The sequence below is a fragment of the Antarctobacter jejuensis genome (genome assembly GCF_052266595.1).
In the GTDB taxonomy this organism is placed as follows: domain Bacteria; phylum Pseudomonadota; class Alphaproteobacteria; order Rhodobacterales; family Rhodobacteraceae; genus Antarctobacter; species Antarctobacter jejuensis.
On the sequence record NZ_JBQQXJ010000018.1, the window covers coordinates 55,555 to 106,778 of the forward strand.

The following is a 51,224-nucleotide window of genomic DNA, read 5'->3' on the forward strand; positions in this document are numbered from 1 at the left end:
CCTTTCAGCGGCAGATGCAGCAAAGCACCGGCCAGGCAAAAGCTCATCGGACCGAAAAGGAAGGGGAGCGGCAGGCCGAGCGCCCAGAACACCGCCGTTCCGAGAGCGGCAAGGGCAAAGGTCAGGGCGCGGTGGGCCAACGGCGACAGAGTGTCGAGTCGATTGCGCATGACGGCGTCCTTCCCTTGATTGACGGAAATTGCATACGCCTGTATGCAATAGAATACAAGACGCCGGAGGAAGAACATGCAAGGCGATGACGACGGCCAGACACAGCAGGGAAACTCAGCCTATCGCCGCCTGCTGGACGAAATCCGCGAAGGCGGCCTGCTGCCCGGTGACCGCTTGCGCGAGACGGAATTGGCCGACCGCCTTGGCGTCTCCCGCACCCCGGTGCGCGAGGCCATTCGGCAGCTCGAGGCGGATGGTCTTGTCGCCCATGTGCCGCGCATCGGCGCCTCTGTCCGGCAGCTGGATTATTCCGAGGTCATGGAGCTATACGAGATGCGCGCGGTGCTTGAAGGCACCGCCGCCCGGCTGGCGACGCGGGCGGCATCGGATGTGGAATTGCAGGAAATGGCAGTGCTGAACGATCAGATCGCGCAGGCAGCAACCGGGGCAGAGGCGGCGCGCCTGAACCGCATCTTTCATGCCACGCTTCTGGATGCAGCCAAGAACCGCTTTCTCAGCCGATCCATGCAGTCGTTGCAGAAGTCCCTTTTGATCGTCGGCCCTTCTCAGCTGTTGAACACTGTTCGGGCAGAGGATGCGATCGCCGAACATGCGCGCATCATGGCAGCGCTGACAGCCCGCGATGGCGAAACCGCCGAGATCCAGATGCGCCGCCATATCGAGGCCGCCCAGCGCGCGCGCATCCGAACGCTGCGCGAAAGGGACCGCGCCATCGAGACCGATTGACCTGACGTCTACAGCGCCGCCACCGCCTGCGCGGCCTTGGCCACCGCGGCGCGGGTCTGCTGCAGATCGGCGTCTGTCAGGGCCAGCGATGGGTACAGCTTGCCCGCGGATTTGAAGATGCCTTCTGCCCGCAGAACCGAATTCCACGTCTCGGACGCCTTCGGCTGACGGTGACGCGCGTTGCGGTAATCCGTGACATTGTGGTCGGTAAAGTAGATGTCAAACAGGGTCGGGTCGCCGCAGATGCGATGGGCCACGCCCACCTCCGTCAGGGCCGCGCCCTGCACGTCCATCAATTCCTGCCCCAGCGCACGCAACCGGTCATACTGTCCGGGACGGCGCAGCACCTCCATTGTTTTCAACCCGGCGGCAGAGGCCACGGGATTGCCCGACAGCGTGCCCAACTGCATCAGCCACTTTTCGGCCCCCACCGCGCCCTTGTCGAAATGCGCCATGATCTCGACCGAGGCCCCAAGCGCGGCAAGGGGAAAGCCGCCTCCGATGATCTTGCCCAGAGTGCAGATATCGGGCGTGACACCATAGCGTTCCTGCGCGCCACCGTAGGCGAGGCGGAAACCGGTGACGATCTCGTCAAAGATCAACAGGACCCCGTGTTTGGTACAGAAGTCGCGCAAGCCTTGCAGGAAACCCGGTTGTGCCGGAATGATCCGTTGCAAAGGCTCCACGATGATGGCGGCAACATCGGTGTGTTCATCCAGCAGGGAAGCGACCGCCTCCAGATCGTTGAACGGCGCGATCAACATCTCATCGGCAACACCCTGCGGAATGCCCGCGCTGTCCGGCACGGGCGTCGGGAAATTGACCTCGCGCGCGGGGGCAAGGCTCATCTGTGCCTCCGCGCTCATGCCGTGATAGCCGCCCTCGAACTTCAACAGCTTGGTCTTGCCGGTATAGGCCCGCGCCAGCCGGATCGCGTACATATCCGCCTCACCGCCAGAGGTGACGAAACGCACCTGTTCACAGCAGGGCACCGCGTCCACGATGGCCTCGGCGAGTTCGATGCCCCGCGCGTTGTTGGCGAAAAACGTCATGCCCAAAGGCAGTTGTTCCAGCACCGCCTCCATGACCTCCGGGTGGCCGTGGCCCAGTAGCATCGGGCCAGAGCCGATCAGGTAGTCGATGTATTCACGGCCGTCCTCATCCCAGACATGGCTGCCCTCGCCCCGGGCGATCACGATGCCCGCGTCGAAATTGCCGAAGCCGGCGGCGGGCAGGACGGCACGGGCGCGGTCGATCCATTCGGCTTGGGTATGGGTGCGGTGCATGGGGTTACTCCAGTATCAAATCGGGCGGGCCGAGCAGATCGCGGTCCGGTTCAATCCCCAGACCGGGGCCCTCGGGCGGGGCGATGCGTCCCGCGCGGCGCGAGGGCGCATCGGGGGCAATGCGCGGGCTGACATAGCCGGACAGGTCGCAGACGTTCAGGACCCGCGCCGGATCGGTGGACGCCGCCAGATGCAGCGCGGCCGCCGTGGCGATATCGCTACCCCAGGTATCCTCGATACACATCTTGGCCCCCAGGTGCAGGCACAGGTCGCGCGCGCGGCGCAGGGCCGACAGACCGCCGAGCTTCGACAGTTTCAGCGCGACGGCATCCATGATCCCAAAGTCATGCGCCCGCAGCAGGGTGGCCGTATCATGCGCCAGTTCGTCCAGCTTCATTGGCAAGCCGGTTGCGGCACGGACCCGTGCGCAATCCTCCAGCGTGGCGCAGGGCTGTTCCAGCATCACGTCCAGATGTGCCGCCCCACGCCCGACCCGCGTGGCCTCCAGCGAGGTCGCGCCACAGTTCCAGTCCCCGTAAACCAGCGGACCGGGGCCAACCGCTTCGCGCACCTTGGCCAAGCGTTCCACGTCCGTCTGCCAATCGCCAGAGGCGCCCAGCTTGGCCTGAAACTGTGTCATTCCCTGCGCCTGCGCCTCTCGCGCGATGCGCGCCATCTCATCCGGGTCGATGCAGGTTATGGAGTGATACAGAGGCAGATCCGCCTGCCGCTGCCCGCCCAGCAAGGCGTACAAAGGCAGGCTCGCCGCCTTGCCGGTGATGTCCCAAAACGCGATGTCCAGAGCTGATTTGGCGTAGCGATGATCCGGCAGCCATACCTCGGCCTTTGCCATCAGCGCCTCTGCCCCCAACGGGTCCGCCCCGATCAGAACCGGCACAAGTTCCTGCAAGGCCGGGCCAACGCCCCGAGCATAGGCGGGCAGGTAATGCGGAATCGGGCAGACCTCTCCCCAGCCGGTGATCCCGGCATCCGTCTCGACCGCTATGACGACGGTTTCCACCGTGTCGCAGGTCTTGCCCGCGGCCATGTAATAGGTTGCGTGGCTGGTCAGCGGGACATGCCACAGGGAAAGGCGCGTGATCTTCATGCGTAGACCGCCACCGGATCGCCCAGTGCATCCTCATCGGGATGCACGCCCAGTCCCGGCCCCTCTGGCAGATGCAGGTGGCCGTCGATGTTGCGGGGGCCACGGCCCCCGGCAATCTCGCAAGTGATCATGTCCTGGCAGGCCCAGACCGCGCGGCAATTCGCGTCCGGCACGGTTGCCGCAAGGTGCAACGCCTCTGTATCGGCCAACACGCTGCCGCCGGTCGCCATCACGAAGATGTCGATGCCATGGGCCAAGGCGATGTCGCGCATCCGCGCGGCCTTGGTCAGGCCGCCAACGCGGTTCAACTTGATCCCGAAGACCTCGGCCAACCCGTCGCGCGCGATGCGGGCGGCGTCCTGCAAGGTGACAAGGCTTTCGTCCACCGACACCGGGGCGGCGTGCTTGCCACAGATCGCGGCAATGTCGTCCAACGTTTCGCAGGGTTGTTCGAAGGTCACGCAGAGCGCCTCGGTCTCGCGCATGACCTGCAGTGCCTGTGCACGCGTCCAGCCCCGGTTGACGTCGTAAAGGATGATCTCATTCGGGGCGCGGTGCGCCTCGACGTCCCGGATGCGGGCAATGTCCCGGTCCACGTCCCCGCCGATCTTGACCGAGTGCGTAATGTAGCCGCGGGCGCGGTAGCGGTCCATGACCTCGCGGGTTTCCTCGACGGTCTTGGCCCCGACCGACGACGCAATGGGGCGCGGCGTGCGGCTGCCACCGCCCATCAGGTCGGCAATGGGCAGGCCCGCTGCCTGCCCCGCAATGTCCCAACAGGCCATGTCGATCGGGGATTTCGCATATAGATGCCCCGGCAGGGACAGGTCCATCGCCCGTTCCACCTCCAGCACCTTGCGCGGATCAAGGCCAAGGATGAAAGGCGCCATGGTCTGGATCCCCGCGCGGATGCCGAGCCCATGTGCGGGCACATAGGTGTGCCCCCATGGCGTACCCTCGCCCCAGCCGGTGATCCCGGCATCGGTTTCGATCTTCACCAGCGTGGCGTCCAGAACCTCGAACTTCAGCCGCCCGGCGGACAGCCAGTATGGATGCTCCAGAGGCAAATCGACGTGAAAGACGCTGATGCGTGTGATCTTCATATTCCACTCCGGTGATAGGTCAGCGCCTGCGCGAAACAGCGGCGCAGATCGTCGACTGGCAAGGGCCGGCCCAAGGGCAACAGGATCGCGCGATTGCCATCATAGGTGAGGCCCGGCACGGCATCGCGCCATGTCTCGACAAGGCTGGTCTGGCAATGGACCAACACCTGCAGATGCTCCGGGACTTTTGCCACCCAGTGCAGGCGGATCGGGGTGCCAGTGCGCGCGGCCTCAGGCGTCAATGACGGCTGCCCCCATTTCAGGGAGACGGAAAGCGGGTCAACCTGCTGTGCGGCGGCCTCGGCGTGAATGAGCTCAAACAGAGCCTCCGCTTGGCCACGCGCGGCCTCTGGCCACTGGGCCAGTACAGCGGCAACCTCGGGTCCTGTTACATCACTCGCTGCCATCACGTCGCCCCGAACACCGCCACGGGATCCCCGAGGCTGTCAAAGTCTGGGCTCACGCCCAGTCCCGGCCCATCGCTGGCGTACAGTTTGCCGTCGCGGGCCACCGGCCCGCCGATGCCGGTCGACCGTGTGTTGTAGTTCATCAGGTCGGTGGTGTTTTGCAGGTACTCCCTTGGTGTCGAGGCCGCGAAATGCGCGACGGCGGCACTGGCGATCTCGCCGCCCCACGAATCCTCGCTGACCACAGGCATGCTGTTATCCACAAGGTAGTCGCGCACCCGCCGCGCCTTTGTCAGCCCGCCGAGGTTGGAGATTTTCAGGCAACAGATTTCCGCGCCGCGATCCGCGACGATGCGTTGTGCCATCGCAATGCCGGTCACGCATTCATCCAGCTTCATTGGTTGTTCGGCTACCCGGCGCACCTGTTGGCATTCCTCATAGGTACGGCAAGGCTGCTCAAGAATGTAATCAAGGTCACGCGTCGCCCGCGCCACCCGGATCGCATTGTCCGCGCGCCAGCCCTGATTGGCGTCGGCCATGGCCTTTTCCCCCGGCTGCAACAAGGTCACGCCCGCGTGGATGCGGTCGATATCCGTGGCCCAGTCGCCTCCTACTTTGATCTGGAACTGGCGATAGCCCGCGTCGCGATAGCGCTGCATCTCTGCCAGCGTCTCATCCGTCGCCTTCTGCGGCGCGACCCGGTACATCGGTGCACCGTCAGTCAGCTTGCCCCCCATCAGCATCCAGACCGGCTGACCACAGGCCTGCCCGAGGATGTCCCAGCAGGCTGCATCAAACGGTGCCTTGGCATAGCCGTGGCCCTGCACGGCATGATCCATGATCTGTTCGATCCGGCCAACCTGACGCGGGTCCTCGCCCAGAAGGCGCCGCGCGACCAGCCGCGCCAAGGCAGGCACGCCTTCGGAATGGGCGACCATGTAGTTCTCTCCGCAGGGCGTGAACTCGCCGCAGCCGGACAGTCCGGCATCCGTATCGATCACCACGACGCTGGCCCGCGCAACGGTGATCGCATTGCCCGCGCCCCAGCCATATGACCCGCCCACATAGGGCAGATCCGTCTGATAGATGAGGATGCGGGTGATCTTCACAGCAGTTCGACCTCGACAAAGGTCATCAATTCTGTGCCCGCATTGATGACGTTATGAGAGACGGCCTTAGCGCGGGCGTAGGCCTCTCCCGGCTGCACCGTGACAGTGCGACTGTCGCCGCCGGGCTCTTCCAGCAGCATGTGGCAGGCTGTAATCGCAGTGATCACGTAGTCATGCCCATGCACGTGCCAGCCGGTCTCTGCCCCCGGTGAAAAGTCGAAGCGGGTCACACGGGTGCGGTCCGTCTCGACCAGCACGGTGGCAAGAGCTTGCGGGCGGGTCACGACGCAACCACGATGTTTCCGGTGTGTGTCTTGGCAATGAAGGCGGCCTGCGCCTCGCGCAGCTCCTCCAGCGGATAAGTGGCAGCCAGCGCGGGCTTGATCTCTCCGGCCTCGATGTAGCGCACGAGGTTTGGCATGACCTCGGGATCGATCACTGTCGACCCGGTGAAGGTGAGATCGCGCAGGTAGAAGGTCCGCAAATCGAAATCGACCATCGGCCCGGCAATGGCTCCCGAACAGGTGTAGCGACCGCCGCGCTCAAGCGCGTCAATCAGTTGCGCCCAGAATGGTCCCCCGACCACGTCCGCGACGACGGTAATCTTTTCGTCGCCCAGCGCCCTGCGCAGATTTTCCGGGGCGCGCGGCAGGATACGGTCGGGGCCAAGCTTGGCCACATCTGCGTGCTTTGCCTCTGACGCCATGGCGATGACCCGCGCGCCGCGCCGCTTGGCCAGTTGCACCAGTGCACCACCGACCCCGCCCGAGGCGCCGGGCACCAGAACGGTATCGGCATCGGTCACTTTGGCGCGAGTCAGCATGCCCTCTGCCGTCGAGTAGGAGCAGGAGAAAGTCGCCAGTTCCGCATCCGAAAGCGTAGAATCCACGGCAAGCGCATTCCGTGCGGGCATGGTGGTGTATTCGGCAAAACCGCCATCGCGTTCCGACCCGAAATAGCCTGTCTTGCTCTTGTCCAGCGGATCTTCGGGATCGCGCAGCCAGCAATCGACGATGATCCTTTCGCCGATACGTGCCGCATCCACGCCTTCGCCGACGGCGACGATCTCTCCGCAGACATCGGCCCCCTGGATACGCGGAAAACTGATCGGTGCGCCACCCCATGTGGCGTCCTGCTCGCCCACCTCCTGATAGGCGCCACCGGTCGTGGCCTCGCTCACGGTCTTGGAGTACCAGCCCGTACGCGTGTTCACGTCAGTGTTGTTCAACCCGCAAGCGCCGACGCGGACCAGAACCTCTCCTGCGGCGGGGTCGGGGCGTGGCCAATGCGGTTGCAGGACAATCTGGTCCAATTCGCCGTGGCCCATGGTGACCATGGCGCGCATCGTGTCGGGAAGGGTCATCAAACGTCTCCTGTCATTCGAGTTGCGGCCAACCTAGTCCGTCAGAACCGGGGTCGCATCCGTGCGGGGCAAGCGGTTTTGCGGATCATAGGCGGGTTCGCCCAAAACGCGGGCATCGCGGGGTGCGCCGTGGATGACAATCTGCAAATCCGTCCCCGGCTTCGCGGCCTGCGGTTTGACATAGGCAAAGGCGAGTATCTTGCCGACCGTATGGCCGTAGGCGACGGAGGCGGTAGACCCGACGACCTGCCCATCCAGCAGGACAGCCTCTCCGCCGTGGCCATCGACCTCACCATCCGGTTCGATTTCGAGGTATGCGCAGACCCAGGGCAGGTCCGCGTTCAGGGTCAGATCCCGGCCGAGGTACGCCTTGTCCGTGCGGGCAAAGCGCAGCACATCCGCCTCTGCCAGTGTCACCTCGTTGGTCAGCTCTCCTGCCCCCTTGAAGCCCTTTTCCATCCTCATGACGTTCATGGCAAAGCTGCCGTAATCGGCGATCCCATGCGCCTCACCAGCGGCCCAGAGCGCGCCATAGACACCCTTGACCGCAGCGAACGGCATGTGCAGTTCCCATCCCAGTTCCCCGGCATAGGACATGCGGAAGGCCCAGACATCATGCCCTGCAACGTCGATTTGCTGCGCCGACAGCCATCGGAACGCGGCATTGTCCAGACGGGCATCGGTCACAGCGCCCAGCACATCACGGGCGCGCGGGCCATTCAGCGACAGCGCGCCCCACGATTCGGACAAGGCGGTAACGGTCACATCCGCATCGCCGCTATGCGTATCGAGGTGATCCAGCAGGCGCTGTTCAAAGAAGGCCGCGCACACAAGGTAGAACCGATCCTCCGCCATCCGCACAATCGTGGTTTCCAGCTCGATCCGGCCACGGCGGTTCAGCATGTGGGTCAGCGTGATGCTGCCCACCTTCTGCGGCATCCTGTTGGCGGTCAGCCGGTCCAGCAGGGCATAGGCATCCGACCCCTCGACCAGCACCTTGGTGAAGGCCGTGACATCCATGATGCCGACACGCTCGCGCACCGCGCGGACCTCTTGCCCAACCATGTCGTGCACTTCGTTGCGACGGAAGGAGTAGTGATCCTGCTGCGAGACACCATCCCTGGCAAACCAGCGCGGGCGTTCGAAGCCGTAGACTTCCTCATGCACCGCTCCCTTTGACTTCAAGGTTTCATACAGCGGCGAGGGTTTGATTGGCCGCCCGGCAAGGCGGTTGAAATGCGGGAACGGGATTTCGTGGCGCAGGCAATAATCCTCCTTCGCCTTGGTGACCTGCCATTTCTTGGTGGCGTAGTCGCCGAAACGGCGCGGGTCGTAGTCGCGCATGGAGATATCCGCCGCGCCATGGACCATCCAGCGGGCCAGTTCGCGCGTCAGGCCGGGACCCCAGCCGATACCGATCTGCGTGCCGCAACAGCACCAGTAGTTGCGAACACCCGGCGCCGGACCGATCAGCGGGTTGCCGTCCGGCGGGTGACTGATCGCGCCGTGCACCTCGCGCTGGATGCCTAGGTCGGCAAAGATCGGCATGCGGTTCAGGCTTTCCTCCAGCCAAGGCATCACGCGGTCATAATCGGCATCGAACAGCTCGTTCTCTGCCTCCCACGGACAGTGATCCTCCCAGACGGTGTTCGGGTTTTCCTTTTCGTAGATGCCGATCAGGCCGCGCTTCTGCTCCATCCGGATATAGCCGGAGACCTTGCGGTCATCGCGGATCACCGGCAACTCCCTGTCCAGCGCCTGAAACTCCGGCACCGGCTCGGTCACGAAGTAATGGTGCGTCATGGAGGTCATTGGCAGTTGCAGCCCCGACCATTCGCCCATCTGGCGAGCATAGGTGCCGCCCGCGTTGACCACATGCTCGCAGCGGATGGTGCCTTGTTCGGTCTCGACCACCCACTCGCCATTGTCGGCCTGCGTGATGTTGGTGGCGCGGCAGCGGCGCATGATTCGCACGCCCTTTGACCGCGCGCCCGCCGCCAATGCCATCGTGACGTTGGTTGGGTCCACATGGCCATCATCCGGCGTGTGCAGCGCACCCAATACGCCGTCGAGATTGTAGAACGGGTGCAGTTCAGCGACTCGCTCCGGCCCGACCAATTCGATGTTGAAGCCCAACGATCGACCCACGGACAGCGTATGCCGCAACCAATCCATCTCATCCGCCGTATAGGCCAGCCGGAAAGATCCGCAGCCGTGCCAAGTCACCGCCTGCCCGGTCTCGCGCTCCAACCCGCCGGAATAGAGGCCGATGTTGTAATCCACGCATTTGCCCAGGCCGAAAGACGAGGTCGAATGCGTGATCTGCCCCGCCGCGTGCCAGGTGCTTCCAGAGGTCAGCTCGGCCTTTTCCAGAAGGACCACCTCCGGCCCCCAGCCTTCGTGCGCCAGATGATAGGCGAGGCCCACCCCCATCACGCCGCCGCCGACGATCACCACACGCGCCGTTTCCGGCAGGGTCTTTCCGGTCATAATGCCTCCGTCACTTTGAGGGGGTCGAAAAGCCATCCCGACAAGGCGGGAAATTGCTCGACAGGCTAAGAGGACATGTGTACCACTGTCAATCATGAATGGCACAAATGTATCATCCAACATCCTCGACCGCCTGCGCGACGAATGGGAAGCGCTGACACCAGAGGCGCAGAAGGCCGCACGCTACGTGCTGGAAAACCCGCAGGACGTGGGGGTTTCGACCGTGCGGGAAATCGCCGAGGCGGCGAAGGTCAAACCCAACACCATTGTCCGCATGGCCCGGCAGGTAGGTTTTGAGGGGTACGAGGATTTCCGCGCGCCCTTCCGCGAGGCGATCCGCCAAGGCACCGCCACCTTCCCCGACCGGGCGCGCTGGCTGCAGGACATCCGCAAATCCGGCGACCTTGGCGGCCTTTATGCCGACATGGCAGAGGCCGCCATCCGCAACCTTGAGGAAACCTTTGCCGGAATCGACGCCGAGGATCTCAAGGCCGCGGCCGAGGCGATCTGGACCAGCCGGCAAGTCTATACGCTGGGTGTCGGCGTCAACAACGCCAACGCCCGCAACTTCACCTACCTCGCCTCGACAGGAATGTCCCAATTCCACGCCATTCCACGGCCCGGATCCACCGCCATCGACGATCTGGCATGGGCCAACGAACAGGACGTGCTGATCGCCATGACCTGCCGCCCCTACCGAACAGAGGTGATCAAGGCGCTGGACATTGCCCGCGAACAGGGGCTGACCATCATCGGCCTGTCCGACAGCCCCGCCAGCCCCGTCATCCGGGCGGCTAATTTCGGGTTCGTCGTCTCCGCCGACACGCCTCAGTTTTTCCCGTCTTCCGTATCGACCATTGCCTTGCTGGAAACGCTTCTCAGCTTTGTCATTGCCGTGGCCTCGGACGAGATCGTCGAGCGGGTCGAGAAATTCCACGAACGCCGCCATCAGCTTGGCATCTATATGGAGGAACCGGAATGAACCTTCACGTCGAGCCGGTCCGCTCTCTTGCGGCCCGGTATTACACCGATCCCGCCGTATTCGAGGTCGAAAAGGCCGGGTTGCTGGCGCAGACATGGCAATTTGCCGGTCACGCCAGCCAATTGGAAAACCCCGGCGACTATTTCGCCTTTGAGATGGCGGGCGAAAGCCTGTTCTGCATCAAGGGACGGGATGCCGTCATCCGCACCTTCTACAACGTCTGCCAGCACCGGGCACACCAGCTTGTCAGCGGTGAGGGCAGCACGCGCGTCGTCGTCTGCCCCTACCACGCATGGACCTACGAACTGACCGGGGGATTGCGCGCCGCGCCCAATGCCAAATCGGTCGCCGGTTTCGACAAGTCGAAGATCTGCCTGACCGAGGTGCGAACCGAAGTTTTCCTCGGCTTCATCTTCGTCAACCTCGACCCCATGGCCAAGCCGATGGACGACTGGTTTCCGAGTGTGCGCACGGAACTGGAGGCTTTCGTGCCGCAATGGGCCGATCTCAGGCCGTTGGAATGGATCGAGATACCGGAAAACTGCAACTGGAAGGTCTCGGTCGAGAACTACTCCGAATGCTACCACTGCTCATTGAACCATCCGACCTTTTCGACCGGGGTCATCAAACCCGAAACCTATGACATCCAGCCACAAGGGTTTTGCCTGCGCCACACGACCGATTGCAACAGCCTCGACCAGATGACCTATGACATCGACAGCGGTTTTCCGAACAACGACAAGTATTCGTCGTGGTTTCTCTGGCCGATGTTCTCGTTTCAGGTCTACCCGGGCAACCTGCTGAACACCTATCACTGGCGCGCCGTTGATGCCGATCACGTGGTGGTCTGGCGGGGCTGGTATTCGGTCGGTGGATATGACGACGAAACCGTGCGCCGCATGGCGCAGCAGGATCGCGCGACGACCGTGGAAGAGGACATTCACCTTGTGGAGTCTGTGCAGCGCGGCTTGAAATCGCGAGGCTACGTGCCCGGCCCGCTGGTGGTTGACCCCGGCTGTGGGGTGAATTCCGAACATTCCATCCTGCACCTGCAACGCTGGATGCGGGAGGCTGTGGATGGATGAAATCACCGGCCGCTGCCTGTGCGGGAACATTCACTACAGGACGGAAACCGCGCCAGCCTGGACCGCGCTCTGTCATTGCGAAAGCTGCCGCCGGGCCTGTTCGGCACCGGTGGTGGCTTGGATGGGGTTTGCAGTGGGTGATGTTCAGTGGACCGGCGACCGAAAGTTCTACAAATCGTCGGACATCGCCACGCGCGGCTTCTGCCCCGATTGCGGCACCCAAATGAGTTTCGAAAGCACGCGCTGGCCGGGTGAGATCCACCTCTACGGCGCGTCTCGCGACGACCCAGACGCCTATGTGCCCGAGCTGCATTGCCACTATGCGGAACGGCTGCCGTGGCTGCACAATTCGGACGCTCTGCCGAAGTTTCCTGCCAGTGCGAATGACGGGGAACCGGAAGCATGATGCCATCGGAATGGCGGCCGGAACACAAGCTGTTCCCCCATCAGGTAGGCTTTACCTGCCCCCCTTTTGACTATGACGCCGCACCGTCAGACTTTCTGCGCATGTCCCCGGACAGCGTCGGCGTTCACGGATGGATGCTGCATGTGCCGGATTACGTACACGGGCTGGATCAACGGAAACAGAACTTCGGCATGATGGAGGATTTCTGTCACGTCATGTCACGCAATGGCGCGGATGTTGCCGCGCAGGTCGGGTCGAATTGGGTCCATGCGAGCGGGTTGGGCGTGGAGGGGATCCGCTCTCATTGCGCACGGCTGTCGGATACCTACGGGCTGCACTTTCACATGGCGGGTTACGCCATGGTCGAGGCCTTGCGGGAGATGAATGTGGAAAAGGTGGCGCTGAACGCCGCTTATCACTGGCCGGAGTGGTGGCAGGGGACTGTCGGCTTCCTGCGCGAGGCCGGGTTCGACGTGATCTGGGCCGGGAACTTTCACGATCAGGGTTGGTTTGACAGCCAGGACGCGGTGAACAACTGCCGCTGGGTGTTCGACGGCGATCTGGCGGTGAAAAGCTTTGACTACGTCGCGGGCCGCGCTCCGCAGGCCGATGCCATCCTGATCAATGGCATGTGCAATTTCCGCACCGGCACGAATGGCCAACCGCAGCGCCCGGTGCATCTGACCCGCATGCTCGAAGAGCGGCTGGGCAAGCCGGTGATTGGCCACGACACGGCCCTGTACTGGCGCATTTTCAAATCATTGGGCCTTGCCCCGACCACCCCGCAGGGCCGCCTTTTGGAGAGCCTTCATGCATAAGATCATTGCGCTTTGGGCCGTGCCCCGCTCTACCTCCACCGCGTTTGAATGGATGATGCGCCAACGCGGCGACCTTGATTGCCTGCATGAACCCTATGGAGAGGCGTGGTATCAGGGCGAAGATCCGTTCTGGCCCCGGTACTGCGAAGGGGACAAGACGACGCCGGGTCTGACACTGGATAGTGTCTGGTCGGACATTCAGGCACGGGCAGAGAAAGGCCCGGTCTTTCTCAAGGATTTCCCGCATTACATCAATCACGTGTGGACGCCGTCCTTTCTAAGCCATTTCACCCACGCCTTCCTGATCCGCGACCCGGCCAAGACGATCACGTCGATCCACAACAAGTGGCCCGACTATGATGAGACCGAACTGGGCTTTCCCGAACAGCGTGCGCTGTTTGACCTGCTCACCGCCCTGAACGGTACGCCGCCCCCGGTGATCGACAGCGACGATCTGCTGGCCGACCCACATGCGATGGTCGAGAAGTTCTGTGAGGCGGTCGGCATTCCCTTTCTGGAACAGGCGCTGACCTGGGCACCGGGCGGAGATCCGTCGGCGCATAGCTGGTGGGATGGCGGATCGTTTCATCACAATCTTGCGCAATCCACCGGGCTGACGCCGCAGCCGCGCCGCTATGTCGATATTGCCGAGGCACCGCCACGCGTAAGACAGTCCCACAAACGGATGAAACCGCATTACGATCACCTCTATCGCCACCGCCTTACGATCTGAAAGGAACCCCATGTCCAGCTTTGACGAAGACCTGTTTCTCAAGGGACTTGAGCAGCGCAAGGCCACGCTCGGTGCGGAGTACGTGGAAAAGAACCTCGCCGCGGCCGACGATTTTACGCGCCCCTTTCAGGAGGCCATGACAGCGTGGTGCTGGGGGTTCGGCTGGGGCGATGACGTGATCGACGCCAAGACCCGCAGCATGATGAACCTGTCCATGATCGGCGCCTTGGGCAAGATGCACGAATGGGAAATCCATTGCCGGGGTGCGCTGAACAATGGCGTCACCAAGGAGGAAATCCGCGCGATCATCCACGTCGTCGGCATCTATTGCGGCGTACCGCAGGCGCTGGAATGCTTTCGCGTGGCGCGCAAGGTGCTGGAGGAACGCGGCCAGCTGTAGCCGCCCTTCGATCCGGTCTGTGAAAGCCTCAGTCCCCCTGATCCCCGATGAATCCGCCGGACTGACGGTGCCAGAGCGTGGCGTAAAGGTTGCCCGCCGCCAGCAGGTCGGTATGGGTGCCGCTTTCTACGATGCGTCCGTTGTCCAGCACCACGATGCGATCCATCTCTGCGATGGTCGACAGGCGGTGTGCGATGGCGATCACAGTTTTGTCCCGCATGATACGCCTGAGGGCGGTCTGGATCTCGGATTCGACCTCGCTGTCAAGCGCGCTGGTCGCCTCGTCGAGGATCAGGATCGGCGCGTCTTTCAGGAACACCCGGGCAAGGGCAATCCGTTGGCGCTGTCCGCCAGACAGTTTCACCCCGCGTTCGCCCACATGGGCGTCGTAGCCGGTGCGGCCCTGACTGTCGCGCAGATCGCAGATGAATTCATGGGCCCGGGCCTCGCGTGCGGCGGCCTCGATCTGCGATTGCGTCACGCCTGCCTGACCGATGGTGAGGTTGTCGCGTACCGACCGGTTCAACAGTGCGGCCTGCTGGCTGACCATGCCGATGGCACGACGCAGGCTTTCGGGATCGACGCCGCTGATATCCTGACCGTCGATCCGGATCCGCCCGCCTTCGGGATCGTAGAACCGCAGGATCAGGTTGACCAAGGTCGATTTCCCGGCCCCTGATGGGCCGACAAGGCCGACCTTTTCGCCCGGCGCAATCTGTAGATCGACCCCCATCAGGCCGCCCCTGCCCTTACCATAGTGGTGGCGCGCGCCTTCAATCGTGATCCCACCTGCTGTCACCTTCAGCGCAGGCGCGTTTCCGTCATGCGGAATGACCAGCGGCTGGGCAATGGTATGCAGCGCCTCCCGGATCGAGCCGACCTGTTCGAAAATCCTCCAGACCGCCTCCAGCATCCATTCCGCCATCGTGGTGATGCGCAGGGACAAGGCGACGGCGGCGCTGACAAGACCGATGGTGGCGCCCCCCTGACTCCAGAGCCAGATGCCGTAGCCCACGATGCCCACCATGATGAGGCCTTCCAGCCAGACGGTCACGGTGCGAAGGGCAAGCCCGATCTGGCGGGCACGGAACAGGGTTTCGCGCGTGTCTTCGAGCGAGGCATGGTGATCGGCCTCCAGATCCGCGCGACGGGCGAACAGGCTGACCGTATCGAAATTGGAAAACGTATCCACGACCTTGCCCAGCAAAGCTGATTTGGACGCCATGAACGCCTCCATCGCGCGCACCATGCGCGGCACGATCAGCGCCATCAGCACGATATACAGCACCAGCCAGATGAGCAGCGGAATGGCCAACCGAATGTCGGTACCAGCCATCAGAATGACCACACCGACCACATAGACAAAGCCAAAGGCCACCGCATTGATCGACTGATAAATGGCGTCAGAGGCATAGTTGCCCATCAGCACAAGACGCGAGGCCGTGCGCCCGGCCAGATCCTCCTGAAACCAGCCCACCGACTGCCGGGTCAGGTGGTCATAGGCGCGCCAGCGGAACAGGTTGGCCACGTTGCAGGCAAAGCCGATGTCATTGACCATGTAACGGGCGAACTGCGACAGGGGCCTTAACAGTAGGATGGTGACCGCGGCCAAGATTAGGCCGCGGCTATGTTGCCCCCAGATTTCGGATGGCGGGGTTACGGCAAGCATGTCGATCAACTGCCCGGCATAGCTGATCAGCCAGACCTCGATGCTGGCGGTGAGGACGGTCACGACGACGCTGAGGAAAAGCACCCAGCGCAGAGGCCGCAGATGCGACCTCACATAGGGCCAGGCGCGCCCGGCGGGCGCACCGCCGGGACCGTGGACGTAAGGATTGGCTAGACCCAGGGCGAGCCGCGTGAGGCGGTCGTAGATCGCGAACATCATTCATCCTCAATCGCCAGGCACCTGTGACCGGCAGGATGGTCAAAACGGTCAGTAGTTCCACATGGTCCCGTCTTCGAGCCGCACGATGGGATGGCTGCCGGGTTCATAGCTGTAACGCGCAACCTCATTTTCATCGAAATCGATACCAAGCCCCGGCGCATCGCTGACATAGAACATGCCGCTTTCCATCCGGTGTTCCGACGGGAACAGGGCATCACATTCGGGCGTCCCCAGGACGAGGTATTCCTGAATGCCAAAGTTCGGCGCCCAGGCATTCAGATGCGCCTGCGCGGCCATCGAGATCGGCGAATGGCTGGGCGCACCGTGAAAGCCGGTCTTGACGTGGTGCAGCCCGGCCAGATCGACGATCCTTTTCACGTGGGTGATGCCTCCGGCATAGGTGACGGCCACGCGGATGAAATCGATCATCTCGTTCTCGATCAGCTTGTTGCACTCCCAGATCGAGTTGAAGACCTCTCCGATGGCGATGGGCACGGTGGAATGCTGGCGGATCAGTTTCAGCGCGTCCTGATCCTCTGCCGGGGTCGGATCTTCCATCCAGAACAGGCCGACGGGTTCCACCGCCTTGGCGAATTCAGCCGCCTCCCGTGGCAATAGCCGGTGATGGACATCGTGCAGGATCTTCAAATCCGGGCCGAACCGTTCACGGATCTGCATCAGCGCGCCCGGCATGTAGCGCATGTACCGGTCGGTGTCCCAGACCTCGACCTTCGGCTGAATGCCAGTGTAGTCGGTGATGTAATTCTTCACATCGCCCTTCTTTTCCGGCACGGCGTAGCTGGCGGTTGGCATTCCGGGAATGCCGCACTGCACGCGCACCGCCTTGTATCCGTCCTCTACATAGGCCGCGACCGAGTCCATCAGATCCTCAAGATCGGCCCCCGTGGCGTGGGCGTAGACCAGCGCGCCCTCACGGCTCTTGCCGCCGAACAACTGATATAGCGGCATGTTCGCCAGCTTGCCCTTGATGTCCCACAGCGCCATATCGATGGCCCCATAGGCGGCCATGGCGATGGGACCGCGCCGGTAATAGGCCCCCCGGTAAAACAACTGCCAGATATCCTCGCTGTTGCGCGGATCCATCCCGATCAGGTTCGGGATCAGGTAGTCCTGCAGGTATTTTGCAGGCAGGGTTTCGCGGTTGTTCAGCGTGGCGTCCCCCAGACCATAGACCCCCTGATCGGTCATGATCTTCAGGGTCACATAGTTCTTGCGCGGTCCGCCCACGAACACCTTGGCATCTGTAATCTTCATCGAAATCCTCCCAATTCTGAAATCGGCCTCAGGCCAGTTTTGTCACGTCCGTCAGGTGATCGTTCCGGCGGATCAGGTCGATGATCTGCTGGTATTGGCTGCCTTCGGCGAAGGTCGGATAGGGTTCGACCGTCTCGCCGCGGATATCCTTCACGAATTCCCGTGCAAGGTAGTGCCAGCACTGCTCGGTCTCGCCTTTGACAGCCGGAATCCTGTCCGCAATGTCTGCGGGCAAGGGCTGTTCCTGCCAGCCGCTCTCTTTGGAATAGAGGTGCAACTGCCCGCTGCCGTAGTGGCCTTTGACGTAGATTGCGCCTTCGGTGCCGTAAAAGACGATGTGATCCTCGTGAAAGCGCGGCACCAAACCGCCGTGTTTGAACAGGACAGAAATCGGCTTGGCGGCAAAGGGGCTCTCCAGCTGCGCCATGACGGTATAGGACCACTCGACATTGCTTTCTCCCCACGTCAGCGAGGGGTCGCTCAAATCCTTGGGGATGAAATTGCGCCGAGTCGCAAAGTTGTGGACACCTTCGACGATGGGCGCGCGGCCAAGGTCATCGCGCACTTCGCCGGACACCGACAGGATGCGCTCTCCGACGACCGATGAGACAATCGACAGCGTGTGGGTGAAGTTGTTGTTCAGGCGGCCGCCGCCATCTTCCTTGCGATGCGACCAGCCGAACGGGATTTCGCGTTCGAGATTGAAGTGCGAGATGCATTCGACCTCGACCGGTTCACCGATTGCGCCATCCGCGACCAGCCGCTTGGCGTGCAGAACGCTGGCGGTGTAGCGAAAACTGGCGGCATAGGCCGTCTTTACACCCTTGTCCTGTGCCAATTGCCATAGCTCGACCGCGGTGTCGCTGCGGTCGGTCATCGGTTTGTCGCAATAGACGTGGCACCCCGCCTCTATCGCCGCCTTGATGGGGGTGTAATGCGCCCCTCCGGGGGTGGCGATGGAAACGATATTCGGCTGGCAATCCTGCAGCGCCTGTTCCCAATTGGTGCCAGCGTTGGGGATACCCATCCGCTCGGCCACTTCGGTCACGACGCTTTGTGTCCGGCCGACGATGCCAACGACCTCGGCCCCTGCCCAACGGAACGCTTCGGCATGCCCCTGCCCGGCAAAGCCGGTGCCTGAAATCAAGACTCTGGGTTTGGCAGTCATCTGTCCCTCACGCTTTTGGATTACTAGTATACTAGTATTAAGAAGGCAGCTTTGCAACTCGATTCCCACGGATCGGCGCTCAGGTGTGCTTGCCCGACCCGTGAGACCGAAGGCCTGATAGTCCGACACGAAGCGAGACGTGGCAGGCAATTAGGCCATCGGTGAAGTCATCTGACCGATACAAATGACGGAGCCACGCCGGACGGCATCAGGGAGAGGTGCAACCTCATCCGCACAAGGGGACACTGGGCAAATCGGCCGCCCGCGTCATCACCCACAGCCAGTCAAATCATCCGTGACGCGGCACTGACCCTTGCGTTGTGTTCAAGGTCAGACCAGAGACACCAGCACGCGCGCGACCTGATCTTCGTCGTAGCGGGGGGTGTTGGGCTGGCACAGAGGCAAACGGTGACAGGGAATGCCGTGGCGGTCGGTGACCGCATCGCATTCCGCCGCGGAGACAGCGCTATCGCACAGAACGTGGGTCATCAGATCTCGCGGCGCGACCTGCGGACCGGCATCCCGCTGCAGCGGCGACAGGATAGCGGCGACCTGATCGGACAGGCTGTGGCCCAAGGCTTCGGGATCGGTCCCGAGACTTGGCAGATAGACCTTGGGCACGTGCCGCTGTGCCACCGCCTTGCCGACACCGGCGGGCAGTAGGTTGGCGATGACACTGGAATACAGACTGCCGGGCGGATAGCAGATCACATCCGCCTGTTCGATCAACTTCCGGTTCCGCTTGGGCAGGCTCACGTCTTCGGCAGCGATTTCGGCGGCACCATCGCTCAGAAATATCCGCGCGACCGGACTGTCGAGCGGGGCGACCTCCTTGCCACTGATCTGGCGCTGTCCGATCACCCGCCGCCCGTCCACCAGATCGACCCCAAGGTGCAAGTTGGCGTCGACGATGGCGCGCACCGTACCGCGCACGTCCACCATCTTGGACATCAGGAACAGGACCGGCTCCAGCGCGCGACCGTTGCTCAGGTATCCCCCGGCAAGGATCAGGTTGCCGATGCTGGCGCGATGATAGTCGAAGTCCTCCGGGGCTTCCTTGGCAAAACATCCGAGGTGTGACTGGATCAGCAGCCGCATCGGTTTGGCAATGGCCGCAATCAGTGGATGATCGCCCCTGACCATCGCCGCGACCTCTGCCCGCAGATCCGCCTGCGGAACGTCAGTCGGTAATCGGTGACTGAACAGCGCATAGACATCTGGCTGCCCCAGCACCGTTTCATCCGCCAGTGCCATGAGCCGGGAGCGCAGATCGCCCACAGCCGGCATGTCAAAGGCGCGGCGCAGCACCTGCGAACTGCCGCCGCTGTCGAATGGGGTGATGAGGTGCATGGAATTGTAGCTGTAGCGCTTCAGCCGACGCGAGATACCGTTCAAGGCGCTGCCGCCACTGAAGAACAGGATGCGCGGGCCGATATGCGGCGCGCTTTCCGCCCGGGCGATCCGGAGGGCATCCGGCAGGAGCATTTCTCTTTCGACATGAACAGAGGTCATCTGTCGACCCTCTCCCGGCCTGAACCCGCATCCCGAATTGCGCCCATGGCATCGGACGCGCATGAAGCATGAAACCCTCATACGGCGCAATGCACCCACTGTCATCTGCAAGGGCGCCCGGCGTGGCGAAGCGGCGAGCCATCCCGTGCGGTCGGTCAGCTTGGCCCGAACATCCGTTCGGATGACCGCAGCCATTTTGGAGAACGTTCCCGTCTATGGTATTCTGCGGCCATTGTACGGAGTTCAATAGGAGTAGGTGGTTTCGAAAAGCAATTTTTTTGGGGGGACGGAAATGGCTATCGTCAATGGCACACCAGGAAATGACACGCTGATCGGCACAGCCGGGAATGACACTTATCTTCCGGGCGCGAATAACGGGTATGACAGGATCGAAGGTTCAGGCGGTTCCGACCTGATTGACTTCACCGGCAGCAATTCAAACTCATTCTACGAAATCACCTATGGCGGCCTCGCCGGGCCGATCACTGCGAACATCGACGCCCAAAACGATACGGGGTCCGTCATAAAGGCGGGCCTTGGCACGGACACCTTCAATGGGATCGGCCCTGCCACCGATTTCAATGCCGGCACCGGCGACGGCGTGATGCTCACCGGTACGACAGCCGGAGACAGCTTTACCCTGAATGCGCGAACCTCGGGATGGTTTGCCTTCGCAGGCGGCGAAGGCGCGGATTCCTACAACATCACATTCAACGGTTTCAGCACTGTCCGACTGGATTTCAGATTTGGTCTCTCGCTCGCCCCCTCAAGCGGCGTGTCGATCGACCTGCGTACGGGTGACATCTTCAACGACGGCTTCGGCAATGTCGAAACGATCAGCATTTCCGGTGACCCGGGGCGGATCGAACTTCAGGGCACGGACCTGAACGACAGCTTGCTCGGCAGCGATTTCGATGACAGTTTCCGGGGGCGCGCCGGCAACGACACGATCACCGGGTTTGGCGGTTTTGACCGGGCTCGCTATGACAACGGTCAGGTCACAAACGTCAATGTCAATCTCGTCTCGGGCGCCGCCACTTACCTTTGGAACGGCGTCGGATACACCGATCAGCTCAGCGGGATTGAGCGGATCGACGCGGCCAACAACAGCAATGACACCCTGATCGGTGACGGAAACGACAACCACCTGCGGGGCCGCAGCGGTGACGATACCCTGCAGGGCGGCGGCGGCGAGGATTCACTTCAGGGCGATGATGGCCACGACTCGCTGATCGGCGGCAGCGGAGATGACGAGCTTTGGGCCGGTGACGGCAATGACACCCTGCGCGGCGGAGACGGCCGCGACTTCCTTGAAGGCTGGGACGGGAATGACGTTCTGGACGCCTCCGGAGGGTCCGCCGGCACGCAGGGCTTTGGCGATTATATCCGCCCCGGCCTTGGCAGCGATCAGGTGATCGGTCACGCCGGGCACTGGGCAACCGGCGAAGGCGCGGACCTCAGCTATGGCGATCTTCAGGGGCATGGCGGCGTGACCATCGTTTCTGGCGTCAACGGGACAGGCACCGTAACAGGCGCCGGAGGTCAGGTGAACGACACCTTCTCATTCATCCACTTCTTCGAAGGCTCCATGGACAGTGACTCGATCACCGGGTCCAGCGAAGATCGGTGGGAAGGTTTTGTCGGGCTGGCTGGCAACGACGTGATCAATGGTCTCGGCGGGTTCAATGCCGTCTTCTACGACGCTGAGCAGCATTATGGCGGAGGGGCGGTTGGCATCGTCGCCAATCTTGCCACAGGCATGGTGACCGACACCTTCGGCGATACCGATACCCTGATCAACATCGATGAGTTGACGGGATCCATTCAAGCTGACGTAATAGACGCCAGCGGGTCCACGGATCGATGGTCGCTGCGTGGGCGCGACGGCGACGATTCCATTCTGGGTGGCAGTGCCGATGATGACCTCCGTGGCGAGAACGGCAATGACACGCTACGTGGAGGCGCGGGACGCGACACCCTGCGCGGCGGTGACGGCAACGATACACTTGACGGTGGTGCCGGAGATGCAGACCGCGCGGACTATCGCGACGACCCAGGCGGTGTTCATGCCGATCTTGTTTCAGGCACCGCAACCGATGGTCACGGCGACACGGACACGCTGATCGGCATCGAGAATGTCACCGGCAACGGGTTCGACGACACTCTACTTGGTGACGGCAATGACAACAGCCTCGTCGGCAAGGGCGGAAACGACTCCATCGATGCGCGCGGCGGAAACGACTATGTCGAGGGCGGTGCCGGCAATGACACTCTGAACGGCGGCGCAGGTGACCGAGACCTTCTGGCCTACAGCGGTGAGGATGGCACGCTGTCGGTTAACGTCGATCTGACGACCGGGACTGCCACCGACACCTTTGGCGACAATGACACCGTGAACGGCTTCGAGCGCGTGCGTGGGACCAGCCTGAACGACTCCATCAGAGGCGATGGCGCTGACAACACCCTGGAAGGCAACGACGGCAACGACACTCTGCGCGGTGAGGCCGGACACGACGCCCTGATCGGTGGTGATGGCAACGACCAGTTGTTCGGCGGTGATGGCAACGATTTCCTGGAAGGCGGAGACGGCGACGATACGCTGGACGCAAGCGGCGGCAGTGCCGCAACCAATTTTTGGGGCGACTTCATCATGCCCGGGCGCGGCAGCAACACCATCATCGGGCATGCCGCGCTATTTGCTACGGATGGCATAGACGTTAGCTATCGCGATCTGTCCGGGACCGGCGGGCTTGTTCTGACGGTGGGCGCAAATGGCACCGGCACGGTGATGTCAAACACGCCGGGCGTGGTGAACGATTCATTCACCTACGCTCACAATTTCGAGGGCTCGCAGGACAATGACCTATTCAATGGCTCCGCCAATGCAATTTGGGAAGGCTGGGCCGGGCGACGCGGCAATGACACCATGCACGGGGCCGGTGGCTATGATGAACTTCAGTACTTTGATGGCGACACCGGGGCCATCACGGTCAATTTTGCCACCGGGATGGCGACTGACGAATTTGGAGACACGGATACCTTCACCGGGATGGAGGCGGTCAGGGCAACCTCTCAAGCCGATACGCTGATCGGCGCCGCAGCTCTGTCTTTTATCAGCTTTCGCGGACTGGACGGGAATGACACGATCACCGGATCCTCGTCCTGGGATCGGGCGGACTATTCCAGAGACGCTAATAGTGGCGGCGCCAACGGGATTGTCGCGGATCTTTTTGCTGGCACTATTCTGGATGGCTTTGGCGCCACCGACCAGATTACCGAAATTGATGAGGTCCGGGGCACCGACGTTGCCGATAGCATGAGCGCCGCAGGCCTGACGCGCGGTATTCGCTTCGACGGAGAGGGCGGCGATGACACCCTGACCGGCGGCGGCGGTGACGACGAGTTCAACGACGGATCGGGCGACGACTCGATGCTTGGCGGGAACGGTGACGATCTTTGGATCATGAATACAGGGTCGGACTACTTTGACGGCGGTGCCGGAATTGACGCGATCTTTGTTGACCTGTCCGGGTTCGTTCCCGGTTCGATTATCGTGGAAACGGACCTTGAGTCCGGCGACAGTGGCGGCCGGGGGATAGCCACCCTTCGCGATGTTCTTGTTTCGGTCGAGAACGCCCGTTACGTCGGCGCCATCGATATTGATTTGGCGGGATCATCGGCTGCCAACCGTCTGGAAACCGACGACGGCAACGACACATTGGCGGGCCGCGGCGGCGCAGACACGCTTCGGGCAGGCGCCGGGAATGACCATCTCGACGGCGGTGCTGACAATGATCTCCTGATTGGCGGTCTTGGAGCGGATGACCTGATCGGCGGCACAGGTGAAGATACTGCCTCATACGAAGACGCCGCAGCGGGCCTGATCGCGGATCTGGACACCTCGGCGCTGAACACCGGCGAGGCCAATGGCGATACCTACACAGGGGTCGAAAACCTTGTCGGCTCGCACCATTCAGACAACCTGCGCGGGGATGCCGGTGCCAACATGCTGGTCGGTCTGGCGGGCAATGACACGCTGATCGGACGCGCAGGCCATGACACCCTGGTGGGCGGTACCGGGGCTGATAGGCTGATCGGGGGCACCGGTTTGAACACGGCGTCCTATATCGGCGCCCTTGGCGGGCTAATCGCCGATCTCGGTTCGTCCGGACTGAACTCGGGCGAGGCTGCGGGGGATACCTATGTCGATATCCACAACCTTCAGGGGTCGCTACACAGCGACAGCCTCAGAGGCGACACCAACGCCAACACCATCGAGGGTTTTGCAGGTGACGACACGCTGATCGGGCGTGAGGGCAACGACATACTGATTGGCGGTCTTGGAATGGATCGCCTGATCGGCGGCGTCGGGATCGATACCGCCTCTTACATGACAGCCGCAGGCGGGCTTATCGCAGACCTGCTCACGCCCGCCGCCAATACAGGTGACGCAAACGGCGATACCTACGTGGATATCGAGATCCTGCAGGGGTCCGGATTTGGCGACATCCTGCGTGGGGACGCAAGCGCCGGCACGCTGGATGGCGGAGGCGGGAATGACACCCTGATCGGACGTGACGGGAACGACACGCTGATCGGCGGGCTGGGTGCAGACCATCTGGTAGGCGGTGCCGACGACGACACCGCGTCATACGCCGGGGCGGCAGCGGGCTTGATTGCCGACCTCCAGATCCCCAGCCTGAATACCGGCGAGGCTGCGGGCGACACCTACGTGGGCATCGAGGCTCTGCAGGGGTCCGCCTTTGGCGACATCCTGCGCGGCGACGCCGCTGCGAACACGCTTGATGGCGGCGGCGGGAATGACACGCTGATCGGCCGCAATGGGAATGACACGCTGATTGGCGGGCTGGGCGCAGACCAACTCCTGGGCGGTGCCGACAGCGATACAGCATCTTATGCCGGGGCGGCGGCGGGTTTGATTGCCGACCTCCAGATCCCCGGACTGAACACCGGAGAGGCGGCGGGCGACACCTACGTCGACGTCGAGAACCTGCTGGGATCAGCCTTTGGCGACATTCTGCGCGGCGATGCCAATGCGAACGGGCTGGATGGCGGCCTTGGGGATGACACGCTGATCGGGCGCGATGGGGATGACACGCTGGTCGGCGGGCTGGGCGCAGACCGCCTCATCGGCGGGGCGGACGATGACACGGCGTCCTATGCCGGCTCATCCGCAGGTTTGATCGCCGACCTCCAGATCCCCGGCCTGAATACCGGAGAGGCAGCGGGCGACACCTATGTCGATGTGGAAAACGTGCTGGGGTCAGCCTTTGGTGACATTCTGAGGGGAAATGCCAGCGCGAACCAACTGAATGGCGATAATGGCAACGACACGCTGACAGGGCGCGACGGGGATGACACTCTGATCGGAGGGCTGGGCGCAGACCGGCTCATCGGTGGGGCAGACAGTGACACGGCGTCTTATGCCGGGGCGGCGGCGGCAGTGATCGCCGACCTCCAGATCCCGGGCCTGAACGCCGGAGAGGCGGCGGGCGACACCTATGTTGATGTCGAAAATCTGCAAGGGTCAGTCTTTGGCGACATCCTGCGCGGGGACGGAAGCGGGAACGTGCTGCATGGCAATAACGGGGCCGACAAGCTGATCGGGCGGAACGGCAACGACACCCTGTTCGGCCAAGACGGGGCCGACACGCTGGAAGGCGGGCTTGGAAATGATGCCCTGAACGGAAACAACGGCACGGACGTCCTGCGGGGAAGAGAAGGCGAAGACACGCTGATGGGCGGCGCCAATCTGGACTTCCTGACCGGGGGCGCGGATGCGGACACCTTCCTGTTCCAATCCCTTGGTGACGCCGGATCGGGTGTGGCAAGGGACCAGATACTGGACTTCCAGTCGGGGCTGGACATCATCGATCTGTCGGCCCTGTCCGCAGGCACCCTGACCTTCGTCGGCACGGGTCCCTTCACGGCGGCCGATCAGGTGCGCCTTTTCGAGACCCCGTCGGGATCGACAATCGTTCAGATCAACACCGACGCGACATTGAGCCCGGATGCAGAAATCAGGGTGGCGAATGTCATCGGCCTGACGGCGGCCGACTTCGTACTTTGACCCGTCGCGGGGTTGCCCGACCGGGGCGACCCCGAGGCATTGCGATAGCGAATGTTGAGAGGATGATCAGGGCAGAGACGAGTCTGATCTCTCATCCGCTGGCAACCGGCGGATGGCGGGCCGTGCACCTATGTTGGCGACGACTGCCGGCAAGCGGTTTGCCGTGTCTGCCTGCCGAGGCCGGGTACCGTCACTCTCTGCCCCGCAGCACCTCACCTGCACCTTGCGCAACGAATGACCGCGCCTGATCGCTGTTCTCGAAGATATGCGTCCTTGCGTCGGGAAACACCTCTCCCAATTTCATGCGCATGAAAGCAGAGCCGGAGTAACGCGAAACGATACGGTAATAGCGGTCAGTCAGGTCCGACACCATCCGGCCCCAGACGGTTTCCAGGTCTTCGTCGATGCGGAAGCCGTCGTAGTTCACAACCACGTCGACCCGTCCGGGCCGGCTCTTGCACAGGTCGGCCACCAGTTGCCCCACCCGGTCAACCTCTTCCCGGTTACGGATGCGCATCTTCTCGAAGTTGAGAAACAACATCCCCGTCGCGGGGTCGAAGGCGATCCGGTCTGGCAGGTCGAGCTTCAGCAGATCCTGCCGGAGCCCCATCTCCCCCTCCAGAAAAACGCGCCGGTCCATGAGTTGCAAATCCTCGATCACGGGCGGCGTGTCCATCAGCGCAAGAATGTCGCGATCCAGATCGATACCGGGCGCAATCTCGATCAGCTTCAATCCCTGCACTGTCAGTTCGAACACGCAGCGTTCGGTGACATACAATACCGGCTGGCCCAGTCGCGCCGCCCGCGCCCCGGAAAAGGTGATCTGTTCGACCTCTGTCAGGAATTTCGGGGCCGATCCTTCGCGCCGAATGTTGACCGCACCCTCTGTGATCGCAATGTCCAACCCGGAGGCCGTGAAGGTTCCGGCAAAGACGACGCTGCGGGCGTTCTGCGAGATATTGATGAAGCCACCCGCCCCCGCCAGTCTGGGCCCGAAACGGGACACGTTGACGTTGCCCGCAGCATCCGCCTGCGCCAGTCCAAGGCATGTCATGTCAAGCCCGCCACCATCGTAGAAATCGAACTGGTTGTTCTGCGGGATCACGGCGTCACAATTGACGGCCGCCCCGAAATCGAGGCCCGACGCAGGCTGACCGCCAATGACGCCGGGTTCGGCCGTCAGGGTCAGATGCTCCAACAGCCCCTCTTCGGCGGCGACGGATGCCACGCCTTCGGGCATCCCGATCCCCAGATTGACCACGCCATTGACCGGCAGTTCAAAGGCGCAGCGCCGCGCGATGACTTTGCGCGCATTCAGCGCCATGCTGGGAATCTCACCCTCGGGCGTACGGATCCGGTTGGTGAACCCTTGGCTGAAGGCCGTGCGGTAGGTTTGCAGGTGATGATCCGGGCGCGCCACGACGACCGCATCGACGAGAATTCCCGGAATGTGCACGTCGCGGGCTGGCAATGTCCGGGCGCGCGCCATCCGTTCAACTTGAACAATGACGACGCCGCCGGAATTCTTGACCGCCATCGCCTGAGCGAGGTTGTCGATGCACAGCGCCTCACGTTCCATCGTGATGTTGCCCGCCTCATCCGCGGTCGTGCCGCGCAACAGGGCCACTGTCAGCTTTTGCGACGGGTAGAACAGCACCTCTTCGCCGCCGATTTCCATCAAAGATACCTGCGGATCGGTGCTGATATCGTTGATCGCGCCGCCGCCGTTGCGCGGGTCCACGAATGTCTCCAGCCCGACCTTGGACAACATCCCCGGCTTGCCCGCGGCGATATCGCGATAAAGTTGGCTGATGCATCCCTGCGGCAGGTTCCAGCCCTCGATCTTGCCTGCGGTCGCCAGCGCCGCGACCTTGGGGATCAGCCCCCAATGCCCACCGATCACCCGTTTCAGCAGACCTTCGTGGCCCAGCCGATTGAGGCCCCGGTCCTTGCCGTCCCCCTGCCCGGCGGCGAAGACCAAGGACAGGTCGCGCGGGTGCCCCGTGTCCAGAAACCGGGTCTCGATCGCCGCCAAAAGCTCATCCGGGACACCGATCCCGACAAATCCCGAAGTGGTCAGCGTATCGCCGTCCTTGATAAGTGCGGCGGCCTCAGCTGCAGAAACAACCTTGTTCTTCATCTGTTACGTCCTCAGGATACGGTCCCCTCGCCATCAAATGGCAATGCGGTCCCGGCGATATTTTCGGCGATGTTTGGGCACAAGAACAGCGCGGCACTGGTAAGCTGCCCAACGGTAACAAACTTCTGTGGTCTTTGCGCGGCCTGAAGACCGCTGCGGCAACGTCTGCGCCATTCATTTCCGTAGTCGCTCCCTCCCCTCGGTTCGCGGATGTCCGGAGCCGATTGAAACAGTGCCGTCGCGAGTTCGAGGGAACGCTTCGGAGTAATTCGGCACCAAGGTCATGTAACTGCGCCGCATTCGCAGGCAAAGCCGGGTCGCGATTGGCAGATTTCCACCTCGCGGACGGATTTCTGGCGACAATCCTGCGCACTTCGGATTCGCTGGCGGAAAACTTCCACAAGGCGCCCCCCATGACGCAGACCACCGACCGCAGCTTTGTCACCGCCGCCGCTCAGCTAGGCCCCATCGCCCGCGACGAACCCCGTAAAGAGGTGGTCGCCCGGCTATGCACGTTGATGCAAACCGCCTATGACCAAGGCGCGCGTGTTGTCGTCTTTCCCGAACTGGCCCTGACGACGTTTTTTCCACGCTGGTTCATGGAGGACCCCGCCCAGATTGACCCATGGTTCGAAACCGCCATGCCAAATCTGGTGGTGCAGCCACTGTTCGACCTTGGCCGCGACCTGAACATCGCCTTCCACCTCGGCTATGCCGAAAAGACGCCCGATGGGCGCTATTTCAACACGGCAATTTTTGTCGAGGACGGCCGGATCACCGGCAAATACCGCAAGATCCACCTGCCCGGACACGCCGACCATCAGGACTGGCGGCCCTTTCAGCATCTGGAAAAGCGCTATTTCGAAAAGGGCGATCTTGGCTTTCCGGTCTTTGACGGTCTGGGCGGCAAACTTGGGATGTGCATCTGCAACGACCGCCGCTGGCCCGAGACATGGCGCATGCTGGGTCTTGGCGGGGCCGAGATGGTCATGCTGGGCTACAACACGCCGCTGCACTACCCGCCCGCGCCAGAGCACGATCACCTGCAGTATTTTCACAACGAGTTGTCGCTACAGGCCGGGGCTTACCAGAACGGGATGTGGGTGGTGGCGGCGGCCAAGGCGGGCCGTGAAGAAGGCTGTGACCTGATCGGCGGCAGTTGCATCGTGGCCCCCACCGGAGAGATCCTTGCCCGTGCGGCCACGGTCGCGGATGAGGTGATCACCGCCCGTGTCGACCTGGGCCGCTGCGCCGAGATCCGGCGCAACGTGTTTGATTTCGCCCTGCACCGGCAGCCCGGCGACTACGGGCTGCTGACCATGCCACGGGGCTAATGCAGTTCGACCACTGCTTCGACCTCGACCAGTGCCAGCTCCGGCAAAGAGGCGACATTGACGGCGGTGCGCGCGTGCCGCCCCGCCTCGCCGTATAGGTCCATGAACAGCTGCGAGGCGCCGTTGACCACCGCCGGCCCCTTGCCGAAATCCGGCGTCGCCGCCACATAGCCATTCAGCTTGACCACCTGCGCGACAGAGGACAGCGACCCGGTCACCGCCTTGATGTTGTAGAGCAGGTTCAGCGCGCACATCCGCGCCGCCGCATACCCCTCTTCGATGTCAGATGCGGGCGTCATCGGGCCAAAGTACTTCGGCACGCCTTCCCACTCACAGATGTGGCCGGACAGGAACAGCGTCTTGCCGGTCACCTTGCCATGCAGGTACAGCGCCCGCGACGGGGCCGATGGCGGCAAGGCAAGGCCCATACCGGCCAGTTTCTCTTCGATAGCGCAGGTCATGCGACGTCCTTTTGCAATGTCATGGCAAGGCGGATCAGCGACAGGTCGGACCCGCGCGGCCCGATCAGTGACAGGCCATATGGCGCGCCGTCGACCCTGCCCGCCGGAAAAACCACCTGCGGCAGACCCGCCAGCCCCGCCACACAGAGCAGCTTCTGCGAGACATGCCGATAGCCGTCGAAGACCTCGACCGGCGCATCAAAGTGGAACGGCGCGTCATGCACCACCGGCGCAAGGATCACGCCGTCGCTGCCCAGCAGGTCTTGCACATGGGCGGTAAAGGCGGCACGGGCCTTGCGTGCGGGGGCAATCTCGGTCTCGGTCAGCGCCTCGGCTGCGGCGGCACGGCCGTCGATACCGCGCACCAGCGGCATCCCGGATTGCCGGATGTAGGGCACGATATGCGCCTTGGCGTCCGCGCCCATCGTAGTCAGGAAGGTCTGATAGGCAGGTTCGACCCCATCCAGGTACAATCCCTCCAGCGGGGCGGCGTCCAACCCGGCAAACCCGGCCTCGCAGACCGCGCGCTGTTCCGCGCCCAGTTGATCCATCATCTCGACCGGCCACAACAGGCGGGGGATGTCAGGCAAAGGCGCATCATCGGTTTGCAGCACCGAATGCGCCCGCAACAACGTCTCACCGTCGCGCGCAAACAGCCCGCAAGTGTCATAGCTGGGCGCAAGCTCCATGACGCCCTCCAGCGAGATGCGCCCATGCGTCGGACGCATCCCCCAGAGCCCGCAGAAACTGGCCGGGGCGCGCACCGATCCGCCGGTGTCCGACCCGATGGCGATATCGGCCAAGCCTCCCGCCACTGCCGCCGCCGACCCAGAGGAGGACCCGCCGGTGATCCGTCCGGGCGCCGCAGGGTTCTGCACGTACCCGAAATGCGCGTTCATCCCGTACATCGACCAGGCAAGCTCATCCGTGTGCGTCTTGCCCACGAACGCGGCGCCCGCGTCCAGCAGCGCCTGCGCGGCGGGACAGGTCCTGTCCTTGACCTCTGACATGGCCAGGGCAAGCGGATTGCCATTGCCGGTGCGATATCCGGCGACGTCGTAGATATCCTTGACCGCCAGCCGCAAGCCGTTCAGCGGGCCTTCGCCATTCGGCACCGCGACGGGCGGATAGGGCATGAAACAATGATAGGGGTCTTTGTCGATCAGCATCGGCTCACTCGGCGGCTATGGGTTCGGCGGCGCGCAGACAGGCCACGCGGCGGCGGTCGCCGGGCGACAGCATCGGCGGCAGGTCAGCGCGGCATTCGGGCATCGCCACGGGGCAGCGCGGCGCAAAGGGGCAACTGTCCGGACGCACCTCCAGCGCGGGCGGCGCGCCGGGGATGGCGGACAGGCGTTCACCGCGCGCCACATCGTGCAGGTTCGCGGCCAGCAGCCCTTGGGTATAGGGGTGGCGCGCGTCTCGGATGATCTCGTGCGTGGTGCCCTCTTCGATGATCTGGCCCGCGTACATCACGGCGATCCTCTCGGAGATTTCCACGGCCACGCCGATGTCATGGGTGACAAAAATCACCCCCATGCCGAATTCCTTCTGCAACTCTCGCAACAGCAGCAGGATCTGGATCTGCACCGTTGCATCCAGCGCGGTGGTCGGCTCATCCGCCAGCAACAGGCGCGGGCGGCAGGCCAGCGCCAGCGCGATCATCACCCGCTGCCGCATCCCGCCGGACAGTTCGTGCGGATAGTTGTGCAGCCGCCGATTGGCAGACGGGATGCGCACCCGGTCCAGCATGTCCAGCGCGGTCGACATGGCCTCTGCCTTGTTCACGCCCTTGTGCCGCATGACAGATTCCGCGATCTGGTGACCGACGGTATAGACCGGGTCCAGCGCCAGCGCCGGTTCCTGGAACACCATCGACACCTCACCGCCGCGATACCGTTGCAGCGCCTTGCCGCGCAGGGACATGATGTCGGTACCGTTCACATGGATCGTGCCATCGACCTCTGACCGTTTCGGCGGCAAGAGCCCCAACAGCGTCTTCAGCGTCACCGACTTTCCGGACCCGCTTTCGCCCAACAGCGCCATCGTCTCACCCTGTTCCATCGACAGCGACACGTCGTTGATCGCATGAACGGTGCGCTTGCCCTTGAAGCGCACGTTTAGGTTCTTCATCTCCAGCAGTTTGGTCATTCCGGCACCCCCTGCCCCGCCTTGGGATGGCCGGACTCTGCGTCGTGCAAGTGGCAGGCGACCATGTGATCGCCGTTGCGCGCCAGCCCCGAGAGTTTCGGAACGGCCACCTTGCAGACTGCACTGGCAAAGCGGCAGCGGGTGTGAAACCGGCAGCCCGAGGGCGGGTTGATCGGGTTGGGCGGGTCGCCCGCCAGCGGCGGCTCCTTGGTCCGGTTGTCCGGGTCCATCGACGGCATCGCCGAAAACAAGGAGCGCGTGTAGGGATGCGCCTGCTCTTGCCAGATGCTGTCCACCGGCGCGACCTCGACCACCTCGCCCAGGTACATCACCAGGATCCGGTCAGAGATATAGCGCACCACGTTCAGGTCATGGCTGATGAAAACATAGGTCAGGCCGAATTCTTCGCGCAGATCGTTGAGCAGGTTCAGCACCTGCGCCTCGACCGATTTGTCCAGCGCCGATACCGCCTCATCCAGCACCACCAGACGCGGCGACATGGCCAATGCGCGGGCAATGTTCACCCGCTGCCTCTGTCCGCCGGACAGTTCATGCGGATAACGATGGGCAAAGCGGTTGGGGTCCAGCCCCACCCGGTCCATCATCTTGCGGGCTAGGTCCTCTGGGTTGTCCAAACCCTGCACCCTTGCGCCAAAGGCTACGGAATCGAGGATCGTCAGGCGCGGGTTCAGGGTGGCATAGCTGTCCTGAAACACCATCTGCACGCCGCGCCGCAACTCTTTCAGCGACAGACGCTCGCCAAGGGCCTGACCGTCAAAGACGATCTCGCCCTTGTCCTTTTCCACCAGCCCGATCAGCAGCTTGGCAGTGGTGGACTTGCCGCAGCCGGATTCCCCGACAATGCCCAAAGTCTCGCCCTTCTTGACCTCGAAGGACACGCCGTCGACCGCCTGCACCTTGGCCTGCGTGCGACCAAGGACGCCGCCCCGGACGGGAAAGTACTTTTGCAGGCCGGTCACGCGGATCAGCGGTTGCGCCGGGCCGCCGGTGTCCGGCAACGGCTGATAGGTGTCAGTCACGGACATTCATCGCACTCCTCAGACCGTCGCTCAGCAGGTTCAGGCATAGCGAGGTGATAAAGATCATCACGCCCGGCAGTGCCGACAGCCACGGGTTCACGTAGATGACGGACCGCAGCGTGTTCAGCATCAGCCCCCATTCGGGTTCCGGAGGGCGCACCCCGATGCCAAGGAAGGACAGACCTGCGGCAAGGATCATGCAGACCGATGTCAGCGAGGTGGCATAGACAAAGATCGGCGACAGCACGTTGCCGATCACATGCACCCGGATCACTGTCCACGCGCTGGCGCCGGTGGCGCGGGCCGCGTCGATGTAGTCCAGCTTGCGGACGCCGGACGTGACCGCCTCGGCCACCCGCGTGATCGGCGGGATGAATACGATGGTCAGCGACACAAGGCTGTTGACGATCCCCGCCCCCAACGCGCCGGAAATGGCGATGGCCAGAAGCACGGACGGAAAGGCAAAGAACACGTCCACCGTCCGCATGATGATGGTGTTGGTCAGTCCGCCGACGTAACCGGCGGTGATCCCAAAGATCGACCCCGCGAAAAAGGCGATGACCACAGGCATCAGCCCGATGAACAGTGTCAGCCGCCCGCCATAGATCAGCCGGGCCAGCATGTCGCGGCCCTGCTCATCGGTGCCCAGCGGATAACCCGGCGCGCCAATCGGTTTCAGCCGGGCGATCATCGACCCCTTGTAGGGATCGGCAAGGCCCAGATAGGGCGCAAAGACCGCCGACAGGATCAACGCCGCGATCACCGCAAGGCAGAACATCGTCAGCGGGTCGCGGATCAGCCGAGCACCGACACCGGACCAGTAGCCCTTGGATTTCTCGACTTTCTTGACGGCGGGGATCGTGGTTGAGTCAGCCATGGCCATACGTCACGTCCTCTGGATACGGGGGTCGATGGCGGCTTGAACCACATCGACAATCAGGTTCATCGCCACGAAGAACAGCGCCAGCACCAGGATGGTCCCCTGCAACAGTGGGAGGTCGCGCTGGAAGATGGCGTTCGACAGCAAAAAGCCGGAGCCGGGCCAGTTGAACACCGTCTCGATCAGGATCGACCCGCCCAACAAATACCCCAGTTGCAGCCCCATGACCGACAGCGCGGTGGCGGCGGCATTGCGGGCGACGTGGCGCAGCACGTCAGCGCGGCTCATGCCCTTGGCATAGAGGGCGTCGACGAAATCCTGGCTCAGGATGTCGCCCGCCAGCGCCCGCACGGTGCGTGCCACGATGCCGATGGGCACCACGGCCAGCGTCACGGCGGGCAGGACAAGGTGGCGCATATGCGCCCAGTCCCAGGCCCAGCTTTGCGAGCCACCGGGTCCCGCCCCCATCGAAGGCAGCCAGCCAAGGTTCACGGAAAAGATGATGACCAAAACGATCCCCAGCCAGTAATTCGGCACGGACACGCCGGTGATAGACAGCGCCGTTACCGCGCGGTCGATCCAGGTGTCGCGGAAATAGCCCGCGAGAAAGCCAAGGAAGATGCCGATGGGAAAGGCGATCACCGCCGCCGAAACCGCCAGCAACAGAGAGTTTTCAACCGCGCCGAATACTTCGGCGGCGACGGGGCGTCCGGTGGCGATGGACTTGCCCATGTCGCCCTGCGCGAGGTTCCCGATCCAGATGGCGTATTGCACGGGCAGCGGTTTATCGAGGCCATAGGCCGCGCGCATGGCGGCCTGTTCCTCGGCCGTGGCGTCGATCGGCATGATGGCGGTCAACGGATCGCCGGGGGCGATCTGAACCAACAGGAAACAGATGACCGACACGCCAAAGGCGACGGGCAGGACCAGCAGGATGCGGCGGATGAGATAGCTGAGCACGGGGTTTGGCTTTCTGTTCCGGATGCCCCCGCCACAGGTTGCGGCGGGGGCGATTGACTTACTCGGCCATCGAGATGGAAGAGAAGTTCTGGTACCAGTTCTGCGCCTGAACAAAGCCCTCGACCTTGGGGCTCATGGCGCGCGGCGCGACGTCATGGGTCACAAAGAGGAACAGTGCCTCGTTGACGTATTTCTCGTGCGTCTTCTGCAACACGACGGTCTGTGCCTCGGGGTCGAAGGTGGTCTTGATCTCTTCAAACAGCGCCTGCATTTCCGGGTCCTTGTAGTGGCCCCAGTTGGTGCCGTTCGGCGCGATCAGACCCTCGTCGAGGTGGCGGATCAGGCCGGTGAACGGATCCTGGATGAAGTAGGTGAAGTTGATCGACTGCGCGCCATCCACGGCCTCGTCCGCGGCCCCGGCCCGCCACAGGTTGATCATCTGGTTCCATTCCACGACCATGAATTCTACGTCGATCCAGACCTCGGCAAGGCTCTGCTGGACGTATTCATTCATCGGCAACGGCAGCATCTGGCCCGAACCGGAGGGAGAGATCAGCGCCTTGACCGTCAGTCGGTTGTCGGGGCCAAACCCGGCCTCTGTCATCAGCGCCTGGGCCGCTTCCAGATTGTAGGACGGATCGAACTCGGGGTTGCCGAACCACTGGGAGGACGGCGGCAGGAAGCCCTTGGCCGGCACCATCAGGCCACCCAGCAGCGGCATCATGCTTTCGCGGTCGATCGCCATGTTGGCGGCCTTGCGCACGCGGATGTCATTCCACGGCGAGCCTTCCAGCCGCGACAGGTGCCATGTCCAGTTGTGCGGATAGGCGTTCGACGAGATCACGAACCCATTGCCGGTCATCGCCGGGATGGTGTCGGGTGCAGGCGCTTCGATCCAATCGACCTGACCGGACAGCAGTGCGGCGGAACGTGCGTTGGGTTCCGGCAGCGGGATCAGCACCATCTTGTCCAGCTTGGGAATACGGGTTTCATCCCAGTAGTCCGGGTTCGGCACCAGTTCGGCGCGTTCACGCGGCACGAAGGTGTCCAGTTTCCACGGACCGGTGCCCGAGGGCGACATGGCGACCTTTTCCCAATCCTTGTCCATCGCTTCCCAGTTGGCCTTGGACGACATCAGGATCCACGCCAGCTGATAGGGCAGCGTCGCATCGGGGACCTTCGTGGTGATGGTCAGGGTCAGATCGTCGACCGCCTCATAAGATGCGACGGCCGGAATGCGGCTCTTGCCCTGCGCCGACTGGCGCGGGTCATATTGCTCGGACCCATCGTCCAGCAGCTTGTCGAGGTTCCAGACGATCACCTCGGCCGTCAGCGGCGAACCGTCGTGAAAGGTCACGCCCTCGCGCAGGGTGAAGGTCCATGTCAGTTCGTCCTCGCCCACCGACCATTCGGTCGCCAGACCGGGGATCAGGACTGACGGTTTGTCGGCGCTGGTCAGGTCCCATTCGATCAGCGAATCGTAGACCGTATAGCCCATGAACCGCATGCCTTCGCCGCCCTGATCGGTCTGGCCGGTGGTCAGCGGAATGTCGGCTGCGGTCATGCCGACGCGCAGCACACCCTGGGCGTTTGCAATCGACGCACAGGACAACGCGACCGCTGTCGCGATTGCCACTGCCCCTCTGATGAATTTCGGCATGGATACCTCCTTGTGTTTCCAAGTCATTGTTATTCCTTCACATTAGAGGTCGATCTGACGCCAACCCTTGTTTCCTAAAACTCTGACCGGGGCTTTTCCCTGCGCCCAGCGGGAACCTGCATTCGGCGGACACTTTTATGCTGCATCGCAGCGCAGTGCTTATTTTTTGACCTTTTGGTCAGGATCTGACGCCTCTTTCTGCGGCGCGGAAACACCACTTTCGCCATCGCTCAACCCAAGGATGTCGCGCATTTCGGCACAGGCCGCGCGAATCGGCGAAATCAGCGGCACTGGGCTGTCCGCCGACAGCCGCTCTGCCGCCTCGCCAAGGGGGCCGCCGCCGATGATGACAACCTCCGCACCCTCTTCTGCCGCCCGCAGAACCGCCGCGTTCAGCGCCGCGTCCAGCCGCGCGGAATGCGCCATCAGCGCCAGCGGATCGTCCGGGGTCAGGTAACAGCCGACATAGCCGTCGTAGGGCGTCATCATGCGGTCGATCGCCTCTGCCAGTGCCGGCGTCGTGGTTGCCACGGCAAAGCGTCGCCCTTTGGCGGCACGGGCCGAGGCCGCGCCGATTCCGATCACCGGGCAAGCCTGCCGCGCCGCCAGCGCAGCGCGCCCCGGATCGCCAAAGGCAGAGACAATCACGCCTGAAACCTTTGGTATCCGCGCCTCGGCCACCAACTTTGCGGCGGCCTCCAGCGCGTCCTGATCAATGATCATCTGTGGCCCACGCGGCGCAGTCCATCCGGTGATCTCCGGTAGATCGCGCCGTGCGATTTCCAGCATCGCCACCGTCGTGGCGGCGTTGGCATTGGGGTTCATCAACAGAACGCTCACGCCCCCGGCCCCGCGTCCAGCATGGTGCCAAGCCCCAAAAGCAGCGGCTCTGCCCCCATGTCCCCGATCAGTTGCATCCCGATGGGCAGCGCGCCCCCCTGCCCCGCCGGGAATGCCAGCGCAGGCAGGCCCGCCGCGTTGACCCAGCCGGTATAGATCGCATGGCCCCGCGGCCCGACCGGCTGGCCATCGATCTGCGCAGGATAAGCGATGGCCGCAGGCCAGGGCATCGCCGCCGCCGTGGGCATCAGCACTGCGTCATAACCCCAGAGGCCGCGCACCGCCTCCCGCAGGGCAAAGATGCGGGTCATGGCCTCATACAGATCCACCGCGCTGGCCCCGTCGCCTGCGCGCGCCATCGCGCGATATTTCTCGGCGGCACTGGCCAGCAAGGCAGGATCGCTGCGACCGAGATGCGCCAGCCCGATCTCGGCGATGCCCGACCAGACCGCGTTCAGCGGGTTCAGATCCAGAGGCAGGCCGCCCTCGACCACCTTATGTCCCAGCCCGCGCAAACGGTCGACCGTGACGGCAAAGCAGTCGCGGATCAGCGGATCGCAGGGCGCATCCCCCAGCAGGCCGACCGCAAGAATACGGCAGGCGCCCGGCGCCATTGCCCCTTGTCCCGACAGCACACTGTGAAACAGCTCAAGGTCGCGCGCGGATCGGGTGATCGGCCCCACGACCTCCAGGTCCAGCAGTACTTGCGGCAGGCCGTCGCCACGCCGCACCGTCCCGATCCCCGGTTTCAGCCCCCACAGCCCGGTGTAGCCCGCAGGGCGGCGAATGGAACCGCCGCCATCGGTCGCCAGACCCGCCACCGCCATGCCCGAGGCCACCGCCGCGACGACACCGCCAGAGGATCCGCCCGGCGTCAGCGCCGGGTCCACCGGGTGCCGTGTGGGGCCAAAGGTGGCGTTGTCGGTATAGCCCTCGACGGCGAATTCCGGCGTGTTGCCCTTGCCCAGGATCACCGCGCCCGCCGCGCGCAATGCCGCCACTGGCAATTCATCCCGGTCGACCGTTCTTTGCGCCAGTTCAGCGTTGCCCCATGCGGCCGGCATCCCGGCGGCACAGAGGTTGTCCTTGACGATCACCGGCACACCGTTCAGCGCCCCCGGCGTGCCGCCCACCCGCAGAGCCTGCGCGGCGGTTCGCGCCTCGTGCAGGGCAGTGCGCGACAAGGCGCTGTAGGCGTTCAACCGGCCGTCCGTCGCCGCGATCTGGTCCAGATGGGCGCGCGTCACCTCTACCGGGTCAGCGCGGCCCTCTGCATAGGCGGCCAGCAGTGCCGTGGCGTCCATTCCGGTCACGGTCAGATCCCTCATCGACCTACGGCCTGCGGCAGCCAAGTCACCACCTTCGGCCAGAAGATCAGTGCCGAGGTGAACAGCAGCATCAGCCCCGCGTAGGGCACCGCCCCCGCCACCACGTCCGAGAACGGCCCGCGATCGCCGCGCACGCCCTGCACCACGTACAGGTTCATGCCAACTGGTGGCGTGATCATCCCCAGCTCGCACATCAGCACGACGAAGATGCCGAACCAGATCGGGTCCACCCCCGCCTGCACCACGATCGGCACGAAAATCGGGATCGTCAGCACCTGCATCGACAGCACGTCCATGAACATGCCAAGGATCAGGTAGAACAGCATCAGCGCGAACAGCAGCTCGACCATGGTCAGCCCCTGCTGCGCAACCCACGCGGAAATCACCCCGGTTATCCCGCCCAAGGCCAGCGTCACATTCAGGGTAAAGGCCGCGACGATGATCAGCAGGATCATCCCCGTTGTCTTGGCGGTCTTGCGGAAACAAATGTCGAGAAAGGCCAGCGACAGCTTGCCCTCGGCCGCGACAAACCCCAGTGCCACGACCACGGCAAGGGCCGCGCTTTCCGTTGGAGTCGCAATCCCCAGATAGATCGACCCCATGACAATCAGAAACACCACTGCGGCAGGGACCAGATGCCTCAGCGCGGCGACTTTCACGGACCACGGGATCACCACGTCATCGCGCTTTTCGGTGTGGGTCAGGATGTCCTGCACGGCGATAAAGGCCATGAACAGCATGGTCAGCAGAATGCCCGGCACAACACCCGCGATGAACAACTGCCCGACAGAGACGCTGGCCAATGAGCCATAGACCAACAGGTTGACCGAAGGCGGAATGAGAATGCCCAAGGTGCCGCCCGCCGCCAATGACCCCAAGGATCGCGAGGGCCGATAGGCGCGTTCCTCCAGCGCAGGCAGCGCCACGGTGCCCACGGTGGCCGCCGTCGCCACGGAACTGCCGGACGTGGCCGCAAACAGCGCGCAACAGCCGATGTTGGTATGCAAAAGCCCGCCCGGCAGCCGCCCCAGCCACAGCGCCAGCGCACCATACATTCGGTCCGCCAGCCCTGAGCGCAGCAGCAGCTCGCCCAGCAGGATGAACAGCGGAATCGCGGTCAGCACCGGTTCGTTCGAGGTGCCCCAGATCACTGGTCCCATGCTTTGCAACAGCACCGGACCGTAAAGGATCATGCCCCCCAGCACGCCCATGGCGACCATGACAGAGGCCACCGGCAGCCCTGCCAGCAGCAGGCCCATCATGATGGTAAACCCGATGGCGACGTCAAAGATGCTCATCTCAGCGGCCTTTCATCTGGGTCAGTTCTTCGCTCAACTCGTCCTCGGCAGAGGTCGGGTTGAACGCCGCGGCCAGTGCCCGGTGCCGACCGGTAAAGAACAGCAGGCTCGCCCGCGCCAACAGGACGAAGGACAGCAGCGCAAAGCCCGCCAGCCCCGCGTACCAAGCCGATTGGGGCCAGATCAGTGGCGTCCGCCAGGGCGTTGCGGCGGTCGATCCATAGGCCAGCGTGTCAGAAATCACGAACCAGCCGACATAAAGGAAAAACAGCCCCAGTACCGCCAACGACAAGACCGCCAGCCAGTCCACCAGCGCCTGCGTCCAGATCGGCATCCGCGCGTGCAGAACATCGATGCGGATATGCGCGCGGTCCACCATCGCGACGATGAAACTCAGCGCCGCCCCGAAGGCGAGGATATAGCCGCCCAGTTCATCCGCACCCTGCAACGAGGTGTTGAACAACTTGCGCAGCAGCGTTTCCAGCGCGACGAAACCGGACAGAAACAAGAGCGACCAACCGAACAGGCGGCTGATCCAAGTGGCGAGGCGATCCATCGGGGTATCCTTGATAATATCGCCCGGACCGCAGGGAGGGACGGTCCGGGCGCAGGTCCGGCTTACATGCTGTCCTTGGCCGTCACGGCCTTGGTCCAGGCATCGGAACAGCCGGGGTTGGTTGCATCGCAAACCTCGGCCCACGCCGGGAAGGACACGTTGGGCACGGCGGTGCCGACCAGCTTCTTGTCCACATCCGTGGGTTCGACCAGCACGAGGTCATATTTCGTGCCTGTCTCGCAGGGTTCGGCGCCGGTGTTGCAGTTCACCGCATCGACGAACAGTTCTTCTGAATAGGTCCAGATCTTGTCGGTCAGCTTGTCAAACCCGGCCTGCAGTTTTTCCTGCTCTTCCGGCGACAGCTTGTTCCAGGTGTCCAGATTGATGCCATAGCCGTTCATCGCCAGTTGGAAGGCGATCGGCAGGGTATACGACGTCACCTCGGGCCAGCCGGCGGAATTGGCCGAGGACGGGCCGGTGATGGCGCAATCCACCACGCCGCGCGCCAGCGATTGCTGCACCTCGGGGAAACCGATGGGCACCGGCGTGCCACCCACCAGCGACACGAACTCGGCAAGGTTCTGGTCATAGACCCGCACCTTCAGCCCCTTGAGATCTGCCAGCGATCCGATTTCCGGCTCACAGAACAGCACCTGCGGACCAAAGGGCCAGACGCCCAGCAGCTTGGTGTTGAACCGCTCTTGCAGGCGTGCATCGACAATCGGGGCAAAGGCCTCGACCGTTTCGCGGCCCGTGGCGTAATCCGGGTTCAGCCCCACAAGGTCCAGACCAAGGATCGTCGGCTCATCCCGCGACACTTGGGACAGGCGCAGCGACACGATATCGAACAGCCCGCCCTTGAGGATGCGCAGCTGTTCGGTGTCCTTGATGCCGGTCACGTCGACCGGCTGGTAGTCCGCAGTGAACCCCTCCAACCCGGTTTCGGCGGCGAAGTTTTCAAAGAACGGCTGTTCGACGTTCTTCTGGATCAGGCCGGTGGCGACCGGCTGGCCCATGACGCGGAACGTCTCGGCCCCGGCGGGCAGGGACAGGGCGGTCAGCGCCGCCGCGCAGGCAAGAGTGCGGATCATGTCGATGTTCCTTCGGTTTCGGAATGAGGAGTTGTGAGTGGTGGAAGACCAAGGGCGGCAACAGTGCGGAATACGCCCCCCCAGCCGGTGACCTGCGCGGGATCAAGCCCGACCCGCGACAGGCAATACGCCGCCGTGACGGCGACGGAATCGAGCACCGGAATGCCCGTGGCGTCCTCGATGCGCGCGGCCTCTGGCGCGCCGCGAAAATTGGTGCAGACAACGGCGATGGCGTCAGGCTTTGCCTCTGCCACGCGTTCGATCATCGCGCCCACCTGTGCGGGCGGATAGGTGGCGAAACTGTAATTTCCCTTGTCGTTCAGCCTATTGGCGCTGACGACCTCGATCCCCTGCCCCGCATAGTTCGCGATCATCCGGGTTTCGATCTCTTCGACGTAGGGCGTCACCACACCAAGCTTTTTGACCCCCATGCCCCGCAGCAGCGCGTCATAGGCAAGGATCGTCGACGTCGCGGGCACGCCTGTCCGTTCGGTGATGGCCGCGCAAAGCGCGCGGTCCTTGTCCAGCCCCAGCCAAGAGGCAGACGTTCCGTTCCAGGCGATCAGGTGCGGGCGCGCCTCGGCCAGCCGCTCGGCGGCCTCAAGGATCGGCTCCAGCGTGAACTGCGCCTGACTGGCATCGGACATGGAAATCTCGACCACCCGGAAACGGCCGAAATGCGCGCTGGCCGCCTCACCAAAGGGGGCGAACATGGCGCTGGTGTAGGGTTCCAACACGGTGTTGGAACTGGGCGTCAGCATCCCGACGCGGCGGGGTTCGACGGCGGGATAGCTCATGCCGCCACCTTGTCGCGCGCGATATGCCGCCCAATGGCCGCGCCCACGGGCGCGCCGTTTTCCATAACGGTCTGGCCGCGCAAAAGGGTCCGCACCGGCCAGCCGGTGACCGCGAACCCTTCCCACGGGGTGTAGTCCGACCCGTGGTGCAGGTCGCCTTGGGTGATCGCCTTTGTCAGCGTCGGATCCCACAGCACGATATCGGCATCCTTGCCCACCATCAGCGCGCCCTTGTCCGTCAGGCCGTAGATGCGCGCGTGGTTGGTGGCAGTCAGCGCGGCAAACGCTTCGAGGCTGATACGCCCCTTGCTGACCCCTTCGGAAAACAGGATCGGCAGGCGCGTCTCGACCCCCGGAATCCCGTTGGGAATGTTGCGGAAAGAGGCCCGCGCTCCGGGCGCGTCCTTGCCCTTTTCATCGGCAAAGCGGAACGGGCAATGGTCAGAGGAAAACACATCAAACGCCCCCTGCTCCAGCCCCGCCCAGATCGCCGCTTGTTCGCCCGTATCGCGCGGCGGCGGAGAGCAGACCCATTTCGCCCCCTCGAACCCGGCACGGTCCAGATCATCCGCCGTCAGCGTGATGTATTGCGGGCAAGTCTCTGCGTAGACCTTGACGCCCCGTTCCTTGGCGCGCCGGATTTCCTCCAGCGCGGCACCGTTCGACACATGCACCACCATCAGCGGCACGCCCGCCACTTCGGCCAGCGTGGTGGCGCGGTGTGTGGCCTCGCGTTCCACCGGCACCGGGCGAGAGCGCGCATGGAACACCGGCGCGGTGTCCCCTGCCCTTTCCGCCTTGTCGCGCAGAAACTCGATGGCGTCTTCGTTTTCCGCGTGAATCAGCGTCAGCGCGCCTTGCTCTTTCGCGACATCCATCACCTGCAGGATCTCGGCATCGTTCAGGCGCATCCCCTCATAGGTCATGAACACCTTGAAGCTGGTCAGCCCCTGCGCGATCAAGGCTGGCAGATCCTGCCCCAGCGTGACGGGATCGGCGCTCTTGACGATCAGGTGACAGGAGATGTCTGTCAGACACTGGCCCTCGGCGCGCGCAAGATAGGCGGCGGTCGCCTCGCGCAGGCTTTGATCCCCATCAGGCAGGACAAAGGGCATCACCAGCGTATTCCCACCACAGGCCGCCGCACGGGTGGCGCTAGCGAAATCATCCGCCATCTCGATCCCCGGTCCGGACGGTTGGGCGATATGCACATGGCTGTCGATGCCGCCGGGCATGGCGATCAGACCGGTCGCGTCGATCACCTCATCGCCCGACAAACCGGTGCCCAGCGTCACAATGCGCCCATCCCGGATGCCGATGTCGCACTGTGCCGCCCCGGCGGGTGTCACAACCCGCGCGCCGGAGATCACCGTATCATGTGTTGAAAGTTGGCCCTGCATACCCACCGTTCCTGTCGCGTTCGACCAAACGCTAGCGAGGCTTTCGATTGCCAACCATGACAAAATAGGCAAGGTTGTATTCTCAAAATTAGAACGCAATTCAGGGGCGTATCTGCATGAAATTTCACCTCGTTCCGCGCCAGTTGCTGTATCTTGAGGCGGTCGCAGAACACGGGTCGATCCAGGCGGCATCGCGGGCGCTGGGAATCGCCGCTTCGGCCATCGACCGCCACATCAAGACGCTGGAAGAGGCCAATGGAGCGCCGCTGTTCGAACGGCTGCCGCGCGGGATGCGGCCCACCGCCGCCGGCGAGTCGGTGATTGTCATGGCGCGGCGTTGGCGCGCCGATGCCGACCGACTGGAAACCGATCTGCTGGAGATGCGAGGCAAGGAGCACGGGTCGGTGCGGCTGGCCGGTATGGACAGTCTGTGCAACGGCGTGCTGCTGGACCTGCACAAGGACCTGCGCGCCAACCAGCCCAACCTGCGCCTCTCGCTGGACATCATGACCCCGACAGAGGCCCTGCGCGCGCTGGAAGAAGGCACAGTCGACGTCGCCATGACCTTTAACGCCCCGCCCATGCGACACCAGCATGTGCTGTGGCAGCGCAAGCTACGGCTGGGCTGTATCGTGGCCCCCGATCATCCGCTCGCGGGTGCGGAACGGCTGTCGCTGAATGACGTGGACGGCCACGCGCTGGTGTCGCAAAGCGCGCTGATGCCGACGCGGCAGTACCTGGATAACCGGCACGCCTGGTTCTTTGCCGCCAACCGCCCGGTGCTGACCTCGAACTCTATCCAGATGTTGAAGCACGCGCTGGCGCAGGGCGACGTGGCGATGATCACCTCTGAACTGGACGTGCTGCCGGAACTCAGCGACGGCAGGTTGCGGTTCCTGCCGTTGAAAGAGGCCGGGCTGGCCTCGCCCACCATTTCCACGGTGATCGACGCGCGCCGCCCGTTGTCCCGTGCCGCGCGCGTCGTCGCCGAATATCTTGGCACACAAACAGAGGCGCGGCTCAGCGCGGTTGCAGCGGCGCCGTGATCTCTCCGAAGCACTCGACCTGCGCCTGAACAGTGCTGCCCGCCGGGAACCAAGGCAAACCGCAGAGCGATCCGGTGATGATATGCTGGCCGGGCTGCAGCCCGCCGCAGTGATCGCCCAAATGGTCGAGGCACAGCCGCAGGTTTGCCAGCGCAGACCCACCCGGCACCCCCGCCGCGCCGTCCAGAACCACGCGCCCTGCCCCGGTCATCCGCGCCTGCAGCGTGCCGAAATCCGACCCGTCCCAATGGTCTAGCACCGGCCCCAGAACCAGCCCATCGTTCAACTGCATGTCGGCCATCTTTTGCATCGGATCCAGATTATCGCCCGCGAAACGCGTGTCGACCAGTTCCATCACCAGACGCGGGCGGAACAGATCGGCCCGCGGCGCGTCCGTTAGCGGGCGCATCAGTTCGAACGCGATTTCCAGTTCTACCCCGGCCATGTCAGGCGATGGGATCGGCACCTCGCTGTCAAAAACCCGAAGCGACGGGATTGGTGCCAGCATCGGCGGCCCCTCCGGCAGCGCCCCCACCTTGAAACCGGCCACATCGCCCAAGGTCGACTGCACCGCAGCCTGAATGGCAAGCGCCTCTGCGTAGGTGGGAACATGCGAGGGCGGCATGATCGGTGAACCCGTGGCGCGTGCGGTCAGCAGAGTTTCTGAAAAGGCGGCAATCACGTCTGGGCGCATCATGTATTCCTTTGCAACGCAGGCCACGCCTGCCGGCCAAGTCCTAATGAATGCCCGAAGGGAGGTCTAGCGAGACGCTTGCCGGGGTCGGCGGTGGCCCTTAGCACAAAACCTTCCCCGGTCAGGGCCCTGACGGGCAAGGTGGTGAGCGCGCTTCAACCTCTCAAGGTGAGCTCCCCTTCCGCGTCAGCGAGGCCCGTCAGCAAATTGATGTTCATAAGAGAACGGTTCGCTGAACGGGCGTTCTGACAAGTCGCAGCGGTTAGAACACCTTACAGCAGCAACGGCATCATCAAGCTGGCCATGCTGAGCACCAGAAAAAATCCCGCCATGTCGGTGATCGTGGTCAACAGGGGACCCGAGGCCGCTGCCGGGTCCTGTCCAAACCGTTTCAGCAACAAAGGCACGACCCCGCCGATGGAGACCGCCAGCAAGGTGTTTGCGGCCAACGCGCTGCCGATCACAAGCCCGAGCCACGGGTTGCCTTTCCAGACCCATGCTACAAGACCGATCAGCAGACCCAGAGCAATGCCGTTGATGACGCCGACGACCGCCTCTTTGCGCCACACCCGCAGCGCATCCCTTGGCCGTACGATACCAAGCGCCAGTTCCCGCATCGTCACGCCAACGGCCTGGTTACCGGAGCAGCCTGACATGTCCGAGACCATCGGCAGGAACACCGCGATGGCAATGACCGCCGCCAGGGTTTCCTCATAGGCAGAGATCACTGAGGCGGCGAGGATGTTCAGAACGATATTGGCCGAGAGCCACGCCAGCCGCCGCCGCGACCGCAGCCATGTCGGCATCGAGCGCAATTCGTCACCCACGACACCCTGCCGCTTCAGGCTTTCACTCTGGGATCGTGCGAGGGCGGCTTCATGTACGGCGGTGCGCGAGACGACGCCAACCAGACGCCCGTCCGCTTCCACCACGGGAAGCCCGAAGAAGTTGTACTGGTCGAAGAGATCTTCCAGCGCATCCAGAGACGTGTCGGCAACCACCGTGACCGGAGGAACCATGATGGACGACAAGGTGTCGTTCCGCTTGGAGGTCAGCAGACCGCGCAACGACACCACCCCGACCGGACGGCCTTCGTCATCGATTACGTAGGGATGTTGCCCACGGTAGCGTTCGAAGTCCGTATCGTCCGAGACAATCCCCCGCAGCACCGATCCGACCGTTGCCGACGCAGCGAAGGTGAAGGCCTCCGCCGCCATCAGGCCCCCGGCCGTATCGTCGGGATATTCCGCCAGACGCCGGACATCGGCGGCATCGTCCGGATGCAACCTCGCCAGAAGCGCATCCTTGAGGTCGGGTGCGAGTTCGCCGACAATATCTGCCTGCAGGTCGGAATTCAGGCTGTCCAGCACCTCGGCGGCGCGGTCGGTCTCCATGTCTGAGACCAGCTCGCACGCCGCCTCGATCGGGGCTTCGACCACCAAATCCGCTGCCATTTCGACAGGAACCAGAGACATCAGGAGATCGCGGTCCCCGGCCTCGAGCAGTAAGAGTTGACGCAGGGCGGCTGACGGCGGCAACGGTCGCAGCAACTCGACGAGCGCATCCACGTCGCGCGTGTCGAGTGCCTGTCTGACCTGTTCGCGCAGCGGCTTCTCTTCGGCTTCGGGGGTTTCGGGCGGCGTTGTTTTCAGGTCGTCGTCAAGCATCTGGAGGGTCTCCTTTTGCGGCTCGGTGTCGATGCGGTCAGTTCGCATCAGGACACAGGTTCGTTTCAGGTTGGCGGCAAGGGGGCCGCGACTGCGCTGGATCTGATCCTGTCCGTCAGATGATTTCGTCTTCGTCGAACAGAGGGTCTTCTTCCAACTGGGATGTCAGTTCGCCAAGCGTGGCCTCGGCGTCATCGTTGGACCGGACCGCTGCAATATGGAAAAGCGCGTCGCCCTCGTTGACGATGGGCATGACGGCGCGGCCTATGATGATCCCGTCCATGGACGCGGTGAGGTCCACGTCCTTTTCGCCGAACGGGTCCGCAACCGCGCCCAGCACATCCCCTTCGGCGACAATGTCGCCTTCGCGCCGGTAGGTGCGCAGCAATCCCCCCACGGGTGCCCGCACCCAGCGGCTTCGCGCACAGCGCAGCGATCTGGCGCGCGGTTTGCCGCTTTTGTTCGCGGGAAGCATACGCAGGTGGCGCATGACCCGGATAATTCCGGACACACCGGCCCGGACCGCCATTTCGTCAAAGCGCAGACCTTCTCCCGCCTCATACAGCAGAACGTCAACACCGGCCTCGGCGGCCCCACCGCGCAACGAGCCGTCGCGCACCTGAGAGGTCAGGATCACCGGCGCGCCAAAGGCCCGACCGAGTTCCAGCATCCGGGGATTGCCGGGGCTGATCCGGATCTGCGGCAGGTTGGTGCGATGAATGGCAGCCGAATGCAGGTCGATCCCGACATCGCTGCGCTTTACGATCTCGGTCATGAACCGTTCGGCAAGGCGCGCAGCCAGCGATCCGCTCGGGCTGCCCGGAAAGCAGCGGTTCAGGTCGCGCCTGTCGGGCAGGTAACGGGAATGGTTCAGAAACCCGTAGGTGTTGACGATGGGCACCACCAGCAGCGTCCCGCGGATCGACTTCAGCTCGCGCGACGCCAGAAGACGCCGCACGATTTCCACGCCGATGACCTCGTCGCCGTGCACGCCCGCGCTGACAAACATCGTCGGCCCGTCACGACGCCCATGCACGGCATGCACGGACATGGTGACCGGCGTGTGGTCTGATAGCACGCTGACCGGCAGATCGACGGTCAGCCGTGCGCCCGGCGCAATCGTCTGACCACCGATCTCGAATGCGGGACGCTTGGCCATCAACCCTTGCCCCGCGTCTTGGTCGCGCCTTCCTTGGCATTCTTTTCGAGAAACTCGATGATCTTGCCGGCCACGTCCAACCCCGTGGCATTTTCGATGCCTTCCAGTCCCGGAGACGAGTTCACCTCCATCACAACCGGGCCGTGATTGGCGCGCAGCATATCGACGCCGCAGACATTCAGCCCCATGGATTTCGCCGCGCGAACCGCCGTCGAGCGTTCTTCTGGCGACAGTTTGACCACTTCGGCGCTGCCGCCGCGGTGCAGGTTGGACCGGAACTCACCCTCCGCGCCGGATCGTTTCATCGCGGCGATCACACGTCCGCCAACGACGAAGGCGCGGATGTCGGTACCGCCCGCCTCCTTGATGAATTCCTGGATCAGGATGTTGATGTTTGCCCCGCGGAAAGCCTCGATCACCGACTTGGCAGAGCGGTCAGTATCAGCCAGCACGACGCCGATGCCCTGGGTGCCTTCAAGCAGCTTGATCACTGTCGGCGCACCGCCAGCCAGTTTCAGCACCTCATCGGTCTGGCTGGGATCGTGGGCAAAGGTCGTGACCGGCAGACCGATGCCATCCCGTGCCAGCAGTTGCATCGACCGCAACTTGTCGCGGCTGCGCCCGATGGCCACGCTTTCATTCAGCGGATACACGCCCTGCATCTCGAACTGACGCAGCACGGCCGTACCGTAGAACGTCGCGGAGGCGCCGATCCGTGGGATGACCGCGTCATAGCGGGGCAGCTTGGCCCCGTTGTAATAGACATCCGGACGCCGCGACGCGATGTTCATGTAGCACCGCAGTGTCTTGATCATATCAAATTCGTGCCCACGCGCCACGGCGGCTTCTTTCAGGCGTTTGTGGGAATACAGCGTGTGGTTCTGTGCCAGCATTGCGATTTTCATGCTTGTTCCTTTCCTCTGTTTTGGGAATTTCGATCGGACTGCATCCAGGACCGCGACGGATCCACGGTCAGGCGCAACAGGCGCATGGCGCTGCGTCCGATGATGATCGGGTAGGTCATGTCGGATCGGTCGGTCAAAGAAACCTCGACGCGTGCCAGTCGGCCGCCGATCTTCATGGTGGTGGCAACGATGAAGCGATCTTCGGGAATGCCGCTTGTGTTGGTGATGCTGCGTCGATGCAGCAGCGGCAATCGGCATGGGTGCGATACGTCGAGCGCGCCGTGGTCCGGCAAGAAGGTCACCCAGTCACGGCCATCCTGGTGCGTGGCTTCCATATCGGTTGCATGAAGCGCGGTGGTCAGGGCGCCGGTGTCGATCTTGGCCGCGACTTCATGGATGCCAAGGCCCGGCAGCGAAATGGTCTCTCGCCAGCCAACTGTCAGCTTTTTGGGACGGGTTTTCATGACAGGAACGCCTTTTTCCAAGGGTGGGTGCGGATCGGCCTGTCCGCACTAAGGTTCACTGGGGATGGGGCAAGTCCGCCGCGATCTGGTCGGAACCTCACCTTGGGCGAAACTACGATTATTCTCGCGTTGCGGTTCCCGGCTCAGGAGTCTCGGCTTGGGATCGCCGGACTACGACAGGGTCGCGGATCTATCGCGCCGTGGTTTTCGCAAAAGTTCAGGACCGTCTCGACCAGAACATTCACTTGCCGCGGGTGCAGAAGGACGTCAGCGGACGGCACCTCCAGAAACAGGGTTCCGGCGATCGGCCTGAGGTTAGCCGCGATGCCGTCCAACGCACTATGGGATTCGGTGTGGTCCAGTTCGTCCAGAAACAGCAGAACGAGCTTTCCTTTCAGCGTCGAAGCGACCGAATGGTGCAGAACGCGCTGAAAGACTGAACGCGCATTGCGTGTCGTCCCGGCGACCAAGAGATTTGGTCCGCCCGCGGTCCCGTTGATGACGTGGCCGATTGTGCGGCCTCCGACGACCTTGATCTCAACGAACGGGTTTCCGTCGACGCCGATATCGAGGCGCAAACCGGGCGATGGTGTCCTGACGTTTTTCATCCGTGCACCGTAACAGCCGGAACTTCATGACAATAACGAATTTTATTTAATGTTAAAGAGACTTATTCTTATGGAAGAAAAAGCTGAACCATGTGATCTAGAACTATGATTTCATAAGGTTATCGTGAAAAAGTGCTCTGCCCACTGAAATCTGGACCGTTTGAAGCTGGAGTTTTCGGCTAAGTTTCCCTGGCTGGGAGAGGAGCGGCATCGCATGAAAGCATCGCAGTTCACGGAGGCGCAAAAGGCCTTCATTTTGAAGCAGGGCGGGCAAAGCACGCCAGTCGCTGAGATCTGTCGAAGGGGCGGGATCAGCCAAGCGACATATTTCAATTGGAAGAAAAAGTATGGTGGTGACGTCCCGTCTGGTGGTGTAGCTTTCGGTGGTCATCGGGTTTCCCGTTAGTGTCGGTTTGCGAAAACCAACCTGAACCAAGGACTTTACCCGATGACCAAACCCATCATGGACCTGCGTTCGCTTGTCGAGAAGAGCGCAGATGCCGACCTGCTGCGCGAGATGATCGGCTTCGAGGCCGAGCGCCTGATGGAGCTGGAGGTGGGCGCCAAGACCGGCGCTGACTACGGCGAGAAGAGCAGTGACCG

General features: G+C 63.1%; 44 protein-coding genes and 2 pseudogenes (1 of these 46 running past the window's edge). 12 read left to right on the forward strand and 34 right to left on the reverse strand.

Annotated elements, in window-relative coordinates; translation table 11 throughout:
* Positions 1–170 carry the 5' end (the start) of an AbrB family transcriptional regulator gene (locus ACTXGA_RS20540; RefSeq protein WP_443396526.1) on the reverse strand. 895 nt of this gene lie to the left of the window's left edge, so 170 of the gene's 1,065 nt are visible here — the first part of the coding sequence; it begins with the start codon at positions 168–170; the stop codon falls past the left edge of the window.
* A 76-nt stretch (positions 171–246) separates the two neighbouring features.
* Here ACTXGA_RS20540 and ACTXGA_RS20545 point away from each other — a divergent pair, with 76 nt between their 5' ends.
* Entirely contained in the window at positions 247–918 is a 672-nt protein-coding gene (locus ACTXGA_RS20545; RefSeq protein WP_443396528.1) for a GntR family transcriptional regulator, read from the forward strand.
* Positions 919–926: 8 nt separating this feature from the next.
* Here ACTXGA_RS20545 and ACTXGA_RS20550 read toward each other — a convergent pair whose 3' ends face one another.
* From ACTXGA_RS20550 to ACTXGA_RS20585, 8 genes are read right to left on the reverse strand one after another with little or no spacing between them, the layout of a single operon-like run.
* Positions 927–2,204, reverse strand: coding sequence for an aspartate aminotransferase family protein (locus ACTXGA_RS20550; protein WP_443396530.1), 1,278 nt, complete (start codon positions 2,202–2,204; stop codon positions 927–929).
* 4 nt (positions 2,205–2,208) lie between these two features.
* Complete coding sequence (locus ACTXGA_RS20555) at positions 2,209–3,312, reverse strand: mandelate racemase/muconate lactonizing enzyme family protein (protein ID WP_443396532.1); 1,104 nt, start codon at positions 3,310–3,312, stop codon at positions 2,209–2,211.
* The gene (locus ACTXGA_RS20560) at positions 3,309–4,415 is read right to left on the reverse strand and encodes a mandelate racemase/muconate lactonizing enzyme family protein (protein ID WP_443396534.1); all 1,107 of its coding nucleotides are present in this window, start codon (positions 4,413–4,415) and stop codon (positions 3,309–3,311) included. Before ACTXGA_RS20560 ends, ACTXGA_RS20555 begins: the two co-directional genes overlap by 4 nt.
* Positions 4,412–4,822 (reverse strand): hypothetical protein, encoded by a 411-nt coding sequence (locus tag ACTXGA_RS20565; protein WP_443396536.1) that lies wholly within the window; start codon positions 4,820–4,822, stop codon positions 4,412–4,414. The genes ACTXGA_RS20560 and ACTXGA_RS20565 overlap by 4 nt, the downstream gene beginning before the upstream one ends.
* Positions 4,822–5,931 (reverse strand): mandelate racemase/muconate lactonizing enzyme family protein, encoded by a 1,110-nt coding sequence (locus ACTXGA_RS20570; protein WP_443396538.1) that lies wholly within the window; start codon positions 5,929–5,931, stop codon positions 4,822–4,824. The genes ACTXGA_RS20565 and ACTXGA_RS20570 overlap by 1 nt, the downstream gene beginning before the upstream one ends.
* On the reverse strand, positions 5,928–6,215 hold the full coding sequence (locus ACTXGA_RS20575; RefSeq protein WP_443396539.1) for a cupin domain-containing protein: 288 nt from the start codon (positions 6,213–6,215) through the stop codon (positions 5,928–5,930). Before ACTXGA_RS20575 ends, ACTXGA_RS20570 begins: the two co-directional genes overlap by 4 nt.
* Complete coding sequence (locus tag ACTXGA_RS20580; RefSeq protein WP_443396540.1) at positions 6,212–7,294, reverse strand: alcohol dehydrogenase family protein; 1,083 nt, start codon at positions 7,292–7,294, stop codon at positions 6,212–6,214. Before ACTXGA_RS20580 ends, ACTXGA_RS20575 begins: the two co-directional genes overlap by 4 nt.
* A 33-nt stretch (positions 7,295–7,327) precedes the next feature.
* Complete coding sequence (locus tag ACTXGA_RS20585; protein WP_443396541.1) at positions 7,328–9,784, reverse strand: FAD-dependent oxidoreductase; 2,457 nt, start codon at positions 9,782–9,784, stop codon at positions 7,328–7,330.
* 94 nt (positions 9,785–9,878) lie between these two features.
* Here ACTXGA_RS20585 and ACTXGA_RS20590 point away from each other — a divergent pair, with 94 nt between their 5' ends.
* From ACTXGA_RS20590 to ACTXGA_RS20615, 6 genes are read left to right on the forward strand one after another with little or no spacing between them, the layout of a single operon-like run.
* Positions 9,879–10,766: a MurR/RpiR family transcriptional regulator gene (locus ACTXGA_RS20590; RefSeq protein WP_443396542.1), complete on the forward strand. Its 888-nt coding sequence runs from the start codon at positions 9,879–9,881 to the stop codon at positions 10,764–10,766.
* Positions 10,763–11,851, forward strand: coding sequence for an aromatic ring-hydroxylating oxygenase subunit alpha (locus tag ACTXGA_RS20595; protein ID WP_443396544.1), 1,089 nt, complete (start codon positions 10,763–10,765; stop codon positions 11,849–11,851). Before ACTXGA_RS20590 ends, ACTXGA_RS20595 begins: the two co-directional genes overlap by 4 nt.
* A complete protein-coding gene (locus tag ACTXGA_RS20600; RefSeq protein WP_443396546.1) occupies positions 11,844–12,257 on the forward strand; it encodes a GFA family protein in 414 nt (137 codons plus the stop codon). The genes ACTXGA_RS20595 and ACTXGA_RS20600 overlap by 8 nt, the downstream gene beginning before the upstream one ends.
* Positions 12,254–13,075: an aspartate racemase/maleate isomerase family protein gene (locus ACTXGA_RS20605; RefSeq protein ID WP_443396548.1), complete on the forward strand. Its 822-nt coding sequence runs from the start codon at positions 12,254–12,256 to the stop codon at positions 13,073–13,075. The genes ACTXGA_RS20600 and ACTXGA_RS20605 overlap by 4 nt, the downstream gene beginning before the upstream one ends.
* On the forward strand, positions 13,068–13,808 hold the full coding sequence (locus tag ACTXGA_RS20610) for a sulfotransferase-like domain-containing protein (protein ID WP_443396550.1): 741 nt from the start codon (positions 13,068–13,070) through the stop codon (positions 13,806–13,808). The genes ACTXGA_RS20605 and ACTXGA_RS20610 overlap by 8 nt, the downstream gene beginning before the upstream one ends.
* A 10-nt stretch (positions 13,809–13,818) precedes the next feature.
* Positions 13,819–14,208, forward strand: coding sequence for a carboxymuconolactone decarboxylase family protein (locus tag ACTXGA_RS20615; RefSeq protein ID WP_443396552.1), 390 nt, complete (start codon positions 13,819–13,821; stop codon positions 14,206–14,208).
* A 28-nt stretch (positions 14,209–14,236) separates the two neighbouring features.
* On the opposite strand, the gene ACTXGA_RS20620 is transcribed toward ACTXGA_RS20615, so the two are convergent.
* From ACTXGA_RS20620 to ACTXGA_RS20635, 4 genes are all read right to left on the reverse strand, one after another.
* Positions 14,237–16,093 (reverse strand): ABC transporter ATP-binding protein, encoded by a 1,857-nt coding sequence (locus ACTXGA_RS20620; RefSeq protein ID WP_443396592.1) that lies wholly within the window; start codon positions 16,091–16,093, stop codon positions 14,237–14,239.
* Between the two features lie 51 nt (positions 16,094–16,144).
* Positions 16,145–17,371 carry a D-mannonate dehydratase ManD gene (gene manD, locus ACTXGA_RS20625; RefSeq protein ID WP_443396554.1) on the reverse strand — a complete coding sequence of 409 codons (1,227 nt, stop codon included), beginning with the start codon at positions 17,369–17,371 and terminating at the stop codon, positions 16,145–16,147.
* Positions 17,372–17,399: 28 nt separating this feature from the next.
* Positions 17,400–18,539 (reverse strand): Gfo/Idh/MocA family protein, encoded by a 1,140-nt coding sequence (locus ACTXGA_RS20630; protein ID WP_443396555.1) that lies wholly within the window; start codon positions 18,537–18,539, stop codon positions 17,400–17,402.
* Between the two features lie 330 nt (positions 18,540–18,869).
* Entirely contained in the window at positions 18,870–20,051 is a 1,182-nt protein-coding gene (locus tag ACTXGA_RS20635) for a GAK system CofD-like protein (protein ID WP_443396556.1), read from the reverse strand.
* Positions 20,052–20,343: 292 nt separating this feature from the next.
* Here ACTXGA_RS20635 and ACTXGA_RS20640 point away from each other — a divergent pair, with 292 nt between their 5' ends.
* Positions 20,344–26,142 (forward strand): hypothetical protein, encoded by a 5,799-nt coding sequence (locus ACTXGA_RS20640; protein WP_443396557.1) that lies wholly within the window; start codon positions 20,344–20,346, stop codon positions 26,140–26,142.
* Positions 26,143–26,332: 190 nt separating this feature from the next.
* Here the strand turns inward: ACTXGA_RS20640 and ACTXGA_RS20645 are convergent, their stop codons facing one another.
* Positions 26,333–28,282, reverse strand: a complete 1,950-nt coding sequence (locus tag ACTXGA_RS20645) for an acyl CoA:acetate/3-ketoacid CoA transferase (protein ID WP_443396558.1) — start codon at positions 28,280–28,282, stop codon at positions 26,333–26,335.
* Positions 28,283–28,695: 413 nt separating this feature from the next.
* Here ACTXGA_RS20645 and ACTXGA_RS20650 point away from each other — a divergent pair, with 413 nt between their 5' ends.
* Positions 28,696–29,616: an N-carbamoyl-D-amino-acid hydrolase gene (locus ACTXGA_RS20650; protein WP_443396560.1), complete on the forward strand. Its 921-nt coding sequence runs from the start codon at positions 28,696–28,698 to the stop codon at positions 29,614–29,616.
* Here the strand turns inward: ACTXGA_RS20650 and ACTXGA_RS20655 are convergent.
* From ACTXGA_RS20655 to hydA, 14 genes are all read right to left on the reverse strand, one after another.
* Entirely contained in the window at positions 29,613–30,077 is a 465-nt protein-coding gene (locus tag ACTXGA_RS20655; protein ID WP_443396561.1) for a RidA family protein, read from the reverse strand. The genes ACTXGA_RS20650 and ACTXGA_RS20655 overlap by 4 nt on opposite strands.
* Positions 30,074–31,246, reverse strand: a complete 1,173-nt coding sequence (locus tag ACTXGA_RS20660) for an amidase (protein ID WP_443396563.1) — start codon at positions 31,244–31,246, stop codon at positions 30,074–30,076. Before ACTXGA_RS20660 ends, ACTXGA_RS20655 begins: the two co-directional genes overlap by 4 nt.
* A gap of 4 nt (positions 31,247–31,250) precedes the next feature.
* Positions 31,251–32,228 carry an ABC transporter ATP-binding protein gene (locus ACTXGA_RS20665; protein ID WP_443396564.1) on the reverse strand — a complete coding sequence of 326 codons (978 nt, stop codon included), beginning with the start codon at positions 32,226–32,228 and terminating at the stop codon, positions 31,251–31,253.
* The gene (locus ACTXGA_RS20670) at positions 32,225–33,274 is read right to left on the reverse strand and encodes an ABC transporter ATP-binding protein (protein WP_443396565.1); all 1,050 of its coding nucleotides are present in this window, start codon (positions 33,272–33,274) and stop codon (positions 32,225–32,227) included. Before ACTXGA_RS20670 ends, ACTXGA_RS20665 begins: the two co-directional genes overlap by 4 nt.
* Entirely contained in the window at positions 33,261–34,151 is an 891-nt protein-coding gene (locus tag ACTXGA_RS20675) for an ABC transporter permease (RefSeq protein ID WP_443396566.1), read from the reverse strand. The genes ACTXGA_RS20670 and ACTXGA_RS20675 overlap by 14 nt, the downstream gene beginning before the upstream one ends.
* Before the next feature lie 3 nt (positions 34,152–34,154).
* Positions 34,155–35,108, reverse strand: a complete 954-nt coding sequence (locus ACTXGA_RS20680; RefSeq protein ID WP_443396567.1) for an ABC transporter permease — start codon at positions 35,106–35,108, stop codon at positions 34,155–34,157.
* Positions 35,109–35,166: 58 nt separating this feature from the next.
* Positions 35,167–36,768 carry an ABC transporter substrate-binding protein gene (locus tag ACTXGA_RS20685; protein WP_443396568.1) on the reverse strand — a complete coding sequence of 534 codons (1,602 nt, stop codon included), beginning with the start codon at positions 36,766–36,768 and terminating at the stop codon, positions 35,167–35,169.
* 159 nt (positions 36,769–36,927) lie between these two features.
* Positions 36,928–37,608, reverse strand: a complete 681-nt coding sequence (locus ACTXGA_RS20690) for an aspartate/glutamate racemase family protein (RefSeq protein ID WP_443396569.1) — start codon at positions 37,606–37,608, stop codon at positions 36,928–36,930.
* Positions 37,605–38,936, reverse strand: coding sequence for an amidase (locus ACTXGA_RS20695; protein ID WP_443396570.1), 1,332 nt, complete (start codon positions 38,934–38,936; stop codon positions 37,605–37,607). Before ACTXGA_RS20695 ends, ACTXGA_RS20690 begins: the two co-directional genes overlap by 4 nt.
* A complete protein-coding gene (locus ACTXGA_RS20700; protein ID WP_443396571.1) occupies positions 38,933–40,234 on the reverse strand; it encodes a TRAP transporter large permease in 1,302 nt (433 codons plus the stop codon). The genes ACTXGA_RS20695 and ACTXGA_RS20700 overlap by 4 nt, the downstream gene beginning before the upstream one ends.
* A gap of 1 nt (position 40,235) precedes the next feature.
* Complete coding sequence (locus ACTXGA_RS20705) at positions 40,236–40,790, reverse strand: TRAP transporter small permease subunit (protein ID WP_443396572.1); 555 nt, start codon at positions 40,788–40,790, stop codon at positions 40,236–40,238.
* Positions 40,791–40,852: 62 nt separating this feature from the next.
* The gene (locus tag ACTXGA_RS20710) at positions 40,853–41,881 is read right to left on the reverse strand and encodes a TRAP transporter substrate-binding protein (RefSeq protein WP_443396574.1); all 1,029 of its coding nucleotides are present in this window, start codon (positions 41,879–41,881) and stop codon (positions 40,853–40,855) included.
* A complete protein-coding gene (locus tag ACTXGA_RS20715) occupies positions 41,878–42,678 on the reverse strand; it encodes a maleate cis-trans isomerase family protein (RefSeq protein ID WP_443396576.1) in 801 nt (266 codons plus the stop codon). Before ACTXGA_RS20715 ends, ACTXGA_RS20710 begins: the two co-directional genes overlap by 4 nt.
* Complete coding sequence (hydA, locus tag ACTXGA_RS20720; protein ID WP_443396578.1) at positions 42,675–44,078, reverse strand: dihydropyrimidinase; 1,404 nt, start codon at positions 44,076–44,078, stop codon at positions 42,675–42,677. Before hydA ends, ACTXGA_RS20715 begins: the two co-directional genes overlap by 4 nt.
* A gap of 116 nt (positions 44,079–44,194) precedes the next feature.
* Between hydA and ACTXGA_RS20725 the strand changes: the two genes are divergently transcribed.
* Positions 44,195–45,124, forward strand: coding sequence for a LysR family transcriptional regulator (locus ACTXGA_RS20725; RefSeq protein WP_443396580.1), 930 nt, complete (start codon positions 44,195–44,197; stop codon positions 45,122–45,124).
* Here the strand turns inward: ACTXGA_RS20725 and ACTXGA_RS20730 are convergent.
* From ACTXGA_RS20730 to ACTXGA_RS20755, 6 genes are all read right to left on the reverse strand, one after another.
* Positions 45,099–45,821, reverse strand: coding sequence for a hydratase (locus tag ACTXGA_RS20730; protein ID WP_443396581.1), 723 nt, complete (start codon positions 45,819–45,821; stop codon positions 45,099–45,101). The two genes, ACTXGA_RS20725 and ACTXGA_RS20730, sit on opposite strands and share 26 nt — an antisense overlap.
* 269 nt (positions 45,822–46,090) lie before the next feature.
* A complete protein-coding gene (gene mgtE, locus ACTXGA_RS20735) occupies positions 46,091–47,485 on the reverse strand; it encodes a magnesium transporter (RefSeq protein WP_443396582.1) in 1,395 nt (464 codons plus the stop codon).
* A gap of 115 nt (positions 47,486–47,600) precedes the next feature.
* Positions 47,601–48,644 (reverse strand): succinylglutamate desuccinylase/aspartoacylase family protein, encoded by a 1,044-nt coding sequence (locus ACTXGA_RS20740; RefSeq protein ID WP_443396583.1) that lies wholly within the window; start codon positions 48,642–48,644, stop codon positions 47,601–47,603.
* Positions 48,644–49,549 carry a 30S ribosomal protein S6--L-glutamate ligase gene (rimK, locus tag ACTXGA_RS20745; RefSeq protein ID WP_443396584.1) on the reverse strand — a complete coding sequence of 302 codons (906 nt, stop codon included), beginning with the start codon at positions 49,547–49,549 and terminating at the stop codon, positions 48,644–48,646. The genes ACTXGA_RS20740 and rimK overlap by 1 nt, the downstream gene beginning before the upstream one ends.
* Positions 49,546–50,034 (reverse strand): ATP-dependent zinc protease family protein, encoded by a 489-nt coding sequence (locus tag ACTXGA_RS20750; RefSeq protein WP_443396585.1) that lies wholly within the window; start codon positions 50,032–50,034, stop codon positions 49,546–49,548. The genes rimK and ACTXGA_RS20750 overlap by 4 nt, the downstream gene beginning before the upstream one ends.
* 122 nt (positions 50,035–50,156) lie before the next feature.
* Positions 50,157–50,591, reverse strand: coding sequence for a hypothetical protein (locus ACTXGA_RS20755; protein WP_443396586.1), 435 nt, complete (start codon positions 50,589–50,591; stop codon positions 50,157–50,159).
* Positions 50,592–50,835: 244 nt separating this feature from the next.
* Here ACTXGA_RS20755 and ACTXGA_RS20760 point away from each other — a divergent pair.
* Positions 50,836–50,985 (forward strand): annotated as a pseudogene (locus tag ACTXGA_RS20760) (transposase); the annotation flags it as partial.
* An 84-nt stretch (positions 50,986–51,069) separates the two neighbouring features.
* Positions 51,070–51,224: pseudogene (locus ACTXGA_RS20765) on the forward strand (IS256 family transposase); the annotation flags it as partial.

Excerpts from the sequence above, each read along its gene's own strand:
- manD (WP_443396554.1), bottom strand. The coding sequence starts at position 17,371 with ATGAAGATTACAGATGCCAAGGTGTTCGTGGGCGGACCGCGCAAGAAC.
- ACTXGA_RS20605 (WP_443396548.1), top strand. The coding sequence starts at position 12,254 with ATGATGCCATCGGAATGGCGGCCGGAACACAAGCTGTTCCCCCATCAG.
- ACTXGA_RS20740 (WP_443396583.1), bottom strand. The coding sequence starts at position 48,644 with ATGGCCAAGCGTCCCGCATTCGAGATCGGTGGTCAGACGATTGCGCCG.
- ACTXGA_RS20610 (WP_443396550.1), top strand. The coding sequence starts at position 13,068 with ATGCATAAGATCATTGCGCTTTGGGCCGTGCCCCGCTCTACCTCCACC.
- ACTXGA_RS20550 (WP_443396530.1), bottom strand. The coding sequence starts at position 2,204 with ATGCACCGCACCCATACCCAAGCCGAATGGATCGACCGCGCCCGTGCC.
- ACTXGA_RS20725 (WP_443396580.1), top strand. The coding sequence starts at position 44,195 with ATGAAATTTCACCTCGTTCCGCGCCAGTTGCTGTATCTTGAGGCGGTC.
- ACTXGA_RS20695 (WP_443396570.1), bottom strand. The coding sequence starts at position 38,936 with ATGAGGGATCTGACCGTGACCGGAATGGACGCCACGGCACTGCTGGCC.
- ACTXGA_RS20620 (WP_443396592.1), bottom strand. The coding sequence starts at position 16,093 with ATGTTCGCGATCTACGACCGCCTCACGCGGCTCGCCCTGGGTCTAGCC.
- ACTXGA_RS20545 (WP_443396528.1), top strand. The coding sequence starts at position 247 with ATGCAAGGCGATGACGACGGCCAGACACAGCAGGGAAACTCAGCCTAT.
- ACTXGA_RS20555 (WP_443396532.1), bottom strand. The coding sequence starts at position 3,312 with ATGAAGATCACGCGCCTTTCCCTGTGGCATGTCCCGCTGACCAGCCAC.
- ACTXGA_RS20660 (WP_443396563.1), bottom strand. The coding sequence starts at position 31,246 with ATGCTGATCGACAAAGACCCCTATCATTGTTTCATGCCCTATCCGCCC.
- ACTXGA_RS20670 (WP_443396565.1), bottom strand. The coding sequence starts at position 33,274 with ATGTCCGTGACTGACACCTATCAGCCGTTGCCGGACACCGGCGGCCCG.
- ACTXGA_RS20565 (WP_443396536.1), bottom strand. The coding sequence starts at position 4,822 with ATGGCAGCGAGTGATGTAACAGGACCCGAGGTTGCCGCTGTACTGGCC.
- ACTXGA_RS20590 (WP_443396542.1), top strand. The coding sequence starts at position 9,879 with ATGAATGGCACAAATGTATCATCCAACATCCTCGACCGCCTGCGCGAC.
- ACTXGA_RS20600 (WP_443396546.1), top strand. The coding sequence starts at position 11,844 with ATGGATGAAATCACCGGCCGCTGCCTGTGCGGGAACATTCACTACAGG.
- ACTXGA_RS20560 (WP_443396534.1), bottom strand. The coding sequence starts at position 4,415 with ATGAAGATCACACGCATCAGCGTCTTTCACGTCGATTTGCCTCTGGAG.
- ACTXGA_RS20640 (WP_443396557.1), top strand. The coding sequence starts at position 20,344 with ATGGCTATCGTCAATGGCACACCAGGAAATGACACGCTGATCGGCACA.
- ACTXGA_RS20585 (WP_443396541.1), bottom strand. The coding sequence starts at position 9,784 with ATGACCGGAAAGACCCTGCCGGAAACGGCGCGTGTGGTGATCGTCGGC.
- mgtE (WP_443396582.1), bottom strand. The coding sequence starts at position 47,485 with ATGCTTGACGACGACCTGAAAACAACGCCGCCCGAAACCCCCGAAGCC.
- ACTXGA_RS20710 (WP_443396574.1), bottom strand. The coding sequence starts at position 41,881 with ATGATCCGCACTCTTGCCTGCGCGGCGGCGCTGACCGCCCTGTCCCTG.
- ACTXGA_RS20715 (WP_443396576.1), bottom strand. The coding sequence starts at position 42,678 with ATGAGCTATCCCGCCGTCGAACCCCGCCGCGTCGGGATGCTGACGCCC.
- ACTXGA_RS20730 (WP_443396581.1), bottom strand. The coding sequence starts at position 45,821 with ATGATGCGCCCAGACGTGATTGCCGCCTTTTCAGAAACTCTGCTGACC.
- ACTXGA_RS20675 (WP_443396566.1), bottom strand. The coding sequence starts at position 34,151 with ATGGCCATGGCTGACTCAACCACGATCCCCGCCGTCAAGAAAGTCGAG.
- ACTXGA_RS20700 (WP_443396571.1), bottom strand. The coding sequence starts at position 40,234 with ATGAGCATCTTTGACGTCGCCATCGGGTTTACCATCATGATGGGCCTG.
- ACTXGA_RS20650 (WP_443396560.1), top strand. The coding sequence starts at position 28,696 with ATGACGCAGACCACCGACCGCAGCTTTGTCACCGCCGCCGCTCAGCTA.
- rimK (WP_443396584.1), bottom strand. The coding sequence starts at position 49,549 with ATGAAAATCGCAATGCTGGCACAGAACCACACGCTGTATTCCCACAAA.
- hydA (WP_443396578.1), bottom strand. The coding sequence starts at position 44,078 with ATGCAGGGCCAACTTTCAACACATGATACGGTGATCTCCGGCGCGCGG.
- ACTXGA_RS20580 (WP_443396540.1), bottom strand. The coding sequence starts at position 7,294 with ATGACCCTTCCCGACACGATGCGCGCCATGGTCACCATGGGCCACGGC.
- ACTXGA_RS20665 (WP_443396564.1), bottom strand. The coding sequence starts at position 32,228 with ATGACCAAACTGCTGGAGATGAAGAACCTAAACGTGCGCTTCAAGGGC.
- ACTXGA_RS20630 (WP_443396555.1), bottom strand. The coding sequence starts at position 18,539 with ATGACTGCCAAACCCAGAGTCTTGATTTCAGGCACCGGCTTTGCCGGG.
- ACTXGA_RS20705 (WP_443396572.1), bottom strand. The coding sequence starts at position 40,790 with ATGGATCGCCTCGCCACTTGGATCAGCCGCCTGTTCGGTTGGTCGCTC.
- ACTXGA_RS20645 (WP_443396558.1), bottom strand. The coding sequence starts at position 28,282 with ATGAAGAACAAGGTTGTTTCTGCAGCTGAGGCCGCCGCACTTATCAAG.
- ACTXGA_RS20595 (WP_443396544.1), top strand. The coding sequence starts at position 10,763 with ATGAACCTTCACGTCGAGCCGGTCCGCTCTCTTGCGGCCCGGTATTAC.
- ACTXGA_RS20685 (WP_443396568.1), bottom strand. The coding sequence starts at position 36,768 with ATGCCGAAATTCATCAGAGGGGCAGTGGCAATCGCGACAGCGGTCGCG.
- ACTXGA_RS20615 (WP_443396552.1), top strand. The coding sequence starts at position 13,819 with ATGTCCAGCTTTGACGAAGACCTGTTTCTCAAGGGACTTGAGCAGCGC.
- ACTXGA_RS20635 (WP_443396556.1), bottom strand. The coding sequence starts at position 20,051 with ATGACCTCTGTTCATGTCGAAAGAGAAATGCTCCTGCCGGATGCCCTC.
- ACTXGA_RS20655 (WP_443396561.1), bottom strand. The coding sequence starts at position 30,077 with ATGACCTGCGCTATCGAAGAGAAACTGGCCGGTATGGGCCTTGCCTTG.